A 57671-nucleotide genomic window follows, 5' to 3' on the forward strand; every position below is an offset into this window, starting at 1 on the left:
AATGGTATTTAAATAGTATTTTTAAACAACTCTTCTATTTCAGTAGCTTTATAACGACTAACAGGGATATTTTCATCATTATCTAATATAATATATCCTTTTCTATAGTATCTTATGTAATATTTGCTTACTAAATAACTTCTATGCACTGAAATAAATTCTTTATTATCTAACTTTTCAATTAAATCATTGAATTTTAAATTTGTTAAATAATAAATTTTTTCTTTAGTATGTAATCTTACTTTTCTATTCTCTATATCAAAATATATTATTTCATTTTTATTTATATTAATGTAACCATCTTTAACTTTAAATGAAATTGCTTTATTGTTCTTTTTACAAGAAACTGAAAATTCTTTTATTGCTTCTTCTAACTCATCATTAATTTTATTTTTTCTTATAAACCTAAATGGTCTATATTTAAAACTCCTGTATACACATCCATCGAAAGCTGTAACAAATACAATTTCAACAGCTTCATCAACATTTCTTATTTTTTCTGCAACTTGCAGTCCATTTACATTAGGCATACAAATATCTAAAAAAATTAAGTTATAAAAATTCTTTTCATAATCTTGAATAAACTTTAAACTATCCTGAAATTTATTTATATATATCTCTATTCCAAGTGATTTGAAAATTTTAATAAGTTTTTCTTCAAAAGTAGTTATAAATTCTAAATCATCGTCACAAATTGCTATATTAATCATACTATATACGCCTCCCCTAGTAGTTATTTTAACATAACAATAATTTATTTGTATATTTTTAATTATTTTTAACATATAAACTTAAAATTTTATTTCTTGTTTATATTATATTTAAAGTATAAGGGTATAATTATACTATAATGATTAGGAGGTAATTTTATGAATATATTTCACAATTTAATTTTGCTTAGCTTATTTTCACTAATTGTTGCTCAAGTTCTAAAAATACCATTTGGATTTATAATAAATAAAAAATTAGATTTTTCATCAATAGTTGGAACTGGAGGTATGCCAAGTTCACACTCTGCTTTTATTGTTTCTTTAACTGTTGGTATTGCTAGAGTTTCAGGAATAGATTCTCCTATTTTTGCTTTATCATTTGTTTTTGCATCAATTGTAATGTATGATGCCATGGGAATTAGAAGAGCAGCTGGTGAACATGCTAAATTACTTAATTCAATTATGTCTACAGATAATATATTTAAAATAAATCATAAAGAACTTAAAGAATTATTAGGTCATACTCCATTTGAAGTATTAGGTGGACTTATTCTTGGAATTATTGTTGGATTGTTTTATCCATTATAAAAGAGAGAAGATATAAAAATCATCTTCTCTCTTTTTCTTTAAAATAAAGTCTACTTAAATTATAAGCATCATCTAAAGAATTATGTTGCTTGCCTTCAAAATCTAAATTATATTTTAATATAGCATTATGTAAAGATAAAGAATCAGTTAATTCCAAAACATCTTTACATAATACTTCTTGATAATCAATATTATTTTTAATAATATTATCAACTACTTTTATTTTATAATTTATTCTTGCATAATCATTTTTTAATACAGCTATATCATTTCCACCCCAATATAAAAATAATTTTCTTGACTTTCCGCACCATTTTTCTAACTTTTTAAAAACATCTTCAAAATATTCAGCGTTATCTATATCTTCCTGCTTAATACATGTTATTTCAATACACCTATCTGTTAGTTTAAATATTTTCTTTGGTTTTATATATTGATAAAATTTAGATAATACTTTTCCATTTAGATCAGTTTTTACTGCGCCAACACTTACTATTTCAACATCTTTAAAGTTTCCAACACAGTTCATTTCAAAATCAAAGAAAACTAATTCGTTACACCCTTTTATCATTCTATTTAATTTTGTTAATGTACTATTTCTGTTAATTATTTTTTTATATTCTTTACCAGCTTTCTTACATTTTATATATAATGCAATAGATGGTTTTTTTTGTTTATAAATATAGCTTTGAATTGATGGTATTTCTTTGCATTCGTATGATGAAAATTTATTTAAGAAAAAATCTATAAATTTATATTCTTCTCTTGCAAAAAAGTTTTTATTTTCCAATGCTTTTTTTATCTTTTTAACTTCTGTAAATATTACTATATGTGAATCTTTTTCTATCTCGCATATTTTTATTAATGATAATATATCTTTAAATATGTAATAAAGAGCTTTATAATTTGCTGTAATAAAGTTTTCCTCTTTTAATTTTCTAGTTAACTTTATTAAATTCTTTTTTGTTGTATTGTTTCTTATAAAGTAATGCAAAATATAATTATTACTTCTTCCACTTATATAAAAATATGCTTCTATATTTTCTTTCATTTGTATGTTGACCCTTTCATTGATATAATTATATTTAATATTTTATCATTAATTATTATACTTTTCTAATAAGTAATTTTTTAAAGATTCGAGGTGTTTTAAATGAAATCATTAAAAAGAGGCTTTATTGTATTTTTAATTAGTATATTAACAATATCATTGTTAATATTTTTAACATATAAAATAAGTTTTGCCCCTAAAGTTAAAGTAATTCCTATAGATTCTAATATAGAATTAAACTCTAAATCTCTTATTAAAAAATTTATTCCAAAAGACATAGATCTAAGTTTAAATGGTATAAAATTAAATTCTAATGTTTCATTAAGTGAAGATGAGATTACAGGTATAATTTTAAATTCAGTAGATAAAAATGCTCTTATTGATAATAATGTTACTGGAATAAATACATTAATTAATGAAAATGAATTGTTTTTATACATTAATTTTGAATATAAAGGTATTCCTATTCAAGCTGTATTAAATTTTAATACTTATGCTAAAAACGGTAATGCAATTTTACATTATAATTATGGTAAAATAGGGTTTATTAATATATCTAAATCATATTTATCTAACCTAATAGAAAATAATTCCATTTTGAAAGTGGATGATGAAAATAACAATATAATATTGTCATTATCAAAAAACTATGGAATACTAATAGATGAAACATATTTTAAAGATTCATCATTAAATATTAAATTTCATCTAGGTATAAACTTTTAACAGACGCATCTTTTGCGTCTGTTTTTATATATATATACTAATTGGAACTATTTGATATGGATTTTTATTAATCCTCATTCTTGGGCAAGTTGGAGGATTAATTCCTATTTTCGTTAAACAATCAAAATATGGAATACATTTATTTAGCAAGTCTTCATAAAAATCTTGCTGTCCTGTTTTTCTTAAAAAGTGAATTTCTTCATTATTATCACAATGTTTTATAACTTTACCTAATATGTTGCAATTACAATCTATATTATCAAATTTATGAATACGATCTTCTAAAAAGTTACCTTCATTTATAGTAAGAACTATCTCCCTATTGCCACAAGTCAATATTAGATCTGTTGTATTATTTAAGCATATTTTATCATATATATTATCTAATATTTTAGAAATTATATTGAAATTCATAATTGAATTTTTATCTAATAATTTATTTAAGAAATCGCATCCAAAAGAATTTATAATTACTTTTAGAGAATCTATATATGATTTCACACATTCATGAGATACCTTCCCATTTAGTAATATATAATCTCCATTTTGAACGGTCTCTCCTAAAATATCATCGGTATAACGTAACAGATTATTGCTAATTAATTGATTTGCCAATTTATTATGAAAGCTAAACATAGTGAATATGTGTTTTTCTTCTTCTTCTAGCCTACATATCCCTCTATTTTCTATTGATCTGTTATTACAATTGGACTCTGTACATGTATTTCCATCTACTTTAACATATCCTTTATACCCTTCTCTCTTATCCTTTGTATTTCTATCTTCAAAAAATTCAGAGCAAGTTTCATCAAAATTTATTCTACCAGTTAAGCTTCTATCCCAAATTCTTCTTCTCGTTATAATTTCTATATACCCTTCTCCAATTAATGAAGCAAGACCAGTTAACAATAATTCGTCTATATAAAAAAGAAAGTCCATATAATATGCCTCCAAATTACTCTTATATATATAGATATGAATTTTAATTATTTTTTATAATCATATTAATTTAAATAAAACTAAAAGAACTCATATATTTTATATTAAAGAGTTCTTTTAGTTATTATAAATTAAATATATAAATATTGCCTGTCCATATTAAATCTATAGTTACTTTATTTTATTTAATGCTTTTATTACCCAGTTTCCTATTTTTTCATTAGTCCATAATGGTAGGCTGTATTCAATACAAAGGCTAGCTTCCTCTAGGCTACCTTTTTTATATGAACTAATCTCTCCTTGATATGTTGCAACATTTCCAACAAGACAATCTATGAAGTAACGATTATGCTTTAATGCCTTTTTTAATGCTTTTCTTGCACTTTTTCTATCATTTCTATAATAATTGTATAAAACATTTCCATATTTAAAGAATATACTGTCTTCATCTTTATATTTATCTAAAATATAAGCTGCATATTCATAGTCCTTATTTATAATTGCTCTAAATACTATTGAATGTCTTACATTTCTTGAATCATACTCATCTAATTCTAGTAAATTTTTTTCTATATTAAAACTAGTTTCATAATTACCTAATGCAAATTCATAATTTGATAATGTTGATAATACTGTTAAATAGAAATCACCTTCAGCCGATACCCCTATTTGCCCTTTATATTTTTCTAAATATTCTTCACCTAAATCATTTTTAATAATGTCTGCGCATTTTCTTAATTCAACTGCACCTTTTTCTACATCCTCTAATTCCAGGGCTTTATCAAATAGTGCAACAAAATTATCACCATTATCACAACAAGATGTGCTCTCTTCTTTAATCTTCCATGTCTTTGATGTTTTATCTATATTTAAGAATTTTCTTATTTCTCTTGATTTAGTTCCAATAGTTCCTTCTGATACTTCAAAAAAGTCTGCAAGCTCGTCCATTCTTATTCCTTTTTTATTTAATGTATCATTTACAAAAAATATTGTATGAACAATTCCAGCAGCCCAAGTATTGCTTTTTCCTCTTGCTAATTTATTCTCTTCTGTATTTGCTAATACTTCTGTTAATTTTAAAAATTTTTCTGTATATTCATCATTTAGTACTTTTTTACTAAATTTATTTATTTTAACTAATATCTCATCTACTCTACTGTTTAATTCAGTAGGTATTTTTATACTATTACTCATTTACTCCTCCTAAGTATTTAATTCATTATTCTTTAATCACATTTAAACATTATAACGTAAAATTAATTTTTTTTCACTATATATTAAAAAAAAGAGATATTCTTTCTAAAGAATATCTCCTTTTAGTATGTTACTTAAATGAATTTTTATTATTATTATTTTGTTCATTATATGTGTTTTTATTATCATAGTTTTGTTTATAACTTTTTACTTTATTTGCTGATAATTGTCCAGCATTTTGATTGTTTGGTTTATTTTTACCCATAAACTATCACCGTCCTTCGATAATAGTTTTTACATTAATAGTTATTTTATTTATAACAATTTATTCCTCTTCTTCTGGTCCATCAAGAACAAATTTTCCTATATAATTTGTTGTAATTTTTGCATTTTTCTTTAACTCTGAAGCATTATTTAATAATATATTAGCATTTTCTTTTGTAAGATCTGATGAATCTGATATATTTTCAGTACTTGCACATATTTCTTCATTAACAGATGAAAGAACCTCTATTTTTTCCATTATATCTTCATTTGTCTTACACATCTTTTTAGAATTATCAGATAATTTTAGCATTTTAGGCGTTATAGTTGAAACTGAATCAGAAATTATTCTAAATGATTCTATAGCCTTTTCCATACCCTCTTTTTGGGTTTTAAGCTCTAAATTCATTTCAGATGTCTTACTAACTAAATTCTTAGAATTTTTTAAAATTGTATTAGTAAGTTCAGTAATAGATATAGATGATTCCTTTGTTTTTTCAGATAGCTTTCTTATTTCATCTGCAACCACAGTAAATCCCTTACCAGCTTCGCCTGCTCTTGCAGCCTCTATTGCAGCATTTAATGCAAGTAAGTTTGTTTGTTCTGCAACATTATTTATTAAGTCAGTAATATCATTTACTTTTTTAATATTCATGTTCATATGCTTTAAAGTTTCTGAAAATATTCCAAATATAGCTTCAAAATCCTTTAAAGACTTAGTTAATACTAATAAATCACGATTACTAGTATTAGCATCTTTCTCAACTTTTTTTGATAATTCTAAAACATCGCTCACTTCATTTGCTTCATCATCTAATATATTACCGAATTCATTTATTTTTTCTATTATTTTTATAATATCTCCTGACTCATCAGATATAGCTTTCACAATGTTCTTTATAGAATCTGATATATCTGTAGTAGTGGTAGATAATCCTTTAGATATTTCTTTTAAATCTGAAGACTGATTATTCATATTTTGTGATAAATTTTTTAAATCACCTATCATATCAACAGTAGATTTCTGCATCTTATCTAAAGCATTACATATTGAACCTATCTCATCTTTCCTTTTAAAATACTTATCTTTTATTTTGTAATGATAAACCCCACCTGATAAATATTCTATATGAAGTCTTAATCCGTTTAAAAGTCTTGCAGTTTTACCAAATATGTTCCACATAATTAATCCTGCTATTAATAACGTTAAAATAGCAATAAATATGTTTATGTATGTAACTTTATTTACAATGTTCTTTATAATATCATCTTTTTCTAAAGCTGTATCATTTAGCGAACTCGTAAGTACATCCCAAACAATAATTCTTCCTGTAAATACTATAAATACTAAAGATGCTGCCATTATAGCAAGTGCATTTTTAGTTATATTAAATTTAATACTCTTAGTTTGATCGAATTTAGCATCAACCCTCATATCCATCCCCCACTTTTTAAACTTTACTATGTATTTATTAGCATTGTATACAATTAATAATGAACATTATCATTATGTATTAGCAATTTCCCCTCCATTTACATGAATAGTCTCTCCAGTTATAAATGAGGCATTTTTGCTAGCTAAAAATACATATGCTTCTGCAACTTCTACTGGTTGACCAGCTCTTTTTAAAGCTGTATTTTTACCAAATGTTTGCATCTTTTGTTTATTAAATGATGCTGGTATTAATGGTGTCCATATAGGTCCGGGAGCTACAGCATTAACAGTTATTCCTTTAGTTGCTAAATTAATAGCTAAACTTCTTGTAAGGGCTGTTAAAGCACCTTTAGTTGCTGAATAATCTATTAATGTTTCATTACCAACATAAGCTGTTATTGATGTTGTGTTTATAATTCTGCCTCCAGATTTCATATGTGGTAGTGCTGCTTTTATAATATAAAAAGCTCCAAATATATTAGTCTTAAAGGTTCTTTCTAATTGCTCATTAGATATATCTAAAATTGAATTACATACATGTTGTTCACCAGCATTATTAACTAAAATGTCTATTGTACCAAATTTTTCGATAGTCTTTTTAACTACATCTTTGCAAAAATTTTCATCGCCTATATCTCCTGATATTACAAGCGCTTCTCTGCCTTGTTCTTTAATTAAATTTGATGTCATTTGTGCATCTTCATCTTCATTTAAATAAACAATTACTACGTTAGCTCCTTCTCTTGCATATGCAATACTAACAGCCCTTCCAATTCCACTATCTCCGCCTGTGACTATAGCAGTCATTCCCTCAAGACGTTTACCATTATTTATATATTCTGGTAATGTAAAGACTGGTTTTGGATTCATCATACTTTCTTTTCCTGGTTGGGTAATTTCTTCTTGTGAACTAAATTCTAATGGAAATTTTTCATTCATATTTATCACCTCAATAAAGTTTTAAATTCTCATATTATGATTTCCATTTGAATTATTTATATACTTATTAAGTTGATGTAAGCTTTAAATATATTAGAATATTTAAAACTCTACATTGTAAATTTTATCATTTTTAACTAATCATTACAATATAAAAAGACAAGCTAAGTTTATTTCTAATACCTAGCTTGTATATATTATTTTATTATCTTTTTTATATTTATCCTATCTAGTAAATACCCTAAAACAATGAATATAATACCACTTACTACTGATTGTACAATATCAAAAATTGAAGCACTGAATCCTAAAATTAAATTACCAAGAATAATTGAATTTGCAAATGAATAACCAATGTAAGTTACTAAGATAGCAATTAATGTAGCCATTATATTTCTTTTACAAACTATTTTATTACTCCTATTAGTAAATGAAAAAACCATAAGTGGTTTTATTATCATAGTTGGTATTATAAATAGTGGTGCACCACCTAAAAAATCAGCAAGTCCTCCCCCAATAGAAGCTGCAATTAAAGCATATTTAGTTGGAAGAATAACAGATGCTATATATATAAAAACATCTCCTAGGTGAATATATCCCCCATTTATACCAGTTGGTATATGAAATATATATGTTGTAGTTAATGCTATAATTGCAATAAATAATGATGTTTTAACTAATAACCGTATCCTATTATTCACTAAATAATTACCTCCCTTAAAAACTTCTCATAGTATATCCCATAATTAGGATCAATATTAAATTTATTTGTATATTGTATTGCTTTAGAAATAAAATTTGTCGTAATTTCCATAGATTTATATACACTATTGCCATTCAAAATTAAAGCTGTAAGCATTGATGCAAATATATCTCCTGTACCACTATAAGATATATTATTAAATTTTGTTGTAACTCTATATATTTCATTCTTTTCTTTATCATATAATACATTACTAATTTTATTTTTATTTATTATCCCTGTAATTATTACATATTTAGGACCAAGGCTTGATATCTTCTTTCCTAATCTCTTTAAATCATCATTAGTTAAATTTTCTATATCTAACTTTTGATCCGCTAAAATACAGGCCTCTGTTATATTAGGTGTTACTATATAAGATAAAGAAACCAATTCCTTCATTTTATTGCATATATCTTTATTATATGTTTCATATATTTCACCATTATCTCCCATAACCGGATCTACTATTATTAATGCATCTTTTTGTTTTTTTATAAATTCTAATATTATATCTATTTGATTATAAGATCCTAAAAACCCTGTATAAATTGCATCAAATTTTTCCTTTTGCTTTTCCCATATCTTAATATAATCTTTCATATTATTAGTAAAATCATAAAAAGAATATTCATTAAATTGTGTTTGATTTGAAAGTATTGCTGTAGGAATTGGACAAGGTTGTATATTTAATGCCGATAGTATAGAAATTGATACTGTAAGTGAACATTTTCCAAGACCTGATAAATCATTTATAACTACTACTCTTTTCTGGTTAATCATATAAAATCCTCCTTATTTTATCGTTATAATAACACAATTAAATTTTTATATGAAATGTACCGGTACATTTTTTCGTATCTAATGTTACAGATTTATATATATTTTTTATGTATAATAACTTCTATAAAATGTTTAGGAGGGATTTATATGGCATGTGGATGTTCATCACTAGGTAACGATGGAAAAGCTGTTGCTGATTTAGTTAGAGGTAAAGGATTTGAAAATATGCAAACTAAAGTTGTTCATGAAATAGAATGTTCTTGCGGGACAAGCTTTCAAATGGATAAATTAGTAACACAATGTCCTAATTGTAAAATGACTTATGCTGTAACACCTTGTAGTTCAGATAAAAAAGAAAATATTAAACCTTGTGGAATAGAATATTAATTTTTAAAGCCTAATGAAGACTATGTAATACACTCTTATTACTTCATTAGGCTTTTATCTTTCAATTTATTATCTTTTGTTTGTAAATTTAAAGAAATTAAGGAGGATTTTTATAAAAATTGTAGAATATAAACATTTATACAAAAGAGAATAATATGGGTATTGAATTTGAAAGGATGACAAGAATGAATATTAAGAATTTGACATTAATTTATAACAAAAGAAATTGTGTAGAAAGATTACTATTAGACTATTTATCTAAGGAAAAGGAAATTAGTGAACTAGTTTTGAATCATCTTAATTATTGCAAACTTAATACTTTAGATTCTATAAGCAATATAGATAATGATAGCTTTAAGGATTTAGTTGCTTATTCAATTTATGCTAATATTTTAAATAATTATGTTAGAAGAGAGAATGTATCTTATCAAAATATCAATCAAATTTTAAAAATGCTTGATAAAAGCAAAGATACTATTAGATTATTTTTAGAAAATAATTTAGAAAAAAAAAGTTTATCTAATAACTTATATGAATTTATAAATTGGTGTGGCATATCTTATAAATTTCACAATAATTTTATGAATATTATTAATACAGATCAGATATTAAAGTTTTTAGTATTAAATTTTAAATAAATTATATTTAAGGGGAAACTAATATTAATTTTTTGGTTTCTCTTTTTTTATTATATTATTATTTAAGATATATATTAAAAACATAAACAATAATTTATAATGGTTATTACTTATGGTTTTAACTATTATAACTTCCTATATTAGCTTAATTTTCATTAAAGATATTTCCTAATTCTTCTCCTTTTATTAAAATAATATTCCTTTAAATGACATTGCAACAAATGCTATTATAAGTAAAATGCATGCAACTATTGCGATTTTTTTTATTAACTTTTCTTCTTTCATCTTTTGATCATCCTTTTCATCTTAATATTATCTATATTTTACCATACAGGAATATACTATTTGTTGATAAACTATTAAAAATGTATGATTATTTATTAAATTATTTTTTATAGTTATTTTATATCATTTACGAGTATCTTAAATAAGAGTATATTGCCTATAAAAAAAGAACAGATATTATTAACCTATTCTTTTTTAATTTATATAATTATTTTAATATTCTTTCAATATATCCTCACTAAATTTATATATTAATTTATTATAATCATTCTCTTTATATTTATCTTTTAAAGCTTCCTTATTTTCTTCAAAATAATTAGCTTTTTTATATATTTTATCTTCTAGATCATTTAAATTAATATCATTTAGATTTAATTCCTTTATTATATTCTCTAATGAAATTTTTATCATCTCTTTATGTTTATTAACTTGATCATTTTTCATAGACTCTAAAGCGTCTTTCCAATTATTAAATCCCCCAATTGGCTTATCATCTTCTCCACTAATATCTTCTCTCTCATCTTCATTTTTAAAGAAATTCATAAATGCCATTCAATTAGCCTCCTTGTATAAAAATTTAAACTAAAATTAGTATACACCTATACTGAATTAAAAACTAATTAAAATTTATTTAATTTATACCTTTTTATAATAATATAAAAAAGCTATATAATTTAAAACAAATTATATAGCTCTTAAAATTTATTAGTTTAATCTTTGATTAAATATATCATCTAATCTTAATCTCTTTATCTTATCTCTTATAACTTCTATATCTGTTGTATAAAGTCCCTCTTCTTGCATCCTCTTAAAATATAAAGAACCTGCAAATGTATATCTACTCTTTCTATCTGCTTCATTTTCTGTTTTTTCATTTGCATATGCAATTATATCACCTATAGCAAGACTTCTAGGCAATGTTAATAAAGGTAATCCCATAACTTGCCTTACCGCATTATGACCAGCTAATGATCCTGTACATATAGCTTCTGTATGACCAACAAACAATCCTGATTTTTCTCCCCCACAAAGTAGATTATCAACACCTTTTACTCTCATATCATTACTTCTTGGAGCAACTGATAAATACCTTATTGAATTGCCTTTGCTTCCTGCATATGGATCAATATATTTAGCCCTTTCTAATCCTTTAATTTTTCTTAGTTTTTCTAATGGATAATATGTCGTCATTAGCTTGGCATGCCCAGTATCTAGAAGAATTATATTTTCTGCAAATTCTTTTAAAGCATATTGCTGACATACTTTGCTATTTAATTTATCATAATTTATATCTTCCTTTGGAATATTTAGTATTACTACTCCATCTTTATCTAACTTTTCTCTTATTTCATCAGATAAACTTTCTTTAGCTAATTTACATGAGCCCGAAAATGCTCCAAGTTCATCTCCATTTCTTTCTCCTTGTATATCGTGAACATTACACCTTTCACTTATACTTATTCTTGGTCCAAATGAAGGGCATCTTAAAATACACATTGAACATCCATTTCCATATCTTAAGCAGTTACCCATAGGGCCTGTAGAACCAGTTGTTTCTATATAAACATCTCCACTTACATAAGTGTCATCTGCTAATATTATTCCTTTTATTTTATTTTCTTCTACATCAACATCTTTAACTCTTGTTTCTGTAAATATTTTTATACCTAGACTATTTAAATGTTTTCTAACTTCTGCTTCTATTATATTTACATCATATAAGCTTGCATGTTTGTGACCTGGAAATTCTATGTTTTTATGTCTAGAATTTTTATCTGTTATATTAATTAGATCGCCTGCACCTAGGGCAATTAATTCTTCTGATGCTGTAAATCTTCCATTGTTTCTCATAATACCGCCGACATTACCAAGTCCTAATAATAAATCAGTTTTTTCAAAAAGTAATACATCTGCTCCAGCTTTTTTAGCAGTAATAGCAGCTGCACATCCTGCCCATCCTGCACCAATAATTACTACCTTCATATTAATCTCCTCTCTTCAAAGATACTTCTTGGATCTGTTTGTACTTTGCAAAATCTCTTAACTCTATGTCCTTTATATCTAGCTGTACATGCGCCGCATATCCCTTCACCACAGCACATTTTAAAGTTATTACAGCAAGATAAAAGGACATCTTTTTTGTCTAAACTATCTAAATACTCTATAACTTTAAATGTCAATATATCAGCTCCAGCAATATGAATATATTTAACTCCTAAATTAATATTTTTATCTATTAATTCCTTACAAAACTCTGATAAATTTCCTCTGTCTAATAGATTTCCTTTTTTAGTATTTACTTTATATTTTTCTAAATATCCTGTAATAAAATCTTCTTTAAAGCCTCCATTATCAACAGCAATATTTACATTACATTCTTGTAAAGATAATTTTCTTACAAGTGGCATCATAGGTGCTAATCCCATTCCTCTAGCTAGAACTAAACAATCTGTTCCTTTTTGTTTTTCTATATTTTTTAACCCAAATATTCCATTCCAATAAGGACCTCTTATATCTAAAGTATCACCTATTTTTAATTTAAGTAATTTTTTAGTTTTAATTCCTCTTATTTCAATAGCTACTGTTAATATATTATTCTCTGTATCAGATTCCATAACTGATATTGGAGTATCAAAATATTTTTCTAAATCTGGACATAAAAATACATAACCGCCTGGATTTATAAGATCTACTGCAAGTTTATGAGTTACACTTAATTTAATAATTATAAGCTCATTATTAAAGTTAGAATAATCTAATATTTTTGAGCTGTATTTTTGTCTACCTTCTTTAGCTTTCATACCGTTATTTGAAAATTCTTGGTATATACATACACCTTTCCAATTTAAGCAGTCGCAAAAACATTCTCCATGCATTTGTGAACAAAGTATGCATTCTCCCATTTCAGCTAGCTTACAAGGACAATATTCGCTTCCTGCATCAATACAATCTGTTGCTTCTCTAATCATTGTTGCTCCTTAAAAATTGATCTTTATATTAGGATATTTTTTCACTCTAATTTTGTTGACACTTAAATTGAAAATATTAAAAAGGTGTGTTTATATTTTAATAAACACACCTTTTTAATAAAATTAATCTAAATTAAGTACATTTAGAAAATCTGTACGTTTCATTTCTTTTTCAGATTTTAATGGATGTTCCATAACTTTTTTATTGTTTTCTTCTACCTTAAAAGCTCCTATAACTTCTCCTTCTTTTATATCTATGTATGGCTTAAAAACGTCAATCTCATACTGTGTTGAATCTTGTGAAAAAGCATTTGTTACTCTTTCTTCTTTTGTTATAGTACTAAGCACATCATTTCCTTTATCTTTAACTAACTGCTTAATATTACCAGAGTTAAATGCATATTTTCCTTTAACATGATTAAATATTTTCTCCGTTTGATTCCATCTATCTGCACAGTTAAGTACAACAATTATAATATCTTTTCCTGAATAGTTAACTGATGATACTAAGCATTTTCCAGCTCCACCTGTATAACCTGTCTTTATACCATTAGCTCCTGGTATTTTAAATAATATTTTATTAATATTATTATAATCTCTTGTAAAATTATATTTATCTTTTGTAATAGATTTTGTTCCAACTATTTCTCTAAATTCTTCATATTCCATGGCTTTTGAAGCTAATAGAGCTAAGTCATATGCTGAAGAATAATGATCTTCTTTATCTAATCCATGTGGAGTTTGAAAATGTGAATCTACAATCCCAATCCCCTTAGCAAAATGATTCATCATATCGGCAAAACCTTCTACTGATCCACCAAGCCCTTCCGCTATAGTTATAGCCGCATCATTTCCTGATCTATACATAAGACCATACAATAATTCTCTTAATGATATTTTTTCTGAAGATTGATATCCAACCTTAGATCCTCTAACTGAGGCTGCATTTTTTGAGACTTCTAATATTTCATTTAAATCACCATTTTCTATTGCAACAAGGGCCGTTAATATTTTTGTGGTACTTGCCATTGGTATAACTTCATAAGCATTTTGCTCAAATAATATCTGACCACTCTCTCTTTCAATAGCTATTGCACTTCTTGCAGATACTCTTAAGTTATTTTTATTATCAACCTCTGTAGCATATGTATTTATTGTTATTAAGTTTAATATTAAGCAAATAATAAATATAAAGCTAACACTTTGTTTAAGCTTTCTCATAAAATCACCTCATTTTTATTTTGCAATAAAATTTAATTAATATGCAGTATTATTGACTAGTATATTTTTCCTAGTGGTTGAACATAATACTTTATATGGAGGATAAAGATGAAGATTTTAATTTTGGTAATTATTATATTGTTACTACTAATTTTAATACCAATTCCTATTAAAATTAGTATGTTCTATTCTAATAATAATTATTATATTAAAGTTTATAACTTTAATATAATATCTAGTAAAAAATCAAAAAAAATAAATAAATACATAAATTGTAAATTAAATAAATTAATAGAGCGTACATCAATAGACACTAGTGATATTGACTTTGACTTTTATAAACTATTTTTAAAAAAACTTATATTTAATTTAAAAAGAAATAGACATAAACCTAAATTTAAATTTAATGGTGAATTATCTTATTCGTTATTTGATTCGTTTAATACGGCAATATTTTATGGAATATTATCAACCTTCTTTTCTTTTATATATCGTGGATTAAATGTTCCTTTTAAGGTTAAAAAATCCAAATTGAATATTAAACCAGTTTTTAAAGATACATTAAGTATCAATTTTTATTGTAAAAGTATAATTTTTCTATCTCTAGGGAAAGTTATTTATATGTTAGTTATATTTTTAAAAACTTATTTACAAGTTAAAACTTATTTACAAGTTAAGGAGGTGACCCTTTTTAAAGGGAGATTATGAATAAAGAACATCCAATTGAAAATTTAATGAAAAGCACAATGGAAAATATACGAGATATGGTTGATGTTAATACTATAATAGGTGATGCTGTTGAAACTAGAGATGGAACTTATATAATTCCTATATCTAAGGTATCTTTTGGTTTTGCATCAGGTGGTAGTGAATTTGATTCACAAAATAAAGTTTCTTCAGATTTTCAAGTAGATTATCCATTTGGTGGAGGATCTGGAGCTGGTGTATCTGTAAAACCTGTAGCTTTTTTAGTTGTTAGAGAAAATTCCGTAAGACTACTACCTGTAGAACAAGATACTACTTATGATAGAATTGTAGATACAGTTCCTCAAGTATTTGAAATGTTTAAAGATTTATGCGGAAAAGCAATGCAAAAAAAACACAATGATTCTAAACATGAAGAAATTAATAACTCAATCGATAAATCTCATGCTCCTAATAATTATGATCATTCATCTATACCTGATACCGGCAATAATGAATTTAGAAATTTTACAGAAGATAATTAAAAATAAAAAGAACTGCTACTTTTTAAGTAGCAGTTCTTTTTATTTTTCTGTAGTGTCTAAAACAATCTCTTCCATTAATTCATCATCAGATTCTACTTCTTCAAATAAGTCTAATGAAGGTAATTCATCTATTGCAGCTAGTCCAAATTGTCTTAAAAACTCGTCTGTTGTTCCATATAGTATTGGTCTTCCTGGTACCTCTAAACGACCAACTTCTGCAACAAGTTCTCTTTCAACTAATTTTTGAATGGCACTATCTGATTTAACCCCTCTTATCTCATCAATATCAACTCTAGTAATGGGTTGCTTATAAGCAATTATTGACAAACTTTCTAATGATGCCTGACTTAATGATTGTCTTCTATTTTTCTTAAGTAATTTTTGAATATAATCACTATATTCGCTTTTAGTAACTAATTGATATGCTCCATTAATTTGTATAAGTTTTATACCTCTATTAGATACTTCATAATCTAGCATCATTTCACCTAGAATTTCTTCCGTATACTTAGGAGTAATTTCTAGATTTACCGCTATATCTCTTAAGGAAAGTGGCTCACCACTTACAAAAAGCATAGCTTCTATTATTGCTTTTAGTGGTTCTTTTTTTGATATTTCTTTAAACTCAAATTGTGTTACGTTCATCTTCTCCACTTTCATCACATCCTTCTATTATTATCTCTCCAAAACTTGTAGTTTGATATACTTTTACTAGTCTTTGTTTTATAAGCTCAAGTAACGCTAAAAATGTAACTACACACTCTAGTTTACACTCGCATGACTCCATTATAGTATTAAAATCTTGTATTTTACTTTGCTTTATTCTATGTAGTAAATAATCATATTTATCTTCTATCTTGTAAAGATCTACACTTATATTTTTCTGTATTACATTATTTTTATTATGCTTTTTTGTATAATTTTCCAATAATTTATTATATATATTATATAAATCAACCAATGTAATATTTTTAAATATATCCTCATTATTTACTTTACAATCCTTAGCTTCTGGAATTATTTCAGGCTTTTTTGAATATGTAGTACCTATTTTTAAAGAAATAGATTTAAAGTATTCTGTAGATGCTTTAATTTTTTTATAAAGTATTAATTTCTCTACAAGTCTTTTCTCTATATCCTCTTCTAGTTCTTCTTCTACTTTAGCTTTAGGTAAAAGACTTTTTGATTTAATTTCAATTAATGTAGCTGCGATTACTATAAACTCTGATGTTATCTCAAGATCCATTTCCTTCATTGTATCTAAATATGCTAAATATTGATTAGTAATCTTATATATCTCAATATTATATATATTCATTTTATTCTTTTTTATAAGATGTAACAATAAATCAAAAGGGCCTTCAAAATCAGCTACTTTTATCTTAGGTAATTCCATTTTGCTCCCACCTCTCACTAAAATAACATTATAATTATACACTATATATCAGTGTTTTTAAATTAAAAATTAAAGGAATCATACAAAATATATGATTCCTTTAGCTTTATTATTTTTCTTCTGATTTTCCAAACATATTTTTAATTTTAAATTTAGCTTTTTCAAATATATTTGGTTTCTTTACATCTCTGTCTGAGTATATGTCTACTTCACCAACTTTATTATTACCAAGGTACACTTCACACTTACCTACTGTTTCTCCTGCTTGATATTGGTCTTTCATATTCTTTATAACTATTTTCTTTTCTAAGTTTCCATTATTACCTTTTTCTACTGTTGCTATAAGATCATTTTTAGCTTTAGCAGTAAAGAATTTATCTGTATTTTCACCCATGTATACATTTCCTATTTCTTCGTCTTTACTTACTATTTTCTTTCCTACAAATCTTGAGAATCCATGATTTAATAATATACTTGCATCCCTATTTCTAATCTTGTAAGTAGGAGCTCCCATAATAACCGCAAGCATTCTTACTCCATCTCTTGTTGCAGTAGCTGATATACAATATTTTGCTTCTGATGTATAACCTGTCTTTAATCCGTCACAACCTTTGAAGAATCTTACTAATTTATTATGATTTACAAGTTCAATTGGAGATTTTCTTCCCTCAGATATTGTTTCCATATAAGTCCCTGAGTACTTTAATATTTTATCATGTTTTAAAAGTTCTTTAGACATTAATGAAATATCTCTTGCAGTTGACATATGACCATCTGCTGGTAATCCTGTACAGTTTTTAAATGTAGTATTTTTCATACCAAGTTCTGAGGCTCTTTTATTCATAAGTTCAACAAAGCTTTCTTCTGATCCAGCTAAATATTCGGCCATTGCAACTGCAGCATCATTACCTGATGCAATAGCAATACCTTTAAATAAATCTTCTACACTTCTTATTTCACCAGTATCAAGTAACATTGTACTTCCGCCCATTTTTTTGGCATTTTCACTACATGTAACTTTATCTTGAAGTGATATCTTTCCAGAATCAACAGCTTCCATAGCAAGTAACATAGTCATTATTTTAGTAACAGATGCTGGTGCAAATTTTTCATCTGGATTTTTTTCATAGATAATTTTACCTGTTTTAGGTTCCATTAAGAATGCAGATTTTGCTTCTATATTCATACCACCTTCTTTTTTATCTTTATCATTTGCAAATGCTAGAATTGATGTAGTTGGTAGCATTAAGAATATTAAAGCTATACTAATTGTTTTCATAAGTTTTTTATAAATATTTTTCATCTTCTGTATCCTCCTCTCAAAATTATTATTTCCATTTGATGAAAATTTATCACCAAGTAAAATATATATTTATTTCTAATTTATTCTAAGAAGAAAATAAAAAAGAGATCAGACTTAAATCTAACCTCTTTTAATAAACTATCTAACTATATCATATATTAAAGGAATTTCTTTACCTTTTTCATTTTTAATTTCAATATTTTCTAGAAGATCTTCTTTAGCTTTATTAGCTTTTTCTAAATCATTTGCATAAATATAACCTAATATATCTCCATTTTCTACTTTATCTCCTCGTTTCTTTAAAAGCTTAATTCCTACTGATAAATCTATTACACTTTCTTTTGTCGCTCTACCAGCACCAAGTTCCATAGCTATAAGACCTAATTTTTCAGCATGTATTTTATTTATATATCCTGATTTATTTGATTTTACTTCTATTATATGTTTAGCTTGTGGGAATTTACTTACATCATCAACATATGAAGCATCTCCACCTTGTGCTTTTACAAACTCTTTAAGCTTTTCTAAAGCTTTTCCATTTTCAATATTTTCTTTTAAAAGTTTTCTACCTTCTTCTTCATCTTTAACTTTTCCGGCTAATATAAGCATATTGCTTCCAAGTGTTAAGGTTAATTCTAAAAGATCTTTAGGTCCATTTCCTTTTAATAAATCAATTGCTTCAATTACTTCTATTGCATTTCCAATTGCATATCCTAATGGCTGATCCATATCTGATATAACACCTATTGTTTTTCTTCCTACATTATTTCCTATATCAACCATTTCTCTAGCTAAAGCTTTGGCATCTTCTGGTGTCTTCATAAAAGCACCATCTCCAACCTTTACATCAAGAACTATTGCATCTGAACCAGAAGCTATTTTCTTACTCATTATACTTGATGCTATAAGTGACATATTATCAACAGTAGCTGTTACATCTCTTAATGCATATATCTTTTTATCAGCAGGTGCTAAATGTCCTGTTTGTGCAGCAACTGCTATTCCTTTTTTATTAACATTATCCATAAATTCTTTTTGATCTAATTGTACTGAAAAACCTTTAAATGACTCCAATTTATCAATAGTACCTCCAGTATGTCCAAGTCCTCTTCCTGACATCTTAGCAACTGGAACTCCACAACTTGCTACAAGTGGTGTTAAACATATTGTTGTTTTATCACCTACTCCACCAGTTGAATGTTTATCAACCTTTATTCCTTCTATATTTGATAAATCTAATTTATCACCTGAATTAACCATTGACATTGTTAAATCAGCAGTTTCTCTTTTATTCATTTTATTAAAAAATATTGCCATTAACAAAGCTGATGCTTGATAATCTGGAATCTCTCCATTAGTGTATCCTTGAACAAAGAAATCAATTTCCTCTTTTGTTAGCTCTTCTCCATTTCTCTTTTTTAATATTAAGTCATACATTCTCATAATTTTCTAAATCCTCCTTAGTATATACTCATATAATTTATATATTAATATATAATTTTTATCTTTTAAGATTTAATCGTTTTCTTTATGTATTTAAAACTCTATACTTTAAAGCTTAAGTGGATTATATAAACTATATATTATTTAATCCACTTTAAGCTCTATTTTAAATTTATCACAAAATTCTAAAATTCTGTAAAGACTTGCGTATTTATGTTCATTAATTCTAAATTTACTTAATGACACTAGTATATTTTTATACATCGCAATTCTCCCCTCATATCTCTTTCTAATCTTTTGATTTTTTACCTATTTATGCTCTTGGATGAGCATTTTTGTATACTAAATTAATTTTATCGCTATTTATTATTTCATAATAGGTATCCATATATGTTAATACCTGATTTCCTAAAAGTTTTTGTACAGCTCGTACATTTGCTCCATTTTGAAGCATATGAACTGCAAAAGAATGTCTAAAAGTATTTAAATTTACATCCTTTTTTATACCTGCTTTGTGAGAGTATTCTTTAACAATTCTCCATATCCCTTGTCTTGTAAGACCTTTACCATTTAAATTAACAAATAACTTATTAACTCCACTTTCTGCAACTTCATCCCTAACTAACATATATTCTTCAAGTGCTCTTATTGCACTTCTTCCTATTGGAATTAATCTTTCATAATGTTTATTGTCAGTGCACTTTACAAATGATAAATCCAAATTTATATCTTCAACATCTAAAGATATAAGTTCTGATACCTTCATTCCAGTAGCATACATAAGTTCTAATAACGCATTATCTCTTATACCTTTAACTCCATTTTTTTCAATCGATTTTATAATCTTATCTACCTCTTCTATAGTTAATATTTGTGGCAACTTTTTATTATTTTTGCTGCTTTTATATGATATCTTTGGAACATCATTTATTTTGCCACTATTTTTTAAGAACCCATAAAAACTTCTTAAACTTATAACTATCCTGTTTATAGACCTTTCTGATTTACCATCTTCTAATAAATGTTGTATATACGCTTTTATAGCTACATCATCACTTGTATAAATTTCCATATCTTTTGATTTTAGAAATTTAATATATAAGTTTACGTCTGTAACATAAGCATATACAGTATTTTCGCTTTTTTCATTGCTTAATAAATACCCTTTATAACTTTCAATAATTTCTAACATTACTCTCTCCTACACCATTGCTATTATATATATTCGACATTTTTTTTAGTTTTCCTTTATTTTTCTTTTGCTTACATATTTTTTATAAATAAAATTTAGTTAATACAAATTTTATAAGGTTTGGACAAATATATGTTTCTACTACTATTCCAATTATAAATATGCACAATAATATAATTATTATATTTAATCCACCTTTATAAAATATTAAATTTTTAATAGGTGTTTTTCTTATAAATTTTTCTTTAAACTTAGTAGTTGATAAACTAAGTGCCATAATACTTAACGCAATTAAACATGGAATATAAATTATATTTTGTGGTATTATAGAACTCAGTGCTATTCCTAGCCCCTTTCCATTAAAAGTAGTCAATAAAAAAGTAAATGTATATCCTATTGTAAATCCTTTTATTAGATCTATTCCTAATATTATAGGAGCTCCAAAGAATGTAAAACTAAATATTATTATTGGTACTATTAAAAGTATATTCTTTTTAAGCACATCTAATAACAAAATTCCATAATCTATTGGCTTTTTTCCAATACTATTTACAAAACTTGTATAATAACTTGTAAGGTCTTGCCTATCTGTCACGTTCATGCTTTTTACAGCACATACACCAAGGACTATACCAACGCAAAAGAATAATAATACTAATAAATAATATATTTTATGTTCTTCGAATGCATTGCCTATTTTTTTAGCCATTTCCTTCATCTTTCTATCCTCCTAAAGTTGTTATAAATAATATTATGATTTAAAATGCCAATATATTCTTACAACCTAAGGATATATATGTAAATAAAAATGCAAGCACTTAATTAAAAGTACTTGCATTAATTCTCATATATACATAAATGCTGAGATTGTTTTAGCATCTATTATTTCTCCACGCTTTATCATTTCTTTTATTTCAGATAGTTTATATGCTTTTACATTAATAAACTCATCTTCATCTCCACCTTTTACACCTTTATATAAGTTAGTTGCTTTAAAAATATTTATCTGTTCATCAGTAAATCCTGCACCTGTTGCTATTTTACCTAAATATTCTATATTATCAGATTTAAATCCTGTCTCTTCCTCAAGTTCTCTTATTGCACATACTTTTGGATCTTCACCTTTTTCTAGTTTACCTGCTGGTATCTCTATAAGGACTCTATCTAAAGCTGCTCTAAATTGCTCTACTAATAAAACTGTCTCATCATCTAAGAAAGCAAGTATTGCTGAAGCGCCAGGATGTCTTATAATATCTCTATTTCCTTTATTACCATCTGGTAATTCAACATCTAAACTTGTAAATTTTAAAAAGTTACCTTCGTATTTTAATTCTTCATTAATTATTTTTTCAACTAAATCCATATATTTTCTCCTTTTTATTTTTATTTAATATTATTATATCTAATATTTACCTTCTTCACAATTTTATAAATAAAAAGCATCAGATTAGTAGAAATTTCTCTACTAACTGATGCTACACTTTTTAATTAAATAATCCTTTAAACCAATTAACTATCTTATCTATAATACCTTCGTTATTTTGTTTTGTGTTTTCTTCATTGTTTTGATTTGTTACACCTTCAATATTTTTATTATTACCTGTAACAACTGCATTATCACCTAATGCTTCATTATTAGTTTCATTTAAAATTCCTACATTTTCACTTTGTTCGCTTTTATTATCTTCTTTATCTCCGCTGAAGAAATTTTTAATTCCATTCCATAAGTTTTGGAAGAAACCTGAATCTTTTATAGCTTGTCCTGACTCTTGTAAAGTATTTTTTATATTTTCACCAATGTCATTTAAAGTGCTTTTTAATTCATCGTAATTATATCCTTGTTTACCTATTTTAACCATAAGATCATTTAATTCTTCTTGTTGTTCTTTACTTAATTCTATTTTATAATTGTTAGTTACATTATTTATTATATTGTTAATTTGTTCTGGATCTTTTACTTTATCCTTAATTACTTCTGTCTTAACATCATTAACTACTCCTGCCGCCTTTTCTTGTCCAACATTTTCGTCCTTTGCTATATTACCAGTAGTAACTAACTCTTTATTTGCAAGTTCTTTCTTTTCTTTATTTAATTCTTTTCCAGTTGAATCTTCAAACCCTTTTAATATTCCAGTTAACGCTCCTGTTCCTGAAACTTGAAATGGTGCAGCTGCTATAACATTTGCATCATTTATTCCTGCTGTAACTAATGTATTAGATATCATAGATGCTGTTACCCATGTTAAGTTTACTGTTTTTACATTTATTCCTGATCCTGCTTTAGTAGGTTGTACATATGAACATGATATTGTTTTGCTTCCTATTTCAGCTGGTGTTGCAATTCCTTTTAATGCTTCTCTTTCTTCCTTATTATTTACCGTTATTAATTGATAAGTTCCTTCTTTTGCATTAAAGTACTTTAACATATTATCTTTTTGTTCTTTAGTTAGGTTTTCTCCAAGTGTAACAACATTAAACTGATCTGCGTATGCAAATATTGGCGTACTAGTTGTTATTAATGTTGCTAATGTTATTGCTGTTAATATTTTTTTTGCTTTCATATTTTTCTCCATTCTCTATAAGCTAATTTGTTTTTATTAACATTATATATTTATAATTATAATTTTAAAAGCTTAAAAAATTATTAACTATATATTAATTTATTCTTAGTTGTTAAATGTAGCTAATTTAATTTTTATTTTATTTATCATTTACATAAATTCTACACCATCCTTAAATGACTTAATTCTAAATATACCTCCAATTTCTATAACTATTATCGTCAAACTGTTCAAAAGCATATCCTATTAATTTTAATGTTGGTATATAGCTATTTTCACATAATAAATTATATACAGAATCACTTTTACTCATTAAAACATTTGCTAAATTAGATAAATAAACTTTATCCTCTCTTGTTCTTAATTTATTCGAAAACCACTCATAAGTTTTTGTACCCCAATAATTATCAAATCCTCTATCTATATACTTTAAATAATTACCTATTTCACTTATAGCTTCTTCATCTAAATTTCCAAATGGTCCATATATAGAACCAATCATTGATAATACAACATCATGACCAACTGGGCCTCTACCATCCTTATCATAAACCTGTCCAATATAAGCGTTATATACAGTACATCTTTTTGCAAGGTCCTCAACATTAGTATTTGATGCATAATCATATGCTGCTTTAAAATCATACTTCATAACAAAATTCTCCTTTTTATATATTAAAATTACAATTTTATACTTTTATATTAATTATAGTAATATAATCTATATGTTTCAATATCCATTTGTTTTATTTACATGTTTTTAACTATATATGTTATTATTTGGAAATGTTAGGCTTATTTAGATATAGTAAATCCGATTTTCTCGACTTATTTTACTATTGTTTGGTTTATGTTTAGTATTATCTTCAATAGCCTTGCTAACTGTTACTACTATCTATCCACCCATAGCATTAGCAAGGTAGCACAATGGATATTCCACCACCTTAATATTTAAAGTCCTTTAGGCATTGGACTTAAGGTATTTAATCCCCATAGATTTTCTGCATCGGCTCTATGTAACCTATAGATTTATTTAGAGTTGCTCTAAAGCTTGTACAACTAACCTATATTACTAAAAAAGAGTATAGGAAATAAAGCCTTGCATATCCTCATTTTTTGAAATATAATATAAATACGGTTTATTTATATCTCCTAGTGAGGTATGCAAAGTTTTATTAAACAATATTTAATTGTAAGTGTAGGAACTATTGGCGTAGTACCTACTATTTTTTTATCTATTTTTCATATTCTCTAAGGGAGAATATCTTTTATACTTTTCTCTTATATCTTCTATAGTTACATCTAAGTAAGCTTTTTCAGTTACAGTAACACTTGAATGTCCTAATATCTTAGATAACATGAATATATCTCCTCCACTTAAAAGAAATCTTCTTGCAAAATTATTTCTAAGTCCATGAGGTGTTATATTTTTATTTATTTTTGCTCTTTTAACATATTTCTTAAAACTTTTTTCAAAATTAGATGCTGTAAGAATCGTGCATCTAGTTGTCGTAAATAAAAGTTCCGTATCTTTTAATGCATCTTTAAACTTAATGCACCTATTTATATATTTAGACATTGTAATACTATAAAAAACATATCTATCCTTCTTTCCCTTTGTTACATCAGCACTTAATAAAATTGTCCTTCTTACTAAATCTACATCATTAATAGTCAAACTTAAACATTCACTTAACCTCATACCTGTATCCATAATAAGATTAATTATTATATAATCTCTATACTCTGAAAATTTAGTAATATCTATTTCTTTTATTAATTGTTTATATTCTTCGTCTGATAATTGATCTTTTACTCTCCTTTTTTCTTTAATAAATTTTGTTTTAGCAATATTATTAAATTTAATTAACCCATTATCATAAAGCCAATTAAAGAAAACTTTTATATTTCTAAGATAATTATTTAAAGTAGATGATGTTATTGGTTTACCTATATCACTTCTAAAATTCTGATAGTTTTTTTCTAAAGATTTCTCATCAGCAATAAAACTATACTTTCCTCTATCTTTAGTAAATTGAATATATTCTTCGAGTACTCCCTTATCAACTTCTTCTATATTCATAATTCCCTTTTCTTCTTCAAGGTATTTAGTAAATAAAGTTAATGATTGATAATAACTTTTAATAATTTTAGGAGCTAATCCTTTCAAAGTACAGCTATCAATAAAATCTTGTATATAACATATAAATTCTTTACTTTTCTTAATTCTTGGCATAAAAAAATACCTCCTACCTATCGAGTTTTGTAACCCAATAAATAAAAGGTATTTTAAAATTTTCTAATATTCACTTTATTGCTATAAGTAACGAAATTTGACGCTTATTTTTATAGTGTTTATTGGTATACCATTTCAGCAAACGGCTTATTTACAGGATTTAAGATACCTTATTTTTAAGTCTTAATTTGTCTGCAATGATTGCTATAAATTCTGAGTTAGTTGGCTTACCTTTATCATTATGAATTGTATATCCAAATAATTTATTTATAGCATCAACTTGTCCTCTTCCCCAAGCAACTTCTATAGCATGTCTAATTGCTCTTTCAACCCTTGATGCAGTTGTGTTATATTTCTTAGCTATTGATGGATATAATTCTTTAGTAACAGCTGATAATAATTCCATATCATTAACAACCATAGTTATAGCTTCTCTTAAGTACATATATCCTTTAATATGAGCTGGAACTCCTATTTCATGTATTATACTAGTTATTTCTGTTTCAAGATCTACAGGTTCATTGTAGGAAATAGTAGAGCTATGTGAAACCATTTCGCTAGCTGACATACCAGTTTGTTGTCTATTTACATTAGCATTTTTATTTATGCCAGTATTAAACATTTCTCTTATTCTCTTTGTGAAAATATCCATATCAAATGGTTTTACAACATAATAATCAGCACCTAATGTTATAGCTTGCTGAGTTATTTTGTCTTGTCCAACTGCTGATAATACAATAACTCTTGGACTCTTTTCTAAATTCATATTATTTAATCTTTCAAGTACCCCTAATCCATCTAAATGTGGCATTATTATATCTAAAACCACTAAATCTGGTTTTTTTGCCTCTATTAAAGTTAAAGCTTCCCTTCCATCTTTTGCGATACCTGTCACGACAATATCTTTTTGATTTAGTAAATAATCATTTAAAATACTACAAAACTCCTTATTGTCATCAGCTATAAGTACAGATATTTTTGAATCTTCCATGTTCTTCTCCCCTTTATCCATTTTATATTCCACAAATATTAACTCTATAAATTTTTATAACAACCTATTTAATAATTTTAATAATTTTTTCTAATTTTAACTATTCGACATTTATTAAATAAATCCTTTTTAATATTTATATGCGAAAATTATTGTAGAAATACTTAATTTAATTTATTATTTTAGTTTGAATTTTAAATATATCCCACTATTTGTAAATTATACACTACTTATATTGTTTCGTCTATAGTTTTCAGTAAATTTTTTCCAAATATTTTTATTTTATATATGTTTTCTTCTTTATTACGATTAAAATAATAAGGTAAGACAAAATTTTATCTTACCTTATTATTTAATTATTTAATTATTCCTGCATCTTCTAACATCCAATCTATATATATTCCATATCCAACATCAGGTTTATTTATAAGAACATGTGTTACTGCACCTATAATTTTTCCATTTTGGATAATTGGACTTCCACTCATACCCTGTATGATTCCACCAGTTTTTTCCAAAAGTTCTTTGTCTATTACTTTAATTATCATACTTTTTGGCCCTTTTACTTCTTGATTTAATCTTTTAACAATTTCAATCTCATATTCTTTTGGACCATTTTCATCAATTGTTGTAATTATTTTTGCTTTACCAATATTTACTTCATCTCTAAATCCTACAGGCATAGGATCTTTTAAATTTTTCAATATATTTTTATTTTCTTTTGTACCAAATATTCCGCATTGTGTATTTTTCTTTATATTTCCTATTGGTTCATCTTCATTTGTAAAAATTCCTTTTAATTCTCCAGGAGAACCTTTTTCACCTTTTCTTAAACTAATTACTGATGCATCAAGTAACTCTCCAGATTTAACTGTAAATTTAGTATTTGTATCTCCATCTGTTATAGGGTGTCCAAGCGCTCCAAAATTTCCACTTGCTTCATGATAAAAAGTAAGTGTTCCAACTCCTGCAGTAGAATCTCTAACCCACAAACCTAATTTATATTCATCATCTTCTTTTTTTAATTTAACCTCTTTATTTAATGTTTTTCCATCTCTTTCTATTGTTAACATAGCTTTATCTTTAGTAGAATTTTTTATTATTCTTAAAACTTCTTTGCTTGTATAAACCCTTTTACCGTTTATTTGAGTAATTAAGTCTCCAAGTTCTATATTTGATTCTTTTGCTGGACTTTCTGTAGTCATATTTTCTTTTACTAAATCAGAAAATCCTACTACTAATACTCCATTTGCTGAAAGCCTAACACCTACACTTGTTCCACCTGGATATAACTTTAGATCTTTTGCACTACGTACTTCTACAGACTTTAGAGGAATTAAGCCCATAAAGCTAATATCAACTTTATTCCCATTATGCTTCACATATCCTAAAGGATTGATATCTTTAAATACTGAAGTCGTTTCTACATCTTGATTAGTATATACCTTATCAGGCATATCTTTAAGAGTAAAAATAGTAGTTAACATTAGTAAAACTATAAATGTCATAAAAAAACTGATTGATTTTATAATTCTCTTTTTCATCTCTTCTCCTCCTTTGCCTTCTAATCTTAAGTTACCCTCTAGACATGCCTTATATTCTGTATTAACTTTACTATAATAGACAAATTTTTTTAAAATAAAAAAATAAAACCACAGAAATTCTGCAGTTTTATTCTTTCCATATATCCTTTAAGATATGTATTATAAAGCTTTTAATTGTATTTTTTTTATATTAGAGTTTTCAAACATTTCTCTTACATTTTCCAAAGTTGTATTACTTACACTATCTCCACCTAACATAGTTGCAACTTGATATATTTTTTCATCATTAGATAAAAGTCTTATCTTTGTGAATGTTTTCTCATTTATTACTTCTTTAGAAACAAAATAATGATGATCAGATAGAATTGCTATTTGTGGAAGATGAGTTATGCAAAGTACTTGATGATTTTTTGAAACTTGATACATTTTTTCTCCAACTCTTTGTCCAACTTGACCACTTATTCCAGTATCTATTTCATCAAAAATAAGAGTTTCAATATCATCTTTATCTGCAAAAACACATTTTAACGCTAACATTATTCTTGAAAGTTCTCCACCAGATAATACCTTTTCTAAAGATTTTAATGGTTCACCAGGATTTGTTGAAATCATAAATATAACATCATCAAATCCTTTTTCATTAAATGTTTCTTGCATATTTATTAATATTTCCATCCTAGATTTATCTAATCCAACATAATCAAGTTCCTTTAGTATTTTATCTTGGAGTTCTTTACTATGTTTTTTTCTTATTTTGCTTATTTTTTCTCCAATAATTTTCATTTTTGAAAGAACTAAAGCCTCTTTTTCTTCAAGTTCTTTTATTATTTCTTCAGCATGAATAAGTTCTTCATGTTTCTTTTTTAAATTATTAAAATTTTCTATAACAGCTTCTACAGAACCGCCATATTTCTTTTTATAATTATTTATAACAAATAATCTTTCATTTATTCTTTCAAGCTCTACTTCATCATATTGAATATCTTCTGTCATGAATCTTAATTCACGCGATACTTCCTCTATATTATAGAATGCCTCTTCTATAACTTCTCTTTTTTCTTTTATTTTACATAAGTGTTGTTCAATAGATGTGAGTTCTGATATAACTTTTGATAAAGTCTCAAGAACATTAGAGCCTTCATTGCAGCTTAAATAATTATAACTAGTACTTATACCATGAGTTATTTTTTCTGCATTAGATAATATGTTAAATTCTTCTCTAAGCTCTTCTTCTTCACCAATTTTTAGTTTTCCTTTTTCAATATCTTCTATTTGAAATTCTATATAATCAATAAGTTTTTCACTGTCCTTATTACCACTTATAGATTTAATTTTTTCTTTTATGTTTAATAGCTCTTCTCTTAATTTCGTAAATTCAGCAATTTCTTTTTCAACTTCATAACCTATGTAACTATCTAAATAATTAACATGACTACCTCTATTTAAAAGATCCTGATTTTGGTGTTGTCCATGTATGTCTAATAGTTTTTCTCTTATTCTTTTAAGTTGTGTTACAATTAAACTTTTACCATTTACCTTAACAATACTTTTGCCACTTATTAAAGTTTCTCTAAGTATTATTAATGTATCATCATACTCTATTTCAAGTTCATCTAATACATTGCATACATTACTATCTTTTATATCAAATATAGCCTCAACTGATGTTTTATTTTCACCAGTTCTAATTAAATCTTTAGAAAATTTTCCACCTAGTACATAATCAATCGCATCTATTAATATTGATTTACCCGCACCTGTTTCTCCAGATAATATATTAAATCCTTTTCCTAAATCTATAGAAATATCCTCTATTAGTGCAAAATTTTTAATACTTAGTTGAATTAACATTTATATCACCTTTTATTAATCAATTCTACTTTTTATTCTATCTACTATTTCTTCTGCACCACTTAAAGTTCTAACTAGGATAAAAATTGTATTATCTCCTGCAACTGTTCCTGCTATATCTTCAAAACCTAATGTATCTATAGCCTCTGCTGCAGCTGAGGCTCCACCTGTAAAAGTTTTTACTACTACCATTTTGTCAACATTTTCAACATGAGTTACTGCATTTGATAAAATGTTTGCAAGTTTATCAGAAATATTAGATGACTCTTTTGTTGGCACAACATATTTATAACTACCTGTAGATGATTGCATTTTTAAAAGCTTTAAATTTTTAATATCTCTTGAAACAGTAGCTTGAGTAACATCAAAGCCTAATTTTTTTAATTCTTCTGCAAGTTCTTCTTGTGTCTCAATATCTTTATTTTTAATTATTTCTAATATTTTTTCATGTCTTTTTGATTTCAATGTATCTCACCATCTCATTCTATTATTTATTTAAAATTTTTGTTCTAAGTACTTCAAAATAATCATAATCATCAAATTGTATTAATTTAGCTTCTTTTTCAGTTCTATCTATTTCAATTGTTGCCTTTTTATCGACTTCATATACCTTTTGTCCATCAACTGTAAGATAAACATCTTCTTCTTCATGAGATGTTTTTACTGTTATCTTACTATCACCTCTTAAAACCATAGTTTGCATGCTTTTCGTATGAGGACATATTGGAGTTATAAGTATAACGTCCAAATCTGGATATATAAATGGTCCCCCTGCAGAAAATGAATAAGCAGTAGAACCAGTAGGTGTTGCAATAATTAGACCATCTCCATTAAAAGAAGCATAATATTTATCATCTACATATATATTAAACTTAGTCATTCTTGACAAAGTTCCTCTTGCTATGACTATATCATTTAATGCAATTTGCTCTGATCTTTTTATATTATTAATACTACATTTTAAAAGCATTCTCTCTTCTATTTTAAACATATTGTTTTTAATTTTATATAACGCTTTATCTACTTCTGATATATCTATACTACTTAAAAATCCTAGATTCCCTATATTTATTCCTAAAAGAGGTATATCTAAATTATTTGATATTTTTCTTGCTACACTTAATAATGTACCATCTCCTCCAAGAACTATTAAAACATCTAAATCTTCTGATATATCTTTATATGTTAATTTATAAGTATTAAAAATTTCTATATCTGCATCTTTAAATACTTTTTTTAATTTTTGTAGTACTAAGTTTACAATAATTCCTTTAGGATCTTTTGATGGATTTATTGCAATACCTATATGATTCATGGTACACCACCTTTATATTTCTGTATGTGACGCAGAAACTACTGCTTCTATATCTTCCATTTTAAAATTACTTTCTTTATTTTTATCCTTTGAGAAGTATACAAGATATTCTATATTTCCCTCCGGTCCTTTAATAGGTGAGTAGCTTATTCCTAGAACATTTAAATCATGCTCTAATAAATAGTTTACTATTCCAAAAACTACTTCTTTATGAGTACTTTCTTCTCTTACTACTCCTTTTTTACCTACCTTTTCTCTTCCAGCTTCAAACTGTGGCTTTATTAAAGCTACAACTTCTCCATTATCTTTTAATAGATTTATAGTAGCTGGCATTATTGTTTTTAAAGAAATAAATGATACGTCTATAGATGCAAAATCTAATTTTTCTCCAATATCTTCTGGAGTTACATATCTTATATTAGTTCTTTCCATGCAAACAACTCTCTCATCAGTTCTAAGTTTCCAAGCGAATTGTCCATATCCAACATCTACAGAGAATACTTTACTTGCTCCATTTTGAAGCATACAGTCTGTAAATCCACCTGTTGATGCACCTATATCCATACAAACTTTACCTTCTAATTTAAGTGGGAATTCTTTTAATGCCTTTTCAAGTTTAAGGCCACCTCTACTTACATAAGGGATAGTATCTCCTTTAAATTCAATATTAGCATTAACACTAACCTTTGCCCCTGCTTTATCTACTCTTTGACCATCAACAAATACTTTTCCTGCCATAATATTTGTTTTAGCTCTTTCTCTTGATGATATTATTCCCTTTTCTACTAATAAAATATCAAGTCTTTCTTTTTTATCTGACATTTTTTTCTCCTCTTGTATTTAACAATTTTATTACTTGTTCCTTTATTCCTTTTGGATCTAGTTTTGCATCTTTATAAAGTGCTGATATATCACCTTGTTCAATAAATTTATTATTATATCCTAATGCTTTAAATTTTCCTTTAAATCCGTATTCATTTAAAGATAATAAGATGCTTGAACCTAGTCCTCCATGAATAATGTTATCTTCTACAGTTATTATATCATATCCACCATTTACTAATTGTCTTAATACTCCTTCATCTAATGGCTTTATAAATGTTGCATTTATAACTTTGGGAAAAATACCTTCTTTATTTAAAAGTTCTTTTGCTAAAATAGAATGTTGAGTCATTTTCCCAGTTGCTATTATTGCAATTTTGCTATCTTGACCTTCATCTATAATTTCCCATTTCCCAAATTCTAATCTATTACATCCTTTAAGACCTTCTATTATATCTCCACCTCTTGGATATCTTATGGCTACTGGTGTTCCTTTTTTTAGGGCCCACTTTAACATAATATCAACTTCATCTAAACACTTTGGTGCAAGCATTGTAAGATTAGGTATCATTGTAAGGTATGAGATATCAAAAATACCTTGATGTGTTTCTCCATCTTCTCCAACTATCCCAGCTCTATCTATTGCAAAAACTACTGGTAGGTTTTGAATACATACATCATGTAAAACTTGGTCATAAGCTCTTTGTAAAAATGTAGAGTATACTGCAAATACAGGTTTTAACCCAGCTGTAGCCATTCCCGCTGCAAGTGTTACAGCATGTTGTTCTGCTATACCAACATCAAAAAATCTATCTTTAAATTTTTTTCTAAAATCATTTAATCCAGTACCATCTGGCATTGCTGCTGTTATTGCAACTACACTATCATCTGATTCTGCAATTTCTACTAATGATTTACCAAAAACTTTTGAATAATTACATCTTGCTGTATTTATAGGTTCACCATTTTCTAGATTAAAAGGAGATACCCCGTGATATTTATCAGGACTCTTTTCTGCAAGTTCATATCCTTTTCCCTTTTGAGTTGCAACATGAATTATAACAGGTCCATCTATATTCTTAGCTCTTGATAGTATTTTTTTCATTTCTTCTATATTATGTCCATCTATAGGGCCTAAATATTTTATTCCCATATCCTCAAATAACATTGATGGAACTATAAGTTGTTTTATACTATCTTTTAACTTACCTAATTTTTTAGCAAGCTTTTTCCCTGAAGGTGTATTTTTAAGTTTTTTATTTAGACCTTCTTTAAATCTATTATATTCTGGTTCTATTCTTATCTTATTTAAATATGATGATAAGCCTCCAACATTTGTTGAAATTGACATTTGATTATCATTTAATATAACAATCATTTTTGTTTTGGTAAATCCTAAATCATTTAATGCTTCTAATGCCATTCCTCCTGTTAAAGCCCCATCACCAATTACAGCTATTACATTACTATCTTCTTTTTTTAAATCTCTAGCACGTGCCATTCCAAGTGCTGCTGATATTGATGTACTACTATGGCCAGTATCAAAGAAATCATATTTACTTTCATTTCTTTTGGGGAATCCACTCATCCCATTATATTTTCTAAGTTTATCAAAATTCTCTTTTCTGCCAGTAAGTATTTTATGTATGTACGTTTGATGTCCTACATCCCAAACTATCTTGTCTTTTTCTAAATCAAATTCACTAAATAAACTTAGTGTAAGTTCTACTACACCTAGATTTGATGCTAAGTGACCGCCTGTCTTTGATACTGAATCTATTAAAAAACTTCTAATTTCATCTGATAACTCATACATCTCAGGTACGGTTAAATTTCTTACGTCATTAGGAGATTTTATTTCATTTAAAATATCCTTCATACTATCCCAACCCTCTTTTTAATATTCCCTTTTTAATAGGTTACATGTAAGTTCAACTAAAGTATCGGTATTTACCGTTAGGGAATTGAGTATTTCAATACATTCTTCTGTTATAGATTTACACATATCTTTACATTTTTCTATGCCGTATACAGATACAAAATTAGTCTTATCTTTTTCATCATCTGCATGTATCTTTTTACCTAATTTCTCTTCATTACCTAGTACATCTAATAGATCATCTTTTATTTGGAAAACTAGACCTAGCTTTTTACCAAATTCATCAAGTTTTTTTATATCTTCTTTTGGAGCTTTACCAAGAATTGCTCCAGATACAATAGATGCTCTTATTAATTCACCTGTCTTTTTAAGATGCATATACTTTAATTCATCTTCTGATATATTTCTTCCTTCTCCTAAAATATCAACAACTTGCCCCCCGATCATTCCATCTGATCCTGCAGCTTTAGATATTTCAAGTGATGCTTCTATTGCATGTTCACCATTATCTTTAATATTTTCCATAAGTAATATCATAGCTTCATTTAATAATGCATCTCCAGCTAAAACTGCCATATTTTCGCCATATACTTTGTGATTTGTAGGCTTACCTCTTCTTAAGTCGTCATCATCCATACATGGTAAATCATCATGTATAAGAGAGTACGTATGTATCATCTCTATTGCAGATGCCATTTTAAGAGCATTTTTCCATTCACCAGTATATGCCTTATAACAAAGTAATGTTAGGATAGGTCTTACTCTTTTACCTCCAACATTTAAGCTATAACTTTGTGCATCATAAATTATTTTATTATACCCTTCTTTACCTTTAAAATAATCATTTAAATATGAATCTATTTCATATTTTAAATCATTAATACTCATCACTATAATCAAACTCCACTTCTTCTTCATCTCTTACTTTAGATATTTTTCCTTCATAAGTATTTAATGTCTTATAAAGTTTATTTACTAATTTAATACCTTTTTCGTATTCTTTTATAGCATCTTCTATATTTAATTCATTGCTTTCAAGATTTTCTAATGTATCCTTTAAGTTTTGAAGTGTCTCCTCATAACTAACTTTCTTCGCCATATTTTTCTCCTTTTTAATTAGGATTAAATTTCCCTTTTATACTTCCATCTTTAAATATAATCTCAATATTTTTGCTTTCTTTAAGTTCATCCTTGCTTTTTATAACCCCATTTTCATCTTTAACAATAGAAAAACCTTTATCTAATATTGTTAATGGGTTATTTGCTATTAAAAGCATATTAAGTTCTCTTAATTTATTTTTTTCTTCATTTAATCTATTTATAATGATTTTATTTAAATCCTTTTTTATCCTATCTAATTCAATATATGAATTGCTTATTTTAGCAATTGGTGAATGAAGAGATAAAATTTTTTCTAAAGATTCTAATCGATTTTTTTCTCTATTTATTATACTATCAACATTTTTATTTAGTAAAGTTTTTATATTTAAAAGCTCTACAACTATATCTTGTTTATTTGCAACAGCAATTTCTGCTGCTTGAGATGGTGTTGCAGCTCTTAAATCTGACACAAAATCTGAGATAGTATAGTCTACTTCATGCCCTACAGCTGATATTATAGGAATTTTTGATTTAAATATTGCATATGCAAGCTCTTCTTCATTAAAGTTCCAAAGTTCCTCTATAGAACCTCCACCTCTTCCTATTATAATAACATCAACTGATTTTTTTAAATTAAAATAATTTATTCCATCTATTATTGTTTTATATCCACCCTCTCCTTGAACTTTAGCAGGATATAATACGATATCAACAGAAGAATTTCTTCTTCTTGAAACATTTAATATATCATGAATCGCAGCTCCAGTATCAGCTGTTACAACCCCTAATCTTTTTATATTCTGTGGTATCTCTTTTTTGTGTTTATTATCAAATAAACCTTCTTTTGAAAGCTTATCTTTAAGCTTTTCAAATTTAATATGAAGCGTTCCAACTCCACTTTCCTCTATTTCTCTACAATATAATTGAAGACTTCCTGTTGCCTGATAAATTGATGCTCTAGCCTTAACTATAACTTCTAATCCTTCTTTTAAAGTAAAGTCTAAATTAATAGCATCACTTTTAAACATTATACAGTTTATCTTTCCTAAATCATCTTTTAATGAAAAATATATATGACCACTAGAATGATACTTTAAATTAGAAATCTCTCCTTTTACAGAGAGATTATTTAATATAAAGTCATTATCTATAGTTTTTTTAATGTAATTATTAACCTCTGAAACCCCTAAAATTTTAATTCTCATCTTTTTCAATTGCCTCACAAACATTTTTTATTAGGAGAGTTGTTGTAAGTGCACCTACACCTCCAGGTACTGGTGTTATTAATGATACTTTATCTAAAACATCATCAAAGTCAACATCTCCAGTAATTTTACCTTCAAAAGACGATGTACCAACATCAATTATAACTGCACCATCTTTAATATACTCTGAATTAATAAATTTTGGTTTTCCTATTGCAACAACTAATATATCTGCCTTTTTACAAACCTCTTTTAAATTTTTAGTTCTTGAATGACAAATAGTTACTGTAGCATTTTCGTTTAAAAGCAGTTGCACAGCTGGCTTACCTACTATGTTACTTCTCCCTAAAACCACAACTTCTTTTCCTTCAAGTTCTATATTCTTACTTTTAAGTAATGTTAAAATTGAATTTGGAGTACATGGTTTAAACCCTTCCTCACCTAAATATAGCTTACCAACACTTTCATAAGTTAAGCAATCTATATCTTTTTTAGGTGAAATTGTGTTTATTATATTTTTTTCATTTATTCCTTTTGGAAGTGGAAGTTGAATCATTATTCCATGTACAGAATCATCTAAATTTAATTTTATTATTAAATCTTTAAGTTCCTCTTCTTTTATGCTATCTTCTAATATTATCTTATCAAATAAAACTCCAAGAGAAGTTGCTACCTTCTCTTGTGAATTTAGATAGTATATTGATCCACCATCATTTCCAACTAATATTGATGCAATCTTAGGTAATTTAAGCCCCTTTAGGTTTCTTTCTTCTATAAAATTTTTAATATTTTCTTTTATATCCTTAGAAACCTCTCTACCATTTATTATTTTATCCAAATAAATACCCCCTATTTTGCTTTAAAAATTTTATCTAGAACTCCATTTATAAATGATACTGATTTTTCATCAGAATATCTCTTTGTTATTTCTAAAGCTTCGTTTATTGCAACCTTTTCTGGAACATCATTTAAATAATTCATTTCATAAACTGCAAGTCTAAGTATTGCAAGATTTACTTTTGATATTCTTTCAATTTTCCATTTTTGAAGATTATTTTTTATTAAAGTATCTATATCTTCTTTATTTTCTTCAACACCTTTTAAAACTTCTTTTATGTATTCTAAGTCAACTTCATTTATGTTACCTTCGTAATTATCAACGAATGTTTCTATAGCTTCCTCATGTGATTCCTTAGTTAACATTGTACTAAATATTAATTCCATTGCTTTTTCTCTTGATAATTTTCTGCTCATTTTTTCCTCCTAGTGATTCCTTATAATCTTATTATAGACTTATTCTAATAGTATTAAACATTATATATTCAAGCAAGGAAACACCCTCTGATTATCAGAGGGTGAGATTAAATTTCCTTTGATTCTTTTTCTGAATTCTTAGGTAGATATATGTTTTGAACATACACATCCACACTACTAACAACTAATCCTGTCATAGCCTCTACTGTCTTTTTAACATTTTCTTGAACTAAAGCTACAACATCTAGAATCTTAACACCGTATAATACTGTAAGATCCATTTCAATCTTAGCCCTATCTTCTTCAAGAGTTACTTTAACAGCTTTCCCTGATGTCTTCTTTCCTTTTAGTAGTTGTGAAATGTTATTTGTAACTCCATGTTGGAATTCCATAACACCTTCAATTTCTTCAGCTGCTATACCAGCAATAACTGAAACAACTTCATCTGAAATCTTTACGATTCCAACATTTTCATTATCGAAGCTTTCCATTAAATTCGACCTCCTAGGTTTTGCATATGCAAAACTATTTATCTTATGCTTATTATATCAAATATGATTTTACATTACAACGAATTTATTTCTTAACTTCTATAGAAACATCATTAATATTTGCAATATCTTGAACAATTTCTTGTATTTGAACGCTTGTTTTTTGATCAATTCCTTCTGTTCTTACATATATTTTTGCTTTAGTTCCTTCAATAGTGCATATTGCATCTTCTATTCCTTTATTCTTGATGCTTGTTTCAATTCTATTTTCATTATCTTTTTGTTTAGTTTTTTGTACTAATTCTTTTTGTGCACTAGCCTTTTGTTCTTTTGATGTATTTGCATCTGCAGCTATTGATTTTAAGTTAGCTATTGTTTCTTGATCTTTCTTTTCTTTGTCACTCTTTGAGTCATAGAAGAAATCATTTTGAGCTGATGTTTCTTCTTCATTCTCCTTTGCTTTTTCTTCATCATTTCTTGCTACTGCTTGACTTAATCCATCTGGATCATTTAGCCCTCCGTTATTAAGTTTTGTTGCCAAAAGACCAACACAAATTATTAAGCCAAGTAGTGTAAAGATAATTCCAAATTGTTTTTTGTTCATTTTTTTACTCCTCCCATTCTTTACTTATTGAATTATATGCTAACCATTCATAGGATATACATTAACCTTATCAACTGATATATTATATAAACTTGATACGGCTTTCTCTATGTTGTATTTCACCTTACTAACCTTTGCCCCCTCAGCTGCAATGATTATACCTTGTACTTTAGGCTTATATGTTTGAAGTACAAAAGGTTGGTTTCCATTTTCATCTGTTGACATTACTATTTTTGAACCATCATTCTTTTGTTCATTAACTCTCTTTCCACCTTCTTTATCTTCCTCTTCAGTAACTGAAGTTTGTGTATCTTTATCATAAGCTGGAACCTTTACTTCGCCACTTTCAAATGTAATTCGTACGCTTACCCTTCCAACTCCCTCAATTTCCTTTAGTATATTTGTAAGTTGCTCTTCTTGTTCTCTTTCATAATCATCTTTTACTTGCGTTTCTCTTTGAATATTTTCTTCTAAGCTTCCTGAAACCTCTGTTTCGTTAGATCCTCTAGCCTTTTGATTTTTTGAAGGATTAAAAATACTAAATGCTATTAAAATTACAGTAATTATTATTAAAATAGCTAATAATGTATTTACATTTTTATTTTTTAAAAAGTCATCTAATATTTTTTTTATTTTTTTCATATTCAAAGTTTATTTCCTCCTTTACTTCATTTTGTATATGTTAATCTTACTCTCACTTATTTCTAATTCAGATTTTAAAAAATTAACCACATCTTTATATTCTTCATTTTTATTTTCTTTTTTCTGACTTTCTTTACTAGTATCTATTTCCACCTTCTCTACATTAACAACTTTTTTAACTTTTTTGTCCTTTATATATACATTTATTGAAGATATATCGAATTTAACTCCCTTAAAATCAACATTGCAATCTACTTCACATTTAAACTCCATATCTTTAAACTCGTTCTTTAGCATATTTTCACAATTTTTATTAAAATTATTTTTAAAACTCTCTTCTCTTAATTTATTAGAGTCTACATTTATATCATTATCTGATTCTTTTTCTTTTAATTTTTTTTCATAAGAGCCTATAGAATTTTTAAGTTCATTTTCTCCTATATTAAAAAACTTCAGTATTGGATTTAATATAACAACTATAAGTATCAAACCAAGTACAAATTTCAAATATTTTTTCATACTATTATCAGGTGCAATAAGCTCTACTGCTGTAATAAGTATCATAGTAGTAACTAATGTTATTACAAACTCTTTTAAAGTTTCCATAAAACTCTAACCTCCTACTATAAATTTACCAGCTGATGCCATTATTCCAAGTAAAATAAAGAACATAAAGCTTACACTTATAACACATGATACTAAAAGTGTTAAAGCCTCTGATACTGATGATATTGCATTAGTTATTCTTTTATCACTTATAGGTTCTACTAAAGCCGATGACAATTTATAAATAAATGTCATAATTCCAAGTTTAACTATCGGATAAAGTATAACTAAAACAATAACTATTAATCCAACTCCTGTTATTGCATTTTTAATAATAAGTGAATAGCCAGCAACTGAAGTTATTGCATCAGAGAACGCTTTACCAACTATTGGTATAAAATTATCAACTGCAAATTTTGTTGTTTTTAATGCAACTGCATCCATTGTATCTGCTGTAATTCCTCTTATAGTCAATATTGCAATAAAAACCGTTATTATAACTCCTTGGAGTAATAAAATAGTCTGTTTCATCAATTTACACAAATTATCTATTTTATATTCTGTTGAAAGATTATTTGCAAATTGCATCACAAAACTTATAAGTATTAAAGGAATAATTATTGTTACGTAAATCTTAGGAATTAAAGTAACTGAAACTAAAATTATAGGATCTAGTGTTGCAGCTTGAACAAAACCCCCAGCTAAAGATATCATTGTAACTAATATAGGTAATAGAGCATTCATAAAGTTTGCGATCTCATTTATTGCATTTGTGGCAACTGAAAGTGCAATCAAAAAACTTTTTGATAGTATCATAATTAAAATTGAGTAACATGCAAAAAAAGCAATTTGAGATATATTATCATTTTTAAAAGCATCTTGAAGATTTTTAAGAAGTGAACATAATATTGCAATTACTATAACTGAAATTACTAGCTTTAATACACTTTTAACTTCCTTAAATAAAATACTTAATACTATTTTTGTAATAGTTTCAAAAGTAATATTTCCTTGTCCATTTTTTACATAACTTTTAAAGTACTCAACTGGATCTAATTCATTCATTAATTCAACATCTGTTTTCATCTTATTTATATAACTATATAAATTATTTAGACCTTCTTCTGCTTCTTTTCCTATTGTTTCTTCTGTAACATCATCTAAAATTTTTTCTTCACTCTTACTTTCTGCACTAGCTATACTTCCGTAAAATGTAGAACTAAATATTGGAATAAGTGAAAATACTATAGTTAATAATATTATTGTTATTGTTTTTTTATAACTTCTATTCATATCATTCACCTACAATATTTTCAATATAGAATCTAAAACTGCCATAAGAATTGGAATTGCTAATGCCAGTATCATTATTTTCCCTGCAAATTCAACTTTAGAACCTATAGTTCCAGCTCCAGCATCTTTGCATATCTCTGCAGCAAAGGAAGCAAGATATGCAATAGCTAGAATTTTCATTATTATTCCAATATAAATTGTGTCTATACCTGCTTTATTAGCTATTGTACTTAAAAAACTTATTATTTCTTGAAGTTCTCCTAATATAAATGTGAAGATTAAAACTCCTGCAATAAGCGCTACTAAAACAGCTATATCACTTCTTTTATCTTTGAAAAGTAAAAATATAAAAAGTGCAATAAGTGCAAAAGATACAACCTTTAATATAACCATAATAAAATCACCTATAACATAAATATAGTTCTAACTGATTGAAATAAATTCCCTATTAAAGAGACAATCATAAGTAATATAATAACTATTCCAGCTATATTTGTTATTACTGCTATATCATCCTTTCCACCACTTTTAAGCACCTTATCTAGTATTATTATTAACACGCCAATTCCGCCTATTTTAAGTAATAAACTTACGTCTAACATACCTTATCTTCCTCCAATCTTATAATAAAAATATAACTATCATAGCTCCAACACATATACCTAAATACCTATATAATTTCGTATTCTTTTTAGCAATTACTTCAGCATCTTTTATATTAAGCTTTAAATTTGCAATTACTAAATCAAACATTTTATCTTGTCCATATATTCCTAAGTCACCTAAAGATTTAAAAAAGTCACTTAAAATCCTCTCATCTTCTTCTAACAAATAATAATCTTCCTTATTCTTCTTATACTCTTGTTTAAATACTTCATATACACTTTCTCCATCACCTTTTAATAAAATATCAGATACATCTAAGAAAAGTTTATTAAATGGTTCTCTAGACTTTGTCCCAATTGAGAAAAGTGCTTCTGGTAATGGAGATAAGTTATATATAACTTCATTTTGTAAAAGTAGTATACTTTTTAATATTTCATTTAGTCTTTTATGTCTTTTTAAAAATTTATCTCCATACACATACCCCATAAAACAAAAAGACATAAAAATAAACATAAGTATTATTAACCTAAACATAAAATTCCACCTTCTTTGTTTACAGAATATATGTTTTCCACTGTCCCAACCCCATGTCTACTACTTAGTACTATCACTCTTTCTATTATTCCTAACCCAAATAATTCATTAAAAACATTTCTAGCTTTTATATCTTCTAAATTTGAACCGTGTACAGTCACAACTACATTAACTCCTGAATTAAATGCTGTATTTAAAGCCTTTATATCTTCAAAAGTTCCTATTTCATCACATATTAACACTTCTGGTGATAATGATCGTATAGCCATAAGCATACCTTCTGTTTTTAAACAATTATCTAATACATCTGTTCTTATTCCTAAATCCATTTGTGGTACTCCAAGATAACTAGCACCAATTTCGCTTCTTTCATCGATTATAGTTACTTTCTTTCCACTTAAATTTAAAGATTTATCACCTGTAGATATAACCCGTGCTACATCTCTAAGAATAGTAGTTTTACCACACTTTGGTGGAGATATTATTAGAGTATTTTTTACTACATCATTTTCCATAATATATTTAAGTATTTTTTTACTACATCCTAATATTTCTTTACATATTCTTATATTTATAGACGCTATATTTTTTATTGTTTTAACCTTATTATTTTCCATAACACATTCACCAGCTATTCCAACTCTATGACCACCCTTTAATGTTATGAAACCTTGCTTTATTTCTTCTTCATATGCATATATTGAATAATTAGATATTCTTTGAAGAATATATTTAATATCTTCTTTTGTAACATCGTAATATAGAACTATTTCTTTTTTATTTGTATATATAATTATAGGTTTATTTATTTTCAACCTAATTTCTTGTATGCTATTATCTTTATACTTACTTAACATACTAATTATTTTAGGTGGAAAAATATTTAAATACCTTTCATCTTTATCCATCCCACTTTTCCTCCTTAAATAGTAAAACTTAATTTATCTATATAATTAATATTTATTTCAACAAGTAATTATTACTCATTTTTATAAAAATATGTAAAATAGATATAAAAAAAAGAGCTTTGAAATCAAAACTCCTTTATAATTTACTTTATTATATTTTTATTGCAATACGGACAAGAAATATCATCATTGTTCTCTAATGCTGATGCCTCTATAAATATAGGCTTATTACAGTGAATACAATTTATTTCTTTATATTCATCTTCTATTTCGTTTAATTCTTCTAGTGAAACTTCCTCAAAAAGTTCCTCTTGTATCCCTGATAAATCATCATCTAAATATTCTAAATTTTCTTGTATAGTTTCTTGATTTATTGAAATCTCTTCTACTTTATTAGTTAATGCATCTAATGCTTTGCTTACTTTAAATAGTACTTCTTTATTTTCACTATCACACATTTTATCTATTAAACTATTTAGCTCTTGGATTTCTTTTCTTATATCATTCATATCAACACTTCCTTTTATATTAAAATTGCTAAGTTCTAAGAACTTAGCAATTAAATTATGGTATTAAACTCTTTCCATGTATTCCCCAGTTCTAGTATCGATTCTTATTGTATCGCCTTCGTTAACGAACATTGGAACGTTTATTACTGCACCAGTTTCAACTGTAGCTGGCTTTAAAGTATTTGTTGCAGTATTTCCTTTAACACCTGGTTCACTGTGTGTTATTAATAATTCAACAAAGTTTGGAGCTTCTACTGAGAAAGCATCTCCTTTGTAGAATTTGATAATAGCAAACATGTTTTCCTTTAAGTATTTTATAGCTTCTTCAACTTTTTCATAGTTTAAAGGAATTTGATCATATGTTTCTTGATCCATGAAGTAGTATAACTCTCCATCAGTGTATAAATATTGCATTTCTTTTCTTTCAATTACAGCTTCTTGGAACTTAGTTGTTGGGTTGAAAGTTGTTTCAGTAACCCCTCCTGATATAACGTTTCTTAATTTAGTTCTAACGAACGCTGCACCTTTACCTGGTTTAACGTGTAAAAAATCTACAACTGTGTAAACTTGTCCTTCATGTTCAAAAGTTGTACCTTTTCTTAAATCTCCTGCTGATATCATTAAATATCCCTCCAAAAGTATAAATTCAAATCCAAATGTATTATAATAACAATTTTTTATCATTTATAATCATAATTTGGTTTCTTCTGACATACAATGTTATTTTATCAAAACTCTTTATTAAATGCAATTATTAAAGGTTGTAATTTAACAGTATTTTTATAATAATAATCACTTTTCTTTATTATTATTGGATATTTTTATTATTTTTATACTACTTTAAACTAATATTTATATTGAAATTTCCATTTTCATACATAAAATTATAATTTATTATACTATATTTATTAATATTATTTAGTATATTTTCTATTTGTTTTTTATTTCCCTCTATATTTATATCTGCTATTACATTGCTATCTCTTCTATCAATCTTTTTTATATCAATTTCATTAAACTTCTTTAATTCATAAAAAACACTAGTTATTTCCTTTGTATCTTTATGATCTACTTTTTCTATATTAGGCTTATTATAAACTTCTTTTCTATTATTATTTAAAAAGAACATACCCTGAATTATAAAAAAACTTATTAATACTGTGTATATAATATATAAACGTCTCATTTAATCCCCCCCCCAATCTTTATAACATAATCTTTATCATTCCTATATATCTCTTGTACTTTAAAAATTTTATCTATATCATCTATATTCTTATAGTCTTCTAATACTATTTCACCTGTATTTTCATTTATGTTTGCTTTTTTACTGTATTTATCTATAAGATTTATATGCTCCAATAATTCATTATTTAAATTTTTATCATTATCTTCTATATAATTTAATATTTCATTATTTTTATCATTTATCTTATTAGATTTTTTTAATGAACTTAGATTAATAGGAAGTAATATTATGTTAACTACAAATAATAGTAAAACTCCTCGCTTTACACTATTTTTATTCTGTTTATCTTTAATCTTTATAAATTCATTTGGAATAAAGTTCTTATTCATTTACTTCTCCTTTCTCTAAAACTAATTCGTTCTTTGAAAAAGGGTATTTAAACTTCCCGTATACTGCATTATCTTCTGCTTTTAACATATTCCTATTTTTCACTATACTATTTTCTATAATATTCCCATTACTAACTTTAATATAATAATATTTTTCTTCAATACATATTATAGACTTAAATGTTTTGCTTTTTAATCTACTCATAATTAACTTAGTAAGTCTAAATTGAATAGGAATAATACTTAATTTATTTATATATTTTATAAATGGATGTATCTTATTTACTCCTTTTATTGCATATATAATAATCTTTTCTTCTTTTTTATCAACTACATAATGAAATAAATAATCTTCTTTATTAAATTCTTTCTTTATTTCTTGTTCTACATAATCTTCTATATTCTTTACCTTAATATACTTTATTTCTTTTATAAAAATTTCTTCATCCAGAATTAAAAATTTCCCCTTTTTCTTTTTGATTATTTCTTCTTTTATTTCATTTAAATTTCTTATTTCTTTTAATTTATAACTATCTTTATATACTATAATTTCTTTTTCTAGATTTATATTTATATTTAAAACCTCCTTTTTTGAAAAAGTATAATCACTTTTTTGTTATCTTTAGTTATAAATTCATAATCACAATAAATATATTGTTTTGTAGGTACTCCGGCGTATTCTAATTCAAAAAAATTATATTTTTTTATATATTTTATTTTAACTCCGTTTTTTGTATCTTCCTCGAAATCATTTTCTAATTGTTTTTCTAACAGATCTCCTTTTAAACCTAAGTATTCTTCCGCCTCCTTTATCTTATCTAACTCTTTATCACCTATATCTTTAATACTTTTAGAAATTTTATATTTATTACTTATTCCTAAATTCATTTTAATAATTTTACTACCACTTAAAATTATTAAAATAAATAGTAGCAATAGTGCCATTGCATTAATTAAAATATAACCTTTCTTTTTTATATACATATAAGATACTCCCTACTATCAATTTCTAAATTCATATATATAATATTATCTTTTTTAAAGAATTTACATTTAGATACATCTTTTAATATTAAATTAGATGTCTTTAAATCCCCATTTTCTTTAGAGTCAAAATAGTAATAGTAAACTTTAAGATCTTTTCCATTAAGTTTTATTTCCTTTCCATTTGTAAAAACAGTTGAAGATCCATTATTTTCTTCATTTTTAACTTCCTCAAAACCATCTTTTTCTTTTAAAATCCTTATATAACCATCCACAACTCTATATTTTGTATTATCTTTTTCATTAAATATTTTTCTCATATTTAAAATTGCATTATCTATTTCATCTTCTCTTTTTAATTTTTCTACCCTATATATTGAATATTTATATCCTTCAATAGACAAATTCATAATCATAAGAAGAATAATTGAGGAAATTAGAATATATGCTAAACATTCTATTAATGTATATCCTTTTCTTCTTTTCTTTTTTCCATCCAAAGTTCCTTTATCACCTCATATTTTAAAATATCTATATTTTCTTCTTTTAAAGTTAAATTAAGTTTCACACCATTTTCTATATTTTGTACTTTTTCTACTAAAACAAGCTTTTTACTACTTTCATCATTTATATTTAATATCTCTTCGTTTTTTAATCTATTATTAAAATCTTCACCTATATTAATATTTAATTTATTATTTATAAGCTTATTCTCTAAATCTTCTAATTTAACATTGAATTTTAACTCTAAAATAATATTATTTAATAATATACTGTTCTCTCGCGCCTTTTCTCTATCTGTAAATGAAATCATATCTCCTTTATTTATAGATAGAAATAGCATACATATTGTAGTTAGTATAAATATTGCTGCTAAACATTCAATAAGCATACTTCCTTTTTCTTTGGATCTATAATTTTTTCTTCTCAAAATTTATATAATCAACTCCAACTCTAATTTTAAAAAAATATTTTTCCTTATCTTTTGTATTCTCAAAAATCAAAGTTCCACTTTCTAACCTTCCATCTGACGAAACATGTATTTGCGTTTTCCCTACATTACTTATATACTCTGGAATTTCTATGCTACTTATTAACTTTAAATTCACTTGTGATTTTATTTTCTTATTAGAATTTTGTATTATTATTACAACAACTGAATCCCTATTTACAGCTTCCATTTTACTTTCTGATAGAAGGTGTTTAAAAGAAGCTATAAATTCTTCAATTTCTATGTCTCTTTGTATTTTTTTATAATAATTAGTGCTTGATATTCCAAATAATAAAATTATGCTAGTTATGCCAATAACCGCAATAATTTCTATTAGTGTAAATCCTTTGTCTTTCTTCATTTTATTCCTCCATACATTCCATCAAATATAGGAAGTACAAATATACTTATAAATAAAATTACTATAAAAGACATTACTATCATTATTGATGGTTGAATTAGTGATACAAGTTTTTTTAGTTTTTCAGTGCATCTTTTATTTAAAGTATTAGTTAAACTCTCTAATCTCTCATCTAAAGAACCACTTTCTTCTCCTAACTTAATCATGGCTATTGTATATTTTGATGGAGAAACAACTTCTTCTAGGACCTCTGATAATAAGCTCCCCTTTAAAATTTCTTTATTTAACTCTTTAAAAACTTTATCATTACTATCTTCTTCGCAATACTTAAGTGCTAATGATATATTAGTTCCACTTGAAACTATAACTTTTATTAATAAGATTATTTCATACTCTTTTATCTCATTTACTATTTTAAATTTACATAATATTTGTTTTGTAATTATTTTTATTCGTGATTTTAAAATGACTGCTGGAAGTAGCATTCCCCATAGCACAATATAAATAAGTGACATAACTGGGTTTTTATTTAGGTAATTTGAGGCTTTAATCAACATCTTAGTTATATTTGGTATATCCGCTCCCATTGATGAATATACATCACTTAAGCTTGGAATAATAAATATAAAGAATGTAATAGTTATAAAAAGCATTGCAGATATTAAAAATATAGGATATATAGATGCACTTATTATTTCTTTTTTCATATTATCTTTTCTTTTATAATATAAACTCATCTCTTTTAATATATAAGTTAACTTCCCTGTTTTTTCTCCAATAGAAATCATTCCAATTAAAAATATAGGGTATAAAGATTTAAATCTTGAAAAGCTTTCTCCTAAACTTTCTCCATATTCAATTTCATCTCTAATTATTTTTAAACTTTCCTTATAGTTCTTTTTTAATGGAAAATCATTTAGTAATTCTATAGCCTTTGTTATTTGTATTCCATCTTCATATAAATTAGCTAAATTCTCGCATATTATGCTTATATCATTAAATGAATGCTTCTTTATCATTTTCATATTTTAAAAGCTCTTCTCCTTCAATAAATCTATTATATTGATTAATACTTATATCACCTTCTAAAAGTAACTTTTTACACACATCAATCATTTGCTTATTAGATAAAAATTCTAAATTATTATTTATATTCTTTAAATAACCTTTCATATCTTCTCCAATATAATGAATAGCGCATACAAGTCTTCTTCCTTTTATACCTGTAAAATTACATTCTCTGCATCCTTTTTCTCTATAAATTTCTCTTTCTACTCCAAATATTTTAGTTTTATATTTTTCTTTGCAACTATCGCAAAGCTTTCCTATAAGCCTTTGAGAAATAGTTCCAACAAGAGAATCTTTTATTAAATAACTTTTTACTTTCATATCCTCTAATCTAAAAAATACTTCTCTTCCTGATTTTGTATGGATAGTTGAGTACACTTTATGCCCTGTAATTGCAGATCTTATAGCCATTTTAGCCGTTTCTTCATCCCTTATTTCTCCAACCATAATTACATCTGGGTCTTGTCTTAATGTATATTTTAATCCTTCCGCAAAATCAAAATTTATTTTACTATTTACATTCATTTGATTTATGCCACTAATTTCACATTCTATAGGATCTTCTATTGTCGTTATATTAATATCTTTATCTTTAATGCTAGAAAGTATGGAGTATAATGTTGTGGTCTTTCCACTCCCAGTTGGTCCACTAATTATTGTAATACCATTTTTTACATTTATTATTTTCTTTAAATCTTTAAATTGAGAATCTAGCAATTTTAAATTCTCTATTTTATAATCTAATTTTTCCTTATATAAAATTCTTATAACCATTTTTTCTCCGTTTAATGTTGGGATTGTAGAAATCCTACAATCAATGTTACCATCTTGAGTTTTTATATTAACTTTACCATCTTGAGGTCTTCTTTTTTCGGCTATATCCATATTACCTTTTAGTTTAATTCTAGATAATATTTGATTATAATCAGATATTTTTATCTTTCTAATTAGCGAAAGGTATCCATCTATTCTGGCTCTAACATTTACAGCTCCATCAAATATTTCAAAATGTATATCACTTACATTAGTCTTTATACATTCATTTATTATACTTTCTTCTAATGTAATATCTTTAACATCTGGATAAAGACAACTGTATAACATTTTAAACTCTTCTTTTTGTATTTCTTTAAATACAATATTTTTACCATATAAAAATTCTAAATACTTTTTATTATTTTCTTTTGTTCCGTAACTTAATACATATACAAAATTCTCTTCTTCATATAGTGGAATTATCTTAAGTTCATTTATTTTTTCTTTCGATAACTTACTAGCACATTCTAAATCTAATTTCTTTAAAATTTCCTTCATATTTCCACCTCACCTTAATCTTGTACACTTTTTCAAAATAATATACATCAAAATAAAAAATCATAAAAAAAAGCCTTGAATTATTCAAGACTTTTAATTTATTGATATAAAATTATACTCACCTGATTTATTTGTTAATATAGATACAGTGTCATCTTTATACGAAAATACATTTTCTTCTTTTAAAGAATCGTTACTTCCTATAAATAATAGCCCATTATTTTCACTTATAGATAATCCTTTATCTATATCTATTTTGCTTGGGAAAGAATATACTAATCTTTCGTAAGATTTATCTTTAATTTTATAAACTGAAGGATTATCTGCTATTGCAGTTCCAATTACATAGTAATTATTATTAAGATTTACTATATCTTTAACTTCCTTAAATTTATCTGATATCTCTTTAACTTTCTTATTTTCCTTATTTATAACTTTTAGCAGCGTTTCATCATTTGCTGTTTGTTGAAATATAAATATTTCATTATTATCACTTTTTAAAAATTCAACATATCCACCTTCTAATTTATATAGAAGTTCTTCTTTATTCGTCTTTACATCATAAGTAAATATTCCATTTACTCCATCATCTGATATTCCATAATATACTAAAGTATTACCATCAAACCAACTATATAAATTTCCTGATATAGCTACTTTAGAATTAATCTTAACTTCTATATTATCTTTTAATGATATTACTTTTAAAGAATATCCATTATTGTAAGACATATATGATAAATATTCTCCATTATTTGATAATTTTATATTACTATAATTATCATCTTCTATTTCTATATCTTTACCCTTATAATAAACATAATGTTTACCATCTTTAATAAAAATATAATTGCCACTTTCTTTATTAAAAGCTACTATAGAATTCTTATTATTTTTTATTGAAGTATATTTACCATCTGATAAATTTAAATTTTTATATTCTCCCTTTTCTTCTACTAACACTGCCCCATTTTGTACTTCTAATTGATCTACATTACCTGTTGTAATTCCTGTATTAGAAATTTTATTTTGACCACATGCCGTTAGAATAAATGAAAAACTTAAAACAATTAATATATATATTTGTCTTTTCTTTAAAACATTCATTCTAGTCCCTCTTTTTACTTATAAAATTTCACCTTTACAAATATATTCTGCATTACCTATCATATATATACCTTCTTCTCTTATTTCGATAGTAAGCTTTCCTCCTGGAAGTGTTGCCTCAACTGTATCATCTACTAAATCAAACATATTAAGTGCATATACAGTTGCACATGTACCAGTCCCACAAGCTAAAGTAGCACCAGCTCCTCTTTCCCATGTCTTTACATTTATATGTTTTCTATCTACTACTTCTGCAAAATTAACATTTGTTCCTTCTTTAAAATATTTAAATTTCTCTATTAAAGCACCTTCTTTAACATCAAAATCTCTATCTTCTTTTACTATTATAGTATGAGGTACCCCTACTAATAATGTTGTTAATTTATATTTTTTATCATCTATTTCAACTTCCTTATTTATTAATTTATCAATTTCAACTAAAGGTATATCAGAAGCTTCAAAAGACGGTTTACCCATATATACTCTAGCACCTGATATTTTGTTATTTCCCTCTATTAAAGTTATTTCTTTAACTCCATCGTCAGTCTCTACATCAAAATTTTTAGTTTTTACATATCCTTTATCATATATATATCTACCAAAACATCTAATAGCATTTCCACACATATTTGCTCTTGAACCGTCGCTGTTTATAATAGTCATTTTCATATTAGAATTGTTCCCTCTTCTAATTACTATTAATCCATCAGCACCAATTCCATAGTGTCTATCACATACTTTTTTTGCAATTTCAATTTCATTATCTAACATATTGTTTTCAAAATCTTCTATAAAAATAAAATCATTACCTATTCCTTGCATTTTAGTAAACTTCATAATAATTCCTCCTGTGACTAATCTTTATATATTAAATTGATTGTTGCCTTTATTTAGTGTTATACTATCCTTAAATTATACAAACGAAAGGATGATATATTTGGCACTAGATGGTATATTTTTAAATAATTTAATTACTGATTTAAAAGAGTATTTAGTAGATTCTAAAATAGATAAAATCAACCAACCTGAAAAGGATGAAATAATTTTAAGTTTAAGAAAAAATAGAACAAACTTCAAACTCCTTATCTCAGCTTCATCACAATTTTCTAGAATGCATATAACAAATATGCAAAAAGAAAACCCACTTAAAGCGCCACTTTATTTAATGGTTCTTAGAAAATATTTAGTATCTGGAATAATAACCGATGTTACTCAAAAATCAAATGATAGAATTGTAACACTTCACATTTCTTCTAGAGATGAACTTGGTTTTGATAGTAAATACTCTCTAATAGTTGAAATAATGGGAAGACACTCAAATATAACTCTTGTTAGAGAAAGAGATATGAAGGTTATGGAATCCATCAAACATATAACACCTGATATAAATAGTTTTAGAGTTTTATATCCCGGTGTTACTTACGTTTATCCACCAGAATCTTTAAAGCTTAATCCATTTAATTTTTCAAAAGATGAATTAATAAATGCTATAAAAGATTATAATAATACAATTGATGAAAATTTCTTCTTTAAAAACTTTACTGGAATTAGTAAACCTCTATCTAAAGAACTATATTTCAATCTTTCCAATTTTAATTATAACTTAAAGGAAGAAGAAAGGTTATACAAATTTGTTACAAATTTATTCGAAAATATAAAAAATAACCCTTCCTTCTATATATATGTAGATAATAATGGAATCTTTAAAGATTTTCATTCATTAGATTTTAAAACTTTTGATGAAAAATATACAAAATTACATTATAATAATCCATCAGAAATGTTAGATGAATTCTACTATATGAGAGATAAACAGGAAAGACTTCATTCTAGGTCACAAGATCTTCAAAAGCTTATTCATACAAATATTGAAAGATGTAATAAAAAAGAGAAAATTTTAAATAACACATTAGAAGATTGTTCTAAAAAAGATTTTTATAAAGTTAATGGAGATCTATTAACTTCATATGTTTATAGCTTTAAAAAAGGTGATTCATCTGTTGTTGTTCAAAACTTTTATGATGAAAATTTAGAAAATGTAGAAATCAAAATAAATCCTAATAAAACTCCTTCTGAAAATATTCAAATTTATTATAAAAAATATAATAAATTAAAAAAGGCTGAAGAAGAGGCTTATATTCAACTTGAAAAAAATGAAATGGAACTTGAATACTTAAATTCAGTTTTAACAAATATATTAAATGCTGAATCTTATGATGAAATTGAAGAAATAAAAAAAGAACTTATGGAAACTGGATATTTAAGATTTAAAAAATCTTCTTTAAAGAAAAAAAGTAAATCAAAACCTCTTCACTTTGTATCATCAGAAGGAATTGACATATATGTAGGTAAAAACAATTTACAAAATGATCACTTAAGCTTAAAGTTTGCAAATAAAAATTACATTTGGATGCACGCAAAAGATATGCCAGGGTCTCACGTAATTATATGTTCAACAGAGCTTCCTGATAAGACTATTGAAGAAGCAGCTGTACTTGCAGCTTATTATAGTAAGGCCAAAAATACATCAAAAGTTCCTATAGACTATACACTAGTTAAGAACTTAAAGAAACCAAACGGAGCAAAACCTGGCATGGTAATATATCATACTAACTGGTCAATGCTTGCTGAACCTAAAAACTTATCAAAACTTGATATAAAAAAATTATAATAAAAAAGCAACCAAAATTTTTTTGGTTGCTTTATTTTAATGAGTTTCATTTTTCTTTTCTCTAAGCATTAATTCTTTAACTGCAATTCTTGGGTCTTTACCTTCGAATAAAACACTATAAAGTGCATCTGTTATTGGCATACTAACTCCAATTTTGCTATTTAGTTCATGGAATGCTCTGCAGGCTTTAACACCTTCAACTATCATTCCAACTTCTTGTAATGCTTCATCTAATGAATACCCTTTTCCAATAAGTATTCCAGCTCTTCTATTTCTAGAATGCATTGATGTACAAGTAACTATTAAGTCTCCCATACCAGTAAGCCCAAAGAATGTCTCTTCTTTTCCACCAAGAGCTATACCAACTCTTGATATTTCTTTCATTCCTCTAGTCATAAGTGCAGCCTTAGTATTATCACCATAGCCTACACCATCACCAACTCCGGCTGCAAGAGCAATAATATTTTTAACTGCTCCTCCAATTTCAACTCCAATTATATCTTCATTAGTATATATTCTAAGACTATCTGTCATAAATAATTCTTGAACATTTTCTGCATACTTCATATTTTTTGAAGTTGATACTAAAGTTGTTGGTATAAGTTCTGCAACTTCTTCCGCATGACTTGGACCTGATAATATTACAACTGGATTTTCTGGAAGTTCTTCTTCTATAACTTCAGATAATCTTTTATTGCTATCTGCTTCAATTCCTTTTGCTATAGAAATAACTACTACGTCTTTATTTATCTTTCCTTTTAATGATTTAGTAACATCTCTTATTACATGAGAAGGGATAGCTAAAACTAAATAATCTATTCCTTCAATTGCTTCATCCATATTATTAAAGGCTTTTATATTTTTTTCTGGTATTACTAGGTCTTTAATATATTTATCATTTCTTTTGTTTATATTAATGTCATTACAAACATTAATATCTCTATCAAAGATGTTTACCTCATTTCCTTTTTTGCAAAGTTGAATTGCTAAGGCTGTACCAAAGCTTCCTCCTCCGATAAATGCTACTTTACTCATTTTACATTTTCCTTTCTCTATACTCTATTTGTATACCTGTTCCTTCAAAATCAAAGCTTTCTCTTAATTGATTTTCTAAGTATCTTTGGTATGAGAAATGCGTTGCACTTGGATCATTTACAAAGAAAATGAATTTAGGTGGTCTTGTTGCAACTTGAGTTGCATAATAAATTTTAAGTCTCTTAAGACCAACTATTGGTGGTTCTTTCATAAGTACTGCTCTATCTATTACATCATTTAAAATACCTGTTGATATTCTCTTTGAATAATTGTCATAACACATCTTTGCAACTTCAAGAATCTTATGTGTTCTTTGTCCTGTAAGTGCTGATATGAAGACATATGGAGCATAACTTAAGAATTTAAGCTTACTTTGTAATTCTTTTTTATACTTATCTAACGTTTTATCATCTTTTTCTATAAGATCCCACTTATTAACTACAACCATTATTGCTTTATTAAGTTCATGTGCATATCCTATTATCTTTTCATCTTGTTCTGTTACACCTTCTTGTGCATCGATCATAAGTATACAAACATCAGCTCTTTCAATTGCAGCATATGTTCTAATTACACTATATCTTTCAATTTCTTCTTTAACTTTGCTCTTTCTTCTAATACCTGCTGTATCTATAAGAATAAACTTATCATCACCATGTTCTAAATATGAATCAATTGCATCTCTTGTTGTACCTGCAACATCTGATACTATAACTCTATCTTCACCTAAAAGTTTATTTATAAGAGATGATTTACCTACGTTTGGCTTACCAATCATAGCTATTCTTATATATTCATCTTCTTCCTCTTCTAAATATGAGTTATCAAAGTTTTCTACAACTCTATCTAACATATCTCCAAGACCTAAGCCTTGAGCTGCTGATATTGTTATAGGATCTCCTATTCCTAAATTATAGAATTCCCAAGCATTGTCTTCTTCTTTTAAAGAATCTATTTTATTTACAACAAGAACTACTGGTTTCTTGCTTTTTCTAAGCATAGATGCAACTTCTCTATCAGCTGGTGTTAATCCTTCTTTACCATCAACGATAAATACTATAACGTCAGCTGTTTCTATTGCTATATTTGCTTGTCTTCTCATTTGCTTTACTATAATATCATTTCTTTCTGGTTCTATACCACCTGTATCTATCATAGTGAATGTATGTGTTAACCATTCAGCTTCTGCATATACTCTATCTCTTGTAACTCCTGGTGTATCTTGAACTATAGAAATTCTCTTTCCTGCTAATCTATTAAATAATGTAGATTTACCAACATTAGGTCTTCCTACCATTGCAACAATAGGTTTTGCCATATTATTACTCCTCCTGTTCCTATTTATATGTTATCTATAAAAACATAATCTATACTTTAAGTACTTAATACCGAAATTCCTCCAAAATATTAAGATAACTAATATATTAATTATTAGTAATTATAGAACTAATTATATATTTAAATAGTTTATCCAAAAAGTATTTATAAAAATCCTTTTTAATAAAATTTACTATTTATATGTTATTTTACTCTGTAATATTAATTTTTTACAAACTAATCTACCTTTTGTTATATTACATTAATATATGTTGTTAGTCAATAAATCTGCTTAAAAACACACTATCCTTTATAAATAAAAACCACACATTTTTATAGTGTGGCTTCAATTTATTCATTAAGATCAACATATTCACCATTTTTACTAAATATAATCCATTCACATATATTAGTTACATGGTCGCCTATTCTCTCTAAATATTTGCTAACAAATAAAAGCTTTGTTCCAACATCAACTTTTGTTTCATCATTTTTTATATAATTTATTGTATCTTTAAATACTTCCTTATATAATAAATCTACTTCATCATCTAATTTGCAAATATCATATGCCTTTTCTGCATCTCTTTCTTTAAAAGCTTCCATAGCTTCACTAATCATATTTTGTATTTTATCTTCCATAATCCAAAGCTTTTTTGCTTCACTTATATAAGTTTCATTTTCTGCTTCTTTTGCAAATTTACATATATCTACTGCATGGTCTGCCATTCTTTCAAGGTCTGTTACTATTTTAGATGCAGTAAATACTCTTCTTAAATCTTTAGCTAAAGGCTGTGATGTTGCTATAAATTTAATACATTCTTCTTCTATAACTTTTTGAAGATTGTCTACTTCATCATCCTTTTTAATAGTATTAGTTGCTAATTCATAATCCCTTTCTTTAAGTGCCCTCATACTA

Annotated in this window: 67 protein-coding genes (1 of these 67 running past the window's edge); 7 read left to right on the top strand and 60 right to left on the bottom strand. The window is 26.1% G+C overall.

Annotated features, from left to right (window positions below):
• Nucleotides 1-8: 8 nt before the first annotated feature.
• On the bottom strand, nucleotides 9-710 hold the full coding sequence (locus ACZ5TJ_RS07645) for a LytR/AlgR family response regulator transcription factor (protein ID WP_464198470.1): 702 nt from the start codon (nucleotides 708-710) through the stop codon (nucleotides 9-11).
• Between the two features lie 159 nt (nucleotides 711-869).
• On the opposite strand from ACZ5TJ_RS07645, the gene ACZ5TJ_RS07650 reads away from it, so the two are divergent.
• On the top strand, nucleotides 870-1298 hold the full coding sequence (locus ACZ5TJ_RS07650; RefSeq protein ID WP_464198472.1) for a divergent PAP2 family protein: 429 nt from the start codon (nucleotides 870-872) through the stop codon (nucleotides 1296-1298).
• A 19-nt stretch (nucleotides 1299-1317) separates the two neighbouring features.
• Here ACZ5TJ_RS07650 and ACZ5TJ_RS07655 read toward each other — a convergent pair whose 3' ends face one another.
• Complete coding sequence (locus ACZ5TJ_RS07655) at nucleotides 1318-2349, bottom strand: 3'-5' exonuclease (protein ID WP_464198474.1); 1032 nt, start codon at nucleotides 2347-2349, stop codon at nucleotides 1318-1320.
• A 102-nt stretch (nucleotides 2350-2451) separates the two neighbouring features.
• Here ACZ5TJ_RS07655 and ACZ5TJ_RS07660 point away from each other — a divergent pair, with 102 nt between their 5' ends.
• Complete coding sequence (locus ACZ5TJ_RS07660) at nucleotides 2452-3075, top strand: hypothetical protein (protein ID WP_464198476.1); 624 nt, start codon at nucleotides 2452-2454, stop codon at nucleotides 3073-3075.
• A gap of 24 nt (nucleotides 3076-3099) precedes the next feature.
• Here the strand turns inward: ACZ5TJ_RS07660 and ACZ5TJ_RS07665 are convergent, their stop codons facing one another.
• The 7 genes from ACZ5TJ_RS07665 to ACZ5TJ_RS07695 form a co-directional block, all read right to left on the bottom strand.
• A complete protein-coding gene (locus tag ACZ5TJ_RS07665; protein ID WP_464198478.1) occupies nucleotides 3100-4014 on the bottom strand; it encodes a hypothetical protein in 915 nt (304 codons plus the stop codon).
• A 171-nt stretch (nucleotides 4015-4185) separates the two neighbouring features.
• Entirely contained in the window at nucleotides 4186-5208 is a 1023-nt protein-coding gene (locus ACZ5TJ_RS07670; RefSeq protein WP_464198480.1) for a DUF6398 domain-containing protein, read from the bottom strand.
• A 130-nt stretch (nucleotides 5209-5338) separates the two neighbouring features.
• Nucleotides 5339-5473, bottom strand: coding sequence for a hypothetical protein (locus tag ACZ5TJ_RS07675; protein WP_257792208.1), 135 nt, complete (start codon nucleotides 5471-5473; stop codon nucleotides 5339-5341).
• A 60-nt stretch (nucleotides 5474-5533) separates the two neighbouring features.
• Nucleotides 5534-6907 (bottom strand): methyl-accepting chemotaxis protein, encoded by a 1374-nt coding sequence (locus ACZ5TJ_RS07680; protein WP_464198483.1) that lies wholly within the window; start codon nucleotides 6905-6907, stop codon nucleotides 5534-5536.
• Between the two features lie 72 nt (nucleotides 6908-6979).
• Nucleotides 6980-7846 (bottom strand): glucose 1-dehydrogenase, encoded by an 867-nt coding sequence (locus tag ACZ5TJ_RS07685; RefSeq protein ID WP_464198485.1) that lies wholly within the window; start codon nucleotides 7844-7846, stop codon nucleotides 6980-6982.
• Between the two features lie 197 nt (nucleotides 7847-8043).
• Nucleotides 8044-8547 carry a TIGR04002 family protein gene (locus tag ACZ5TJ_RS07690; protein WP_464198487.1) on the bottom strand — a complete coding sequence of 168 codons (504 nt, stop codon included), beginning with the start codon at nucleotides 8545-8547 and terminating at the stop codon, nucleotides 8044-8046.
• Nucleotides 8547-9371: a pyridoxamine kinase gene (locus tag ACZ5TJ_RS07695; protein WP_464198489.1), complete on the bottom strand. Its 825-nt coding sequence runs from the start codon at nucleotides 9369-9371 to the stop codon at nucleotides 8547-8549. The genes ACZ5TJ_RS07690 and ACZ5TJ_RS07695 overlap by 1 nt, the downstream gene beginning before the upstream one ends.
• Before the next feature lie 147 nt (nucleotides 9372-9518).
• On the opposite strand from ACZ5TJ_RS07695, the gene ACZ5TJ_RS07700 reads away from it, so the two are divergent.
• A complete protein-coding gene (locus ACZ5TJ_RS07700; RefSeq protein ID WP_464198491.1) occupies nucleotides 9519-9758 on the top strand; it encodes a hypothetical protein in 240 nt (79 codons plus the stop codon).
• Between the two features lie 155 nt (nucleotides 9759-9913).
• Complete coding sequence (locus tag ACZ5TJ_RS07705) at nucleotides 9914-10396, top strand: hypothetical protein (RefSeq protein ID WP_464198493.1); 483 nt, start codon at nucleotides 9914-9916, stop codon at nucleotides 10394-10396.
• A 498-nt stretch (nucleotides 10397-10894) separates the two neighbouring features.
• On the opposite strand, the gene ACZ5TJ_RS07710 is transcribed toward ACZ5TJ_RS07705, so the two are convergent.
• The 4 genes from ACZ5TJ_RS07710 to ACZ5TJ_RS07725 form a co-directional block, all read right to left on the bottom strand.
• Nucleotides 10895-11233 carry a hypothetical protein gene (locus ACZ5TJ_RS07710; protein ID WP_464198495.1) on the bottom strand — a complete coding sequence of 113 codons (339 nt, stop codon included), beginning with the start codon at nucleotides 11231-11233 and terminating at the stop codon, nucleotides 10895-10897.
• A gap of 153 nt (nucleotides 11234-11386) precedes the next feature.
• Nucleotides 11387-12664: an FAD-dependent oxidoreductase gene (locus tag ACZ5TJ_RS07715; RefSeq protein ID WP_464198497.1), complete on the bottom strand. Its 1278-nt coding sequence runs from the start codon at nucleotides 12662-12664 to the stop codon at nucleotides 11387-11389.
• Nucleotides 12661-13650 carry a sulfide/dihydroorotate dehydrogenase-like FAD/NAD-binding protein gene (locus tag ACZ5TJ_RS07720; protein ID WP_464198499.1) on the bottom strand — a complete coding sequence of 330 codons (990 nt, stop codon included), beginning with the start codon at nucleotides 13648-13650 and terminating at the stop codon, nucleotides 12661-12663. Before ACZ5TJ_RS07720 ends, ACZ5TJ_RS07715 begins: the two co-directional genes overlap by 4 nt.
• A 123-nt stretch (nucleotides 13651-13773) precedes the next feature.
• Entirely contained in the window at nucleotides 13774-14871 is a 1098-nt protein-coding gene (locus ACZ5TJ_RS07725) for a D-alanyl-D-alanine carboxypeptidase family protein (RefSeq protein WP_464198501.1), read from the bottom strand.
• Nucleotides 14872-15051: 180 nt separating this feature from the next.
• Between ACZ5TJ_RS07725 and ACZ5TJ_RS07730 the strand changes: the two genes are divergently transcribed.
• A complete protein-coding gene (locus tag ACZ5TJ_RS07730) occupies nucleotides 15052-15579 on the top strand; it encodes a DUF2953 domain-containing protein (protein WP_464202295.1) in 528 nt (175 codons plus the stop codon).
• Complete coding sequence (ytfJ, locus tag ACZ5TJ_RS07735) at nucleotides 15573-16100, top strand: GerW family sporulation protein (RefSeq protein ID WP_464202296.1); 528 nt, start codon at nucleotides 15573-15575, stop codon at nucleotides 16098-16100. Before ACZ5TJ_RS07730 ends, ytfJ begins: the two co-directional genes overlap by 7 nt.
• A 39-nt stretch (nucleotides 16101-16139) precedes the next feature.
• Here the strand turns inward: ytfJ and scpB are convergent, their stop codons facing one another.
• From scpB to dapF, 44 genes are all read right to left on the bottom strand, one after another.
• Nucleotides 16140-16745 (bottom strand): SMC-Scp complex subunit ScpB, encoded by a 606-nt coding sequence (gene scpB / locus ACZ5TJ_RS07740; RefSeq protein ID WP_464198503.1) that lies wholly within the window; start codon nucleotides 16743-16745, stop codon nucleotides 16140-16142.
• A complete protein-coding gene (locus ACZ5TJ_RS07745) occupies nucleotides 16726-17496 on the bottom strand; it encodes a segregation/condensation protein A (protein ID WP_055225530.1) in 771 nt (256 codons plus the stop codon). The genes scpB and ACZ5TJ_RS07745 overlap by 20 nt, the downstream gene beginning before the upstream one ends.
• A 109-nt stretch (nucleotides 17497-17605) precedes the next feature.
• A complete protein-coding gene (locus ACZ5TJ_RS07750) occupies nucleotides 17606-18742 on the bottom strand; it encodes a D-alanyl-D-alanine carboxypeptidase family protein (protein ID WP_464202297.1) in 1137 nt (378 codons plus the stop codon).
• A 195-nt stretch (nucleotides 18743-18937) separates the two neighbouring features.
• Nucleotides 18938-20242 (bottom strand): pyrimidine-nucleoside phosphorylase, encoded by a 1305-nt coding sequence (locus tag ACZ5TJ_RS07755; protein ID WP_464198507.1) that lies wholly within the window; start codon nucleotides 20240-20242, stop codon nucleotides 18938-18940.
• Between the two features lie 313 nt (nucleotides 20243-20555).
• On the bottom strand, nucleotides 20556-21434 hold the full coding sequence (locus ACZ5TJ_RS07760; protein ID WP_464198509.1) for a tyrosine-type recombinase/integrase: 879 nt from the start codon (nucleotides 21432-21434) through the stop codon (nucleotides 20556-20558).
• Nucleotides 21435-21516: 82 nt separating this feature from the next.
• Complete coding sequence (spoIIM, locus tag ACZ5TJ_RS07765; protein ID WP_045726336.1) at nucleotides 21517-22152, bottom strand: stage II sporulation protein M; 636 nt, start codon at nucleotides 22150-22152, stop codon at nucleotides 21517-21519.
• 126 nt (nucleotides 22153-22278) lie between these two features.
• Nucleotides 22279-22797 carry an NUDIX hydrolase gene (locus ACZ5TJ_RS07770; RefSeq protein WP_464198515.1) on the bottom strand — a complete coding sequence of 173 codons (519 nt, stop codon included), beginning with the start codon at nucleotides 22795-22797 and terminating at the stop codon, nucleotides 22279-22281.
• 121 nt (nucleotides 22798-22918) lie between these two features.
• Nucleotides 22919-23995, bottom strand: coding sequence for a DUF1002 domain-containing protein (locus ACZ5TJ_RS07775; RefSeq protein ID WP_464198517.1), 1077 nt, complete (start codon nucleotides 23993-23995; stop codon nucleotides 22919-22921).
• Nucleotides 23996-24182: 187 nt separating this feature from the next.
• Nucleotides 24183-24647, bottom strand: coding sequence for a hypothetical protein (locus tag ACZ5TJ_RS07780; protein WP_464198519.1), 465 nt, complete (start codon nucleotides 24645-24647; stop codon nucleotides 24183-24185).
• 579 nt (nucleotides 24648-25226) lie between these two features.
• Nucleotides 25227-26231: a tyrosine-type recombinase/integrase gene (locus tag ACZ5TJ_RS07785; protein WP_464198521.1), complete on the bottom strand. Its 1005-nt coding sequence runs from the start codon at nucleotides 26229-26231 to the stop codon at nucleotides 25227-25229.
• 160 nt (nucleotides 26232-26391) lie between these two features.
• Nucleotides 26392-27222: a sporulation transcription factor Spo0A gene (gene spo0A / locus ACZ5TJ_RS07790; protein WP_464198523.1), complete on the bottom strand. Its 831-nt coding sequence runs from the start codon at nucleotides 27220-27222 to the stop codon at nucleotides 26392-26394.
• A 356-nt stretch (nucleotides 27223-27578) separates the two neighbouring features.
• A complete protein-coding gene (gene spoIVB / locus ACZ5TJ_RS07795; RefSeq protein ID WP_464198525.1) occupies nucleotides 27579-28766 on the bottom strand; it encodes a SpoIVB peptidase in 1188 nt (395 codons plus the stop codon).
• Nucleotides 28767-28925: 159 nt separating this feature from the next.
• On the bottom strand, nucleotides 28926-30617 hold the full coding sequence (recN, locus tag ACZ5TJ_RS07800; protein WP_464198527.1) for a DNA repair protein RecN: 1692 nt from the start codon (nucleotides 30615-30617) through the stop codon (nucleotides 28926-28928).
• Nucleotides 30618-30632: 15 nt separating this feature from the next.
• The gene (locus ACZ5TJ_RS07805; RefSeq protein WP_464198529.1) at nucleotides 30633-31082 is read right to left on the bottom strand and encodes an arginine repressor; all 450 of its coding nucleotides are present in this window, start codon (nucleotides 31080-31082) and stop codon (nucleotides 30633-30635) included.
• 22 nt (nucleotides 31083-31104) lie between these two features.
• On the bottom strand, nucleotides 31105-31932 hold the full coding sequence (locus ACZ5TJ_RS07810; protein ID WP_464198531.1) for an NAD(+)/NADH kinase: 828 nt from the start codon (nucleotides 31930-31932) through the stop codon (nucleotides 31105-31107).
• A 12-nt stretch (nucleotides 31933-31944) separates the two neighbouring features.
• Nucleotides 31945-32754 carry a TlyA family RNA methyltransferase gene (locus ACZ5TJ_RS07815; RefSeq protein WP_464198533.1) on the bottom strand — a complete coding sequence of 270 codons (810 nt, stop codon included), beginning with the start codon at nucleotides 32752-32754 and terminating at the stop codon, nucleotides 31945-31947.
• The gene (gene dxs, locus ACZ5TJ_RS07820) at nucleotides 32744-34633 is read right to left on the bottom strand and encodes a 1-deoxy-D-xylulose-5-phosphate synthase (protein ID WP_464198535.1); all 1890 of its coding nucleotides are present in this window, start codon (nucleotides 34631-34633) and stop codon (nucleotides 32744-32746) included. The genes ACZ5TJ_RS07815 and dxs overlap by 11 nt, the downstream gene beginning before the upstream one ends.
• An 18-nt stretch (nucleotides 34634-34651) precedes the next feature.
• Complete coding sequence (locus ACZ5TJ_RS07825; protein WP_464202298.1) at nucleotides 34652-35521, bottom strand: polyprenyl synthetase family protein; 870 nt, start codon at nucleotides 35519-35521, stop codon at nucleotides 34652-34654.
• Entirely contained in the window at nucleotides 35511-35732 is a 222-nt protein-coding gene (xseB, locus tag ACZ5TJ_RS07830; protein ID WP_039315867.1) for an exodeoxyribonuclease VII small subunit, read from the bottom strand. Before xseB ends, ACZ5TJ_RS07825 begins: the two co-directional genes overlap by 11 nt.
• A gap of 13 nt (nucleotides 35733-35745) precedes the next feature.
• Nucleotides 35746-36939, bottom strand: a complete 1194-nt coding sequence (xseA, locus tag ACZ5TJ_RS07835; RefSeq protein ID WP_464198537.1) for an exodeoxyribonuclease VII large subunit — start codon at nucleotides 36937-36939, stop codon at nucleotides 35746-35748.
• Nucleotides 36929-37777: a tetrahydrofolate dehydrogenase/cyclohydrolase catalytic domain-containing protein gene (locus tag ACZ5TJ_RS07840; protein ID WP_338586254.1), complete on the bottom strand. Its 849-nt coding sequence runs from the start codon at nucleotides 37775-37777 to the stop codon at nucleotides 36929-36931. Before ACZ5TJ_RS07840 ends, xseA begins: the two co-directional genes overlap by 11 nt.
• An 11-nt stretch (nucleotides 37778-37788) precedes the next feature.
• Entirely contained in the window at nucleotides 37789-38193 is a 405-nt protein-coding gene (gene nusB, locus ACZ5TJ_RS07845) for a transcription antitermination factor NusB (RefSeq protein ID WP_045726348.1), read from the bottom strand.
• A gap of 107 nt (nucleotides 38194-38300) precedes the next feature.
• On the bottom strand, nucleotides 38301-38684 hold the full coding sequence (locus ACZ5TJ_RS07850) for an Asp23/Gls24 family envelope stress response protein (protein ID WP_338586259.1): 384 nt from the start codon (nucleotides 38682-38684) through the stop codon (nucleotides 38301-38303).
• Nucleotides 38685-38769: 85 nt separating this feature from the next.
• Nucleotides 38770-39288, bottom strand: coding sequence for a SpoIIIAH-like family protein (locus tag ACZ5TJ_RS07855; protein WP_055206716.1), 519 nt, complete (start codon nucleotides 39286-39288; stop codon nucleotides 38770-38772).
• A 39-nt stretch (nucleotides 39289-39327) separates the two neighbouring features.
• A complete protein-coding gene (spoIIIAG, locus tag ACZ5TJ_RS07860) occupies nucleotides 39328-39930 on the bottom strand; it encodes a stage III sporulation protein AG (protein ID WP_278677117.1) in 603 nt (200 codons plus the stop codon).
• Between the two features lie 21 nt (nucleotides 39931-39951).
• Nucleotides 39952-40536: a stage III sporulation protein AF gene (gene spoIIIAF, locus ACZ5TJ_RS07865; protein ID WP_338586262.1), complete on the bottom strand. Its 585-nt coding sequence runs from the start codon at nucleotides 40534-40536 to the stop codon at nucleotides 39952-39954.
• Nucleotides 40537-40542: 6 nt separating this feature from the next.
• Nucleotides 40543-41769, bottom strand: coding sequence for a stage III sporulation protein AE (gene spoIIIAE / locus ACZ5TJ_RS07870; RefSeq protein ID WP_464198544.1), 1227 nt, complete (start codon nucleotides 41767-41769; stop codon nucleotides 40543-40545).
• A gap of 9 nt (nucleotides 41770-41778) precedes the next feature.
• Complete coding sequence (gene spoIIIAD, locus ACZ5TJ_RS07875; protein WP_055206719.1) at nucleotides 41779-42162, bottom strand: stage III sporulation protein AD; 384 nt, start codon at nucleotides 42160-42162, stop codon at nucleotides 41779-41781.
• An 11-nt stretch (nucleotides 42163-42173) separates the two neighbouring features.
• Nucleotides 42174-42371, bottom strand: a complete 198-nt coding sequence (spoIIIAC, locus tag ACZ5TJ_RS07880; protein WP_039315848.1) for a stage III sporulation protein AC — start codon at nucleotides 42369-42371, stop codon at nucleotides 42174-42176.
• Nucleotides 42372-42390: 19 nt separating this feature from the next.
• On the bottom strand, nucleotides 42391-42909 hold the full coding sequence (locus ACZ5TJ_RS07885; RefSeq protein ID WP_464198547.1) for a stage III sporulation protein SpoIIIAB: 519 nt from the start codon (nucleotides 42907-42909) through the stop codon (nucleotides 42391-42393).
• The gene (gene spoIIIAA, locus ACZ5TJ_RS07890; protein WP_464198550.1) at nucleotides 42897-43817 is read right to left on the bottom strand and encodes a stage III sporulation protein AA; all 921 of its coding nucleotides are present in this window, start codon (nucleotides 43815-43817) and stop codon (nucleotides 42897-42899) included. Before spoIIIAA ends, ACZ5TJ_RS07885 begins: the two co-directional genes overlap by 13 nt.
• A 143-nt stretch (nucleotides 43818-43960) precedes the next feature.
• On the bottom strand, nucleotides 43961-44326 hold the full coding sequence (locus tag ACZ5TJ_RS07895; RefSeq protein WP_464198552.1) for a CD1247 N-terminal domain-containing protein: 366 nt from the start codon (nucleotides 44324-44326) through the stop codon (nucleotides 43961-43963).
• A 63-nt stretch (nucleotides 44327-44389) separates the two neighbouring features.
• Complete coding sequence (gene efp, locus ACZ5TJ_RS07900) at nucleotides 44390-44947, bottom strand: elongation factor P (RefSeq protein WP_039315840.1); 558 nt, start codon at nucleotides 44945-44947, stop codon at nucleotides 44390-44392.
• A 214-nt stretch (nucleotides 44948-45161) separates the two neighbouring features.
• The gene (locus ACZ5TJ_RS07905) at nucleotides 45162-45512 is read right to left on the bottom strand and encodes a hypothetical protein (protein WP_464198555.1); all 351 of its coding nucleotides are present in this window, start codon (nucleotides 45510-45512) and stop codon (nucleotides 45162-45164) included.
• Nucleotides 45509-45904: a hypothetical protein gene (locus ACZ5TJ_RS07910; RefSeq protein ID WP_464198557.1), complete on the bottom strand. Its 396-nt coding sequence runs from the start codon at nucleotides 45902-45904 to the stop codon at nucleotides 45509-45511. The genes ACZ5TJ_RS07905 and ACZ5TJ_RS07910 overlap by 4 nt, the downstream gene beginning before the upstream one ends.
• Nucleotides 45897-46109 carry a hypothetical protein gene (locus ACZ5TJ_RS07915; protein WP_464198559.1) on the bottom strand — a complete coding sequence of 71 codons (213 nt, stop codon included), beginning with the start codon at nucleotides 46107-46109 and terminating at the stop codon, nucleotides 45897-45899. Before ACZ5TJ_RS07915 ends, ACZ5TJ_RS07910 begins: the two co-directional genes overlap by 8 nt.
• A 371-nt stretch (nucleotides 46110-46480) precedes the next feature.
• Complete coding sequence (locus ACZ5TJ_RS07920; RefSeq protein ID WP_464198561.1) at nucleotides 46481-46888, bottom strand: hypothetical protein; 408 nt, start codon at nucleotides 46886-46888, stop codon at nucleotides 46481-46483.
• Nucleotides 46879-47388 (bottom strand): prepilin-type N-terminal cleavage/methylation domain-containing protein, encoded by a 510-nt coding sequence (locus ACZ5TJ_RS07925; protein WP_464198563.1) that lies wholly within the window; start codon nucleotides 47386-47388, stop codon nucleotides 46879-46881. Before ACZ5TJ_RS07925 ends, ACZ5TJ_RS07920 begins: the two co-directional genes overlap by 10 nt.
• Nucleotides 47349-47819 (bottom strand): type IV pilus modification PilV family protein, encoded by a 471-nt coding sequence (locus ACZ5TJ_RS07930; protein WP_464198565.1) that lies wholly within the window; start codon nucleotides 47817-47819, stop codon nucleotides 47349-47351. Before ACZ5TJ_RS07930 ends, ACZ5TJ_RS07925 begins: the two co-directional genes overlap by 40 nt.
• The gene (locus ACZ5TJ_RS07935) at nucleotides 47800-48240 is read right to left on the bottom strand and encodes a pilus assembly FimT family protein (protein WP_464198567.1); all 441 of its coding nucleotides are present in this window, start codon (nucleotides 48238-48240) and stop codon (nucleotides 47800-47802) included. Before ACZ5TJ_RS07935 ends, ACZ5TJ_RS07930 begins: the two co-directional genes overlap by 20 nt.
• Complete coding sequence (locus ACZ5TJ_RS07940; protein WP_464198569.1) at nucleotides 48237-49265, bottom strand: type II secretion system F family protein; 1029 nt, start codon at nucleotides 49263-49265, stop codon at nucleotides 48237-48239. The genes ACZ5TJ_RS07935 and ACZ5TJ_RS07940 overlap by 4 nt, the downstream gene beginning before the upstream one ends.
• Complete coding sequence (locus tag ACZ5TJ_RS07945) at nucleotides 49237-50622, bottom strand: GspE/PulE family protein (RefSeq protein ID WP_464198571.1); 1386 nt, start codon at nucleotides 50620-50622, stop codon at nucleotides 49237-49239. Before ACZ5TJ_RS07945 ends, ACZ5TJ_RS07940 begins: the two co-directional genes overlap by 29 nt.
• Nucleotides 50623-50715: 93 nt before the next feature.
• Complete coding sequence (locus ACZ5TJ_RS07950) at nucleotides 50716-51729, bottom strand: hypothetical protein (RefSeq protein ID WP_464198573.1); 1014 nt, start codon at nucleotides 51727-51729, stop codon at nucleotides 50716-50718.
• A gap of 18 nt (nucleotides 51730-51747) precedes the next feature.
• Nucleotides 51748-52566 carry a diaminopimelate epimerase gene (gene dapF, locus ACZ5TJ_RS07955; RefSeq protein WP_464198575.1) on the bottom strand — a complete coding sequence of 273 codons (819 nt, stop codon included), beginning with the start codon at nucleotides 52564-52566 and terminating at the stop codon, nucleotides 51748-51750.
• 100 nt (nucleotides 52567-52666) lie between these two features.
• On the opposite strand from dapF, the gene ACZ5TJ_RS07960 reads away from it, so the two are divergent.
• On the top strand, nucleotides 52667-54400 hold the full coding sequence (locus ACZ5TJ_RS07960) for an Rqc2 family fibronectin-binding protein (protein WP_464198577.1): 1734 nt from the start codon (nucleotides 52667-52669) through the stop codon (nucleotides 54398-54400).
• 36 nt (nucleotides 54401-54436) lie between these two features.
• On the opposite strand, the gene ACZ5TJ_RS07965 is transcribed toward ACZ5TJ_RS07960, so the two are convergent.
• The 3 genes from ACZ5TJ_RS07965 to phoU all read right to left on the bottom strand — a co-directional run.
• Nucleotides 54437-55435 (bottom strand): NAD(P)H-dependent glycerol-3-phosphate dehydrogenase, encoded by a 999-nt coding sequence (locus ACZ5TJ_RS07965; RefSeq protein WP_464198579.1) that lies wholly within the window; start codon nucleotides 55433-55435, stop codon nucleotides 54437-54439.
• A gap of 1 nt (nucleotide 55436) precedes the next feature.
• Nucleotides 55437-56753, bottom strand: a complete 1317-nt coding sequence (der, locus tag ACZ5TJ_RS07970; RefSeq protein ID WP_464198581.1) for a ribosome biogenesis GTPase Der — start codon at nucleotides 56751-56753, stop codon at nucleotides 55437-55439.
• A 350-nt stretch (nucleotides 56754-57103) separates the two neighbouring features.
• Nucleotides 57104-57671, bottom strand: the 3' portion of a protein-coding gene (gene phoU / locus ACZ5TJ_RS07975) for a phosphate signaling complex protein PhoU (RefSeq protein WP_045726371.1). It continues 89 nt past the right edge of the window; only the last 568 of its 657 coding nucleotides appear in the window; the start codon falls outside the window, past its right edge; it ends in the stop codon at nucleotides 57104-57106.

This window comes from Clostridium budayi (assembly GCF_055396605.1).

Coding starts and splice junctions, on each gene's coding strand:
- ACZ5TJ_RS07645 (WP_464198470.1), bottom strand. CDS start 710: ATGATTAATATAGCAATTTGTGACGATGATTTAGAATTTATAACTACT.
- ACZ5TJ_RS07650 (WP_464198472.1), top strand. CDS start 870: ATGAATATATTTCACAATTTAATTTTGCTTAGCTTATTTTCACTAATT.
- ACZ5TJ_RS07655 (WP_464198474.1), bottom strand. CDS start 2,349: ATGAAAGAAAATATAGAAGCATATTTTTATATAAGTGGAAGAAGTAAT.
- ACZ5TJ_RS07660 (WP_464198476.1), top strand. CDS start 2,452: ATGAAATCATTAAAAAGAGGCTTTATTGTATTTTTAATTAGTATATTA.
- ACZ5TJ_RS07665 (WP_464198478.1), bottom strand. CDS start 4,014: ATGGACTTTCTTTTTTATATAGACGAATTATTGTTAACTGGTCTTGCT.
- ACZ5TJ_RS07670 (WP_464198480.1), bottom strand. CDS start 5,208: ATGAGTAATAGTATAAAAATACCTACTGAATTAAACAGTAGAGTAGAT.
- ACZ5TJ_RS07675 (WP_257792208.1), bottom strand. CDS start 5,473: ATGGGTAAAAATAAACCAAACAATCAAAATGCTGGACAATTATCAGCA.
- ACZ5TJ_RS07680 (WP_464198483.1), bottom strand. CDS start 6,907: ATGAGGGTTGATGCTAAATTCGATCAAACTAAGAGTATTAAATTTAAT.
- ACZ5TJ_RS07685 (WP_464198485.1), bottom strand. CDS start 7,846: ATGAATGAAAAATTTCCATTAGAATTTAGTTCACAAGAAGAAATTACC.
- ACZ5TJ_RS07695 (WP_464198489.1), bottom strand. CDS start 9,371: ATGATTAACCAGAAAAGAGTAGTAGTTATAAATGATTTATCAGGTCTT.
- ACZ5TJ_RS07700 (WP_464198491.1), top strand. CDS start 9,519: ATGGCATGTGGATGTTCATCACTAGGTAACGATGGAAAAGCTGTTGCT.
- ACZ5TJ_RS07705 (WP_464198493.1), top strand. CDS start 9,914: ATGGGTATTGAATTTGAAAGGATGACAAGAATGAATATTAAGAATTTG.
- ACZ5TJ_RS07710 (WP_464198495.1), bottom strand. CDS start 11,233: ATGGCATTTATGAATTTCTTTAAAAATGAAGATGAGAGAGAAGATATT.
- ACZ5TJ_RS07715 (WP_464198497.1), bottom strand. CDS start 12,664: ATGAAGGTAGTAATTATTGGTGCAGGATGGGCAGGATGTGCAGCTGCT.
- ACZ5TJ_RS07720 (WP_464198499.1), bottom strand. CDS start 13,650: ATGATTAGAGAAGCAACAGATTGTATTGATGCAGGAAGCGAATATTGT.
- ACZ5TJ_RS07725 (WP_464198501.1), bottom strand. CDS start 14,871: ATGAGAAAGCTTAAACAAAGTGTTAGCTTTATATTTATTATTTGCTTA.
- ACZ5TJ_RS07730 (WP_464202295.1), top strand. CDS start 15,052: ATGTTCTATTCTAATAATAATTATTATATTAAAGTTTATAACTTTAAT.
- scpB (WP_464198503.1), bottom strand. CDS start 16,745: ATGAACGTAACACAATTTGAGTTTAAAGAAATATCAAAAAAAGAACCA.
- ACZ5TJ_RS07745 (WP_055225530.1), bottom strand. CDS start 17,496: ATGGAATTACCTAAGATAAAAGTAGCTGATTTTGAAGGCCCTTTTGAT.
- ACZ5TJ_RS07750 (WP_464202297.1), bottom strand. CDS start 18,742: ATGCTACCAACTACATCAATTCTAGCATTTGCAAATGATAAAGATAAA.
- ACZ5TJ_RS07755 (WP_464198507.1), bottom strand. CDS start 20,242: ATGAGAATGTATGACTTAATATTAAAAAAGAGAAATGGAGAAGAGCTA.
- ACZ5TJ_RS07760 (WP_464198509.1), bottom strand. CDS start 21,434: ATGTTAGAAATTATTGAAAGTTATAAAGGGTATTTATTAAGCAATGAA.
- spoIIM (WP_045726336.1), bottom strand. CDS start 22,152: ATGAAGGAAATGGCTAAAAAAATAGGCAATGCATTCGAAGAACATAAA.
- ACZ5TJ_RS07770 (WP_464198515.1), bottom strand. CDS start 22,797: ATGGATTTAGTTGAAAAAATAATTAATGAAGAATTAAAATACGAAGGT.
- ACZ5TJ_RS07775 (WP_464198517.1), bottom strand. CDS start 23,995: ATGAAAGCAAAAAAAATATTAACAGCAATAACATTAGCAACATTAATA.
- ACZ5TJ_RS07780 (WP_464198519.1), bottom strand. CDS start 24,647: ATGAAGTATGATTTTAAAGCAGCATATGATTATGCATCAAATACTAAT.
- ACZ5TJ_RS07785 (WP_464198521.1), bottom strand. CDS start 26,231: ATGCCAAGAATTAAGAAAAGTAAAGAATTTATATGTTATATACAAGAT.
- spo0A (WP_464198523.1), bottom strand. CDS start 27,222: ATGGAAGATTCAAAAATATCTGTACTTATAGCTGATGACAATAAGGAG.
- spoIVB (WP_464198525.1), bottom strand. CDS start 28,766: ATGAAAAAGAGAATTATAAAATCAATCAGTTTTTTTATGACATTTATA.
- recN (WP_464198527.1), bottom strand. CDS start 30,617: ATGTTAATTCAACTAAGTATTAAAAATTTTGCACTAATAGAGGATATT.
- ACZ5TJ_RS07810 (WP_464198531.1), bottom strand. CDS start 31,932: ATGAATCATATAGGTATTGCAATAAATCCATCAAAAGATCCTAAAGGA.
- ACZ5TJ_RS07815 (WP_464198533.1), bottom strand. CDS start 32,754: ATGTCAGATAAAAAAGAAAGACTTGATATTTTATTAGTAGAAAAGGGA.
- dxs (WP_464198535.1), bottom strand. CDS start 34,633: ATGAAGGATATTTTAAATGAAATAAAATCTCCTAATGACGTAAGAAAT.
- ACZ5TJ_RS07825 (WP_464202298.1), bottom strand. CDS start 35,521: ATGAGTATTAATGATTTAAAATATGAAATAGATTCATATTTAAATGAT.
- xseB (WP_039315867.1), bottom strand. CDS start 35,732: ATGGCGAAGAAAGTTAGTTATGAGGAGACACTTCAAAACTTAAAGGAT.
- xseA (WP_464198537.1), bottom strand. CDS start 36,939: ATGAGAATTAAAATTTTAGGGGTTTCAGAGGTTAATAATTACATTAAA.
- nusB (WP_045726348.1), bottom strand. CDS start 38,193: ATGAGCAGAAAATTATCAAGAGAAAAAGCAATGGAATTAATATTTAGT.
- ACZ5TJ_RS07850 (WP_338586259.1), bottom strand. CDS start 38,684: ATGGAAAGCTTCGATAATGAAAATGTTGGAATCGTAAAGATTTCAGAT.
- ACZ5TJ_RS07855 (WP_055206716.1), bottom strand. CDS start 39,288: ATGAACAAAAAACAATTTGGAATTATCTTTACACTACTTGGCTTAATA.
- spoIIIAG (WP_278677117.1), bottom strand. CDS start 39,930: ATGAAAAAAATAAAAAAAATATTAGATGACTTTTTAAAAAATAAAAAT.
- spoIIIAF (WP_338586262.1), bottom strand. CDS start 40,536: ATGGAAACTTTAAAAGAGTTTGTAATAACATTAGTTACTACTATGATA.
- spoIIIAE (WP_464198544.1), bottom strand. CDS start 41,769: ATGAATAGAAGTTATAAAAAAACAATAACAATAATATTATTAACTATA.
- spoIIIAD (WP_055206719.1), bottom strand. CDS start 42,162: ATGGTTATATTAAAGGTTGTATCTTTTGCACTTATTGCACTTTTTATA.
- spoIIIAC (WP_039315848.1), bottom strand. CDS start 42,371: ATGTTAGACGTAAGTTTATTACTTAAAATAGGCGGAATTGGCGTGTTA.
- ACZ5TJ_RS07885 (WP_464198547.1), bottom strand. CDS start 42,909: ATGTTTAGGTTAATAATACTTATGTTTATTTTTATGTCTTTTTGTTTT.
- spoIIIAA (WP_464198550.1), bottom strand. CDS start 43,817: ATGGATAAAGATGAAAGGTATTTAAATATTTTTCCACCTAAAATAATT.
- ACZ5TJ_RS07895 (WP_464198552.1), bottom strand. CDS start 44,326: ATGAATGATATAAGAAAAGAAATCCAAGAGCTAAATAGTTTAATAGAT.
- efp (WP_039315840.1), bottom strand. CDS start 44,947: ATGATATCAGCAGGAGATTTAAGAAAAGGTACAACTTTTGAACATGAA.
- ACZ5TJ_RS07905 (WP_464198555.1), bottom strand. CDS start 45,512: ATGAGACGTTTATATATTATATACACAGTATTAATAAGTTTTTTTATA.
- ACZ5TJ_RS07910 (WP_464198557.1), bottom strand. CDS start 45,904: ATGAATAAGAACTTTATTCCAAATGAATTTATAAAGATTAAAGATAAA.
- ACZ5TJ_RS07915 (WP_464198559.1), bottom strand. CDS start 46,109: ATGAGTAGATTAAAAAGCAAAACATTTAAGTCTATAATATGTATTGAA.
- ACZ5TJ_RS07920 (WP_464198561.1), bottom strand. CDS start 46,888: ATGTATATAAAAAAGAAAGGTTATATTTTAATTAATGCAATGGCACTA.
- ACZ5TJ_RS07935 (WP_464198567.1), bottom strand. CDS start 48,240: ATGAAGAAAGACAAAGGATTTACACTAATAGAAATTATTGCGGTTATT.
- ACZ5TJ_RS07940 (WP_464198569.1), bottom strand. CDS start 49,265: ATGAAAATGATAAAGAAGCATTCATTTAATGATATAAGCATAATATGC.
- ACZ5TJ_RS07945 (WP_464198571.1), bottom strand. CDS start 50,622: ATGAAGGAAATTTTAAAGAAATTAGATTTAGAATGTGCTAGTAAGTTA.
- ACZ5TJ_RS07950 (WP_464198573.1), bottom strand. CDS start 51,729: ATGAATGTTTTAAAGAAAAGACAAATATATATATTAATTGTTTTAAGT.
- dapF (WP_464198575.1), bottom strand. CDS start 52,566: ATGAAGTTTACTAAAATGCAAGGAATAGGTAATGATTTTATTTTTATA.
- ACZ5TJ_RS07965 (WP_464198579.1), bottom strand. CDS start 55,435: ATGAGTAAAGTAGCATTTATCGGAGGAGGAAGCTTTGGTACAGCCTTA.
- der (WP_464198581.1), bottom strand. CDS start 56,753: ATGGCAAAACCTATTGTTGCAATGGTAGGAAGACCTAATGTTGGTAAA.